Source organism: Chryseobacterium sp. AG844 (assembly GCF_003182335.1).
Classification (GTDB): Bacteria; Bacteroidota; Bacteroidia; order Flavobacteriales; family Weeksellaceae; genus Chryseobacterium; species Chryseobacterium cupriresistens.
Map to the genome: position 1 here is coordinate 57,672 of NZ_QGTV01000018.1, position 50,530 is coordinate 108,201.

49 protein-coding genes (1 of these 49 running past the window's edge) are annotated in these 50,530 nt (G+C 37.5%); 14 read left to right on the forward strand and 35 right to left on the reverse strand.

Going from position 1 to position 50,530, the window contains the following annotated elements; translation table 11 throughout:
- From DEU40_RS16640 to DEU40_RS16650, 3 genes are all read right to left on the reverse strand, one after another.
- On the reverse strand, positions 1 to 1,229 hold the 5' portion of the coding sequence (locus tag DEU40_RS16640; protein WP_110010881.1) for an aminoacyl-histidine dipeptidase. It extends 214 nt beyond the left edge of the window; 1,229 of the gene's 1,443 nt are visible here — the first part of the coding sequence; the start codon lies at positions 1,227 to 1,229; the stop codon falls past the left edge of the window.
- Positions 1,230 to 1,309: 80 nt separating this feature from the next.
- On the reverse strand, positions 1,310 to 1,801 hold the full coding sequence (locus tag DEU40_RS16645; RefSeq protein WP_110010882.1) for a hypothetical protein: 492 nt from the start codon (positions 1,799 to 1,801) through the stop codon (positions 1,310 to 1,312).
- A gap of 23 nt (positions 1,802 to 1,824) precedes the next feature.
- A complete protein-coding gene (locus DEU40_RS16650; protein ID WP_110010883.1) occupies positions 1,825 to 2,430 on the reverse strand; it encodes a hypothetical protein in 606 nt (201 codons plus the stop codon).
- Between the two features lie 237 nt (positions 2,431 to 2,667).
- Between DEU40_RS16650 and recR the strand changes: the two genes are divergently transcribed.
- Entirely contained in the window at positions 2,668 to 3,279 is a 612-nt protein-coding gene (gene recR / locus DEU40_RS16655) for a recombination mediator RecR (protein WP_110010884.1), read from the forward strand.
- Entirely contained in the window at positions 3,275 to 4,114 is an 840-nt protein-coding gene (locus tag DEU40_RS16660; protein ID WP_110010923.1) for a glycosyltransferase family 2 protein, read from the forward strand. The genes recR and DEU40_RS16660 overlap by 5 nt, the downstream gene beginning before the upstream one ends.
- Positions 4,115 to 4,165: 51 nt before the next feature.
- Here DEU40_RS16660 and secG read toward each other — a convergent pair whose 3' ends face one another.
- The 3 genes from secG to DEU40_RS16675 form a co-directional block, all read right to left on the reverse strand.
- Positions 4,166 to 4,513, reverse strand: coding sequence for a preprotein translocase subunit SecG (gene secG / locus DEU40_RS16665; RefSeq protein ID WP_110010885.1), 348 nt, complete (start codon positions 4,511 to 4,513; stop codon positions 4,166 to 4,168).
- A gap of 133 nt (positions 4,514 to 4,646) precedes the next feature.
- Positions 4,647 to 6,692 carry a M16 family metallopeptidase gene (locus tag DEU40_RS16670; RefSeq protein ID WP_110010886.1) on the reverse strand — a complete coding sequence of 682 codons (2,046 nt, stop codon included), beginning with the start codon at positions 6,690 to 6,692 and terminating at the stop codon, positions 4,647 to 4,649.
- Positions 6,693 to 6,744: 52 nt separating this feature from the next.
- Complete coding sequence (locus DEU40_RS16675) at positions 6,745 to 8,058, reverse strand: M16 family metallopeptidase (protein ID WP_110010887.1); 1,314 nt, start codon at positions 8,056 to 8,058, stop codon at positions 6,745 to 6,747.
- A 295-nt stretch (positions 8,059 to 8,353) separates the two neighbouring features.
- Here DEU40_RS16675 and DEU40_RS16680 point away from each other — a divergent pair, with 295 nt between their 5' ends.
- Together DEU40_RS16680 and DEU40_RS16685 are read left to right on the forward strand one after the other, a co-directional pair.
- Complete coding sequence (locus tag DEU40_RS16680; protein ID WP_110010888.1) at positions 8,354 to 10,684, forward strand: ATP-dependent helicase; 2,331 nt, start codon at positions 8,354 to 8,356, stop codon at positions 10,682 to 10,684.
- 418 nt (positions 10,685 to 11,102) lie between these two features.
- Positions 11,103 to 13,871: a TonB-dependent receptor plug domain-containing protein gene (locus DEU40_RS16685; RefSeq protein WP_110010889.1), complete on the forward strand. Its 2,769-nt coding sequence runs from the start codon at positions 11,103 to 11,105 to the stop codon at positions 13,869 to 13,871.
- Positions 13,872 to 13,947: 76 nt separating this feature from the next.
- On the opposite strand, the gene DEU40_RS16690 is transcribed toward DEU40_RS16685, so the two are convergent.
- The 5 genes from DEU40_RS16690 to DEU40_RS16710 all read right to left on the reverse strand — a co-directional run bounded on the left by DEU40_RS16690 (position 13,948) and on the right by DEU40_RS16710 (position 19,453).
- Positions 13,948 to 15,789 (reverse strand): carbon starvation protein A, encoded by a 1,842-nt coding sequence (locus tag DEU40_RS16690; protein WP_181397988.1) that lies wholly within the window; start codon positions 15,787 to 15,789, stop codon positions 13,948 to 13,950.
- Between the two features lie 194 nt (positions 15,790 to 15,983).
- Complete coding sequence (locus DEU40_RS16695; protein ID WP_110010890.1) at positions 15,984 to 17,018, reverse strand: alpha/beta hydrolase; 1,035 nt, start codon at positions 17,016 to 17,018, stop codon at positions 15,984 to 15,986.
- Between the two features lie 19 nt (positions 17,019 to 17,037).
- Positions 17,038 to 17,421, reverse strand: coding sequence for a DUF3037 domain-containing protein (locus tag DEU40_RS16700; RefSeq protein WP_110010891.1), 384 nt, complete (start codon positions 17,419 to 17,421; stop codon positions 17,038 to 17,040).
- A complete protein-coding gene (locus DEU40_RS16705; protein ID WP_062675385.1) occupies positions 17,408 to 18,181 on the reverse strand; it encodes a HipA family kinase in 774 nt (257 codons plus the stop codon). Before DEU40_RS16705 ends, DEU40_RS16700 begins: the two co-directional genes overlap by 14 nt.
- 15 nt (positions 18,182 to 18,196) lie before the next feature.
- Positions 18,197 to 19,453 carry a PKD domain-containing protein gene (locus tag DEU40_RS16710; protein WP_110010892.1) on the reverse strand — a complete coding sequence of 419 codons (1,257 nt, stop codon included), beginning with the start codon at positions 19,451 to 19,453 and terminating at the stop codon, positions 18,197 to 18,199.
- Between the two features lie 61 nt (positions 19,454 to 19,514).
- On the opposite strand from DEU40_RS16710, the gene DEU40_RS16715 reads away from it, so the two are divergent.
- Complete coding sequence (locus DEU40_RS16715) at positions 19,515 to 20,357, forward strand: alpha/beta hydrolase family protein (RefSeq protein WP_110010893.1); 843 nt, start codon at positions 19,515 to 19,517, stop codon at positions 20,355 to 20,357.
- A gap of 48 nt (positions 20,358 to 20,405) precedes the next feature.
- Positions 20,406 to 20,924 carry a hypothetical protein gene (locus DEU40_RS16720; protein WP_110010894.1) on the forward strand — a complete coding sequence of 173 codons (519 nt, stop codon included), beginning with the start codon at positions 20,406 to 20,408 and terminating at the stop codon, positions 20,922 to 20,924.
- A gap of 172 nt (positions 20,925 to 21,096) precedes the next feature.
- Here DEU40_RS16720 and DEU40_RS16725 read toward each other — a convergent pair whose 3' ends face one another.
- From DEU40_RS16725 to DEU40_RS16765, 10 genes are all read right to left on the reverse strand, one after another.
- Entirely contained in the window at positions 21,097 to 21,921 is an 825-nt protein-coding gene (locus DEU40_RS16725; RefSeq protein WP_110010895.1) for a flavin reductase family protein, read from the reverse strand.
- Positions 21,922 to 21,981: 60 nt separating this feature from the next.
- Complete coding sequence (locus DEU40_RS16730; protein WP_110010896.1) at positions 21,982 to 22,350, reverse strand: GxxExxY protein; 369 nt, start codon at positions 22,348 to 22,350, stop codon at positions 21,982 to 21,984.
- A 67-nt stretch (positions 22,351 to 22,417) separates the two neighbouring features.
- A complete protein-coding gene (gene fahA, locus DEU40_RS16735) occupies positions 22,418 to 23,665 on the reverse strand; it encodes a fumarylacetoacetase (RefSeq protein ID WP_110010897.1) in 1,248 nt (415 codons plus the stop codon).
- A gap of 52 nt (positions 23,666 to 23,717) precedes the next feature.
- Positions 23,718 to 24,179, reverse strand: a complete 462-nt coding sequence (locus tag DEU40_RS16740; RefSeq protein ID WP_110010925.1) for a hypothetical protein — start codon at positions 24,177 to 24,179, stop codon at positions 23,718 to 23,720.
- Between the two features lie 69 nt (positions 24,180 to 24,248).
- Entirely contained in the window at positions 24,249 to 25,379 is a 1,131-nt protein-coding gene (gene hppD / locus DEU40_RS16745) for a 4-hydroxyphenylpyruvate dioxygenase (RefSeq protein ID WP_110010898.1), read from the reverse strand.
- A gap of 236 nt (positions 25,380 to 25,615) precedes the next feature.
- Positions 25,616 to 26,407, reverse strand: a complete 792-nt coding sequence (locus DEU40_RS16750; protein WP_110010899.1) for a hypothetical protein — start codon at positions 26,405 to 26,407, stop codon at positions 25,616 to 25,618.
- Between the two features lie 137 nt (positions 26,408 to 26,544).
- Positions 26,545 to 27,819, reverse strand: coding sequence for an acetyl-CoA hydrolase/transferase family protein (locus tag DEU40_RS16755; RefSeq protein WP_110010900.1), 1,275 nt, complete (start codon positions 27,817 to 27,819; stop codon positions 26,545 to 26,547).
- Between the two features lie 475 nt (positions 27,820 to 28,294).
- A complete protein-coding gene (locus DEU40_RS22870; RefSeq protein WP_410493528.1) occupies positions 28,295 to 28,480 on the reverse strand; it encodes a bacteriocin-like protein in 186 nt (61 codons plus the stop codon).
- A gap of 180 nt (positions 28,481 to 28,660) precedes the next feature.
- Entirely contained in the window at positions 28,661 to 30,172 is a 1,512-nt protein-coding gene (locus tag DEU40_RS16760; RefSeq protein ID WP_110010901.1) for a succinate CoA transferase, read from the reverse strand.
- A 183-nt stretch (positions 30,173 to 30,355) separates the two neighbouring features.
- Entirely contained in the window at positions 30,356 to 31,507 is a 1,152-nt protein-coding gene (locus DEU40_RS16765; protein WP_110010902.1) for a homogentisate 1,2-dioxygenase, read from the reverse strand.
- Between the two features lie 123 nt (positions 31,508 to 31,630).
- Here DEU40_RS16765 and DEU40_RS16770 point away from each other — a divergent pair, with 123 nt between their 5' ends.
- Complete coding sequence (locus DEU40_RS16770) at positions 31,631 to 33,700, forward strand: TonB-dependent receptor plug domain-containing protein (RefSeq protein WP_181397989.1); 2,070 nt, start codon at positions 31,631 to 31,633, stop codon at positions 33,698 to 33,700.
- Positions 33,697 to 34,158 carry a redoxin domain-containing protein gene (locus tag DEU40_RS16775; RefSeq protein WP_110010903.1) on the forward strand — a complete coding sequence of 154 codons (462 nt, stop codon included), beginning with the start codon at positions 33,697 to 33,699 and terminating at the stop codon, positions 34,156 to 34,158. The genes DEU40_RS16770 and DEU40_RS16775 overlap by 4 nt, the downstream gene beginning before the upstream one ends.
- A 173-nt stretch (positions 34,159 to 34,331) precedes the next feature.
- Here DEU40_RS16775 and DEU40_RS16780 read toward each other — a convergent pair whose 3' ends face one another.
- Together DEU40_RS16780 and DEU40_RS16785 are read right to left on the reverse strand one after the other, a co-directional pair.
- A complete protein-coding gene (locus DEU40_RS16780) occupies positions 34,332 to 34,805 on the reverse strand; it encodes a cupin domain-containing protein (RefSeq protein WP_110010904.1) in 474 nt (157 codons plus the stop codon).
- On the reverse strand, positions 34,795 to 35,790 hold the full coding sequence (locus DEU40_RS16785; protein WP_110010905.1) for an NADP-dependent oxidoreductase: 996 nt from the start codon (positions 35,788 to 35,790) through the stop codon (positions 34,795 to 34,797). Before DEU40_RS16785 ends, DEU40_RS16780 begins: the two co-directional genes overlap by 11 nt.
- Before the next feature lie 92 nt (positions 35,791 to 35,882).
- Between DEU40_RS16785 and DEU40_RS16790 the strand changes: the two genes are divergently transcribed.
- Positions 35,883 to 36,266, forward strand: coding sequence for a winged helix-turn-helix transcriptional regulator (locus tag DEU40_RS16790; protein WP_110010927.1), 384 nt, complete (start codon positions 35,883 to 35,885; stop codon positions 36,264 to 36,266).
- A 288-nt stretch (positions 36,267 to 36,554) separates the two neighbouring features.
- On the opposite strand, the gene DEU40_RS16795 is transcribed toward DEU40_RS16790, so the two are convergent.
- The 4 genes from DEU40_RS16795 to DEU40_RS16810 form a co-directional block, all read right to left on the reverse strand.
- Positions 36,555 to 37,409: a glycine betaine ABC transporter substrate-binding protein gene (locus tag DEU40_RS16795; RefSeq protein WP_110010906.1), complete on the reverse strand. Its 855-nt coding sequence runs from the start codon at positions 37,407 to 37,409 to the stop codon at positions 36,555 to 36,557.
- A gap of 1 nt (position 37,410) precedes the next feature.
- Positions 37,411 to 38,238 carry an ABC transporter permease gene (locus DEU40_RS16800; protein ID WP_110010907.1) on the reverse strand — a complete coding sequence of 276 codons (828 nt, stop codon included), beginning with the start codon at positions 38,236 to 38,238 and terminating at the stop codon, positions 37,411 to 37,413.
- A gap of 1 nt (position 38,239) precedes the next feature.
- Entirely contained in the window at positions 38,240 to 39,490 is a 1,251-nt protein-coding gene (locus DEU40_RS16805; protein WP_110010908.1) for a glycine betaine/L-proline ABC transporter ATP-binding protein, read from the reverse strand.
- Between the two features lie 526 nt (positions 39,491 to 40,016).
- Positions 40,017 to 40,382, reverse strand: a complete 366-nt coding sequence (locus DEU40_RS16810) for a DUF1304 domain-containing protein (protein ID WP_110010909.1) — start codon at positions 40,380 to 40,382, stop codon at positions 40,017 to 40,019.
- A gap of 65 nt (positions 40,383 to 40,447) precedes the next feature.
- On the opposite strand from DEU40_RS16810, the gene DEU40_RS16815 reads away from it, so the two are divergent.
- The 3 genes from DEU40_RS16815 (at position 40,448) to DEU40_RS16825 (ending at position 41,967) form a co-directional block, all read left to right on the forward strand.
- A complete protein-coding gene (locus DEU40_RS16815) occupies positions 40,448 to 41,020 on the forward strand; it encodes a Crp/Fnr family transcriptional regulator (RefSeq protein WP_110010910.1) in 573 nt (190 codons plus the stop codon).
- A gap of 63 nt (positions 41,021 to 41,083) precedes the next feature.
- Positions 41,084 to 41,515: a DoxX family protein gene (locus tag DEU40_RS16820; RefSeq protein WP_228406542.1), complete on the forward strand. Its 432-nt coding sequence runs from the start codon at positions 41,084 to 41,086 to the stop codon at positions 41,513 to 41,515.
- A gap of 8 nt (positions 41,516 to 41,523) precedes the next feature.
- Positions 41,524 to 41,967 (forward strand): carboxymuconolactone decarboxylase family protein, encoded by a 444-nt coding sequence (locus DEU40_RS16825; RefSeq protein ID WP_110010912.1) that lies wholly within the window; start codon positions 41,524 to 41,526, stop codon positions 41,965 to 41,967.
- 483 nt (positions 41,968 to 42,450) lie between these two features.
- On the opposite strand, the gene DEU40_RS16830 is transcribed toward DEU40_RS16825, so the two are convergent.
- The 6 genes from DEU40_RS16830 to DEU40_RS16855 form a co-directional block, all read right to left on the reverse strand.
- A complete protein-coding gene (locus DEU40_RS16830) occupies positions 42,451 to 43,419 on the reverse strand; it encodes a cyclase family protein (RefSeq protein ID WP_110010913.1) in 969 nt (322 codons plus the stop codon).
- A 220-nt stretch (positions 43,420 to 43,639) separates the two neighbouring features.
- Entirely contained in the window at positions 43,640 to 44,623 is a 984-nt protein-coding gene (locus DEU40_RS16835; protein ID WP_110010914.1) for an aldo/keto reductase, read from the reverse strand.
- A gap of 226 nt (positions 44,624 to 44,849) precedes the next feature.
- A complete protein-coding gene (locus tag DEU40_RS16840) occupies positions 44,850 to 45,602 on the reverse strand; it encodes a type 1 glutamine amidotransferase domain-containing protein (protein ID WP_228406543.1) in 753 nt (250 codons plus the stop codon).
- Between the two features lie 2 nt (positions 45,603 to 45,604).
- Positions 45,605 to 45,892, reverse strand: coding sequence for a putative quinol monooxygenase (locus DEU40_RS16845; RefSeq protein WP_110010915.1), 288 nt, complete (start codon positions 45,890 to 45,892; stop codon positions 45,605 to 45,607).
- A 2-nt stretch (positions 45,893 to 45,894) separates the two neighbouring features.
- Positions 45,895 to 46,779, reverse strand: a complete 885-nt coding sequence (locus tag DEU40_RS16850) for an NAD-dependent epimerase/dehydratase family protein (RefSeq protein ID WP_110010916.1) — start codon at positions 46,777 to 46,779, stop codon at positions 45,895 to 45,897.
- The gene (locus DEU40_RS16855) at positions 46,776 to 47,393 is read right to left on the reverse strand and encodes an NAD(P)H-dependent oxidoreductase (RefSeq protein ID WP_110010917.1); all 618 of its coding nucleotides are present in this window, start codon (positions 47,391 to 47,393) and stop codon (positions 46,776 to 46,778) included. The genes DEU40_RS16850 and DEU40_RS16855 overlap by 4 nt, the downstream gene beginning before the upstream one ends.
- A gap of 317 nt (positions 47,394 to 47,710) precedes the next feature.
- Between DEU40_RS16855 and DEU40_RS16860 the strand changes: the two genes are divergently transcribed.
- Both DEU40_RS16860 and DEU40_RS16865 read left to right on the forward strand, forming a co-directional pair.
- Positions 47,711 to 48,457 carry a metallophosphoesterase family protein gene (locus DEU40_RS16860; protein ID WP_110010918.1) on the forward strand — a complete coding sequence of 249 codons (747 nt, stop codon included), beginning with the start codon at positions 47,711 to 47,713 and terminating at the stop codon, positions 48,455 to 48,457.
- 40 nt (positions 48,458 to 48,497) lie between these two features.
- On the forward strand, positions 48,498 to 49,394 hold the full coding sequence (locus DEU40_RS16865; RefSeq protein ID WP_110010919.1) for a LysR family transcriptional regulator: 897 nt from the start codon (positions 48,498 to 48,500) through the stop codon (positions 49,392 to 49,394).
- Here DEU40_RS16865 and DEU40_RS16870 read toward each other — a convergent pair.
- Positions 49,371 to 49,838, reverse strand: a complete 468-nt coding sequence (locus tag DEU40_RS16870) for a GNAT family N-acetyltransferase (RefSeq protein WP_110010920.1) — start codon at positions 49,836 to 49,838, stop codon at positions 49,371 to 49,373. The genes DEU40_RS16865 and DEU40_RS16870 overlap by 24 nt on opposite strands.
- Positions 49,838 to 50,272 (reverse strand): GNAT family N-acetyltransferase, encoded by a 435-nt coding sequence (locus tag DEU40_RS16875; protein ID WP_110010921.1) that lies wholly within the window; start codon positions 50,270 to 50,272, stop codon positions 49,838 to 49,840. The genes DEU40_RS16870 and DEU40_RS16875 overlap by 1 nt, the downstream gene beginning before the upstream one ends.
- Positions 50,273 to 50,530: the final 258 nt, after the last annotated feature.

The window sequence follows — 50,530 nt, forward strand, 5'->3', positions numbered from 1 at the left end:
TAAAGTTTCTCCATCAGCTGTACAATCTCTGAACCAGGTTTTGGCTTCCATCCCGGATATGAACCGCTGAATTCAACATTCATTCCAGCAAGCTCTGCTACCGATTTCAATTGCTCTGCCACTGAATATTTCGAAGAATCTACAGAAGACCTTGTAAGGTTTAAAATCTTAAGTTCCCCGCCTTTCAGTTCTACTCTTGCTACGTTGTTAGACGCTTCTACAAGATCAGCCACATCAGGGCTCATTCTGTATACTCCGTTGTGAAGAGCCTTTAAAGTAAGGATCACTTTTTTTGAATCTGCTTCTGAAATCGCTTTGTCGGAAGACGTAGAGTTTTCAATATTGATCTGGATTCCCGGTTCTACAGCAGCAAATTCTTCTAAGATCTCTTTTTTAAGAACCGTTACATTTTCAATAAATTCCTGAGCATTTCTCACTGAAATTACAGCAACTCCTTCTCTTGGGATAGCATTTCTCAACCCTCCGCTGTCGATAGAGATCAATTCAATATTCTGGTTTTCCAATCCTGTATACAGAAGTCTTCCCAAAATGATATTGGCATTTCCGAAACCTTTATGGATGTCCATTCCGGAGTGTCCACCCTGTAGCCCTTTTACTTCAAGTCTTACAATTTGTCCTTTTGAAGTTTCTGCAGCATAGGTTTGAGTGATTGTCACGTCTACACCTCCTGCACAGCCAATATCAATTTCATCATCCTCTTCCGTATCAAGATTCAAAAGAATTTGTCCTGTCAATTGTCCTGGTTTTAATCCTAAAGCACCTGTCATTCCAGTCTCTTCATCAATCGTGAAAAGAGCTTCCAATGCAGGGTGTGGAATATCTGAACTCTCAAGGATAGACATGATGGTTGCTACTCCTAAACCATTATCAGCGCCCAAAGTAGTTCCTTTTGCTTTTACCCAGTCACCGTCAATTTCCATTTTGATTCCTTCGGTTTCAAAATCGAAATTCACATCATTGTTTTTTTGGCAAACCATATCAAGGTGCGATTGAAGCACAATAGATTTACGGTTTTCCATTCCTGCCGTGGCTGGTTTCTTAATAATAACGTTTCCTACTTCATCTACCGTAGTTTCCAGTCCTAAATTTTCACCAAATCCTTTGATAAAAGCTATTACTTTTTCCTCCTTTTTTGAAGGTCTTGGAACAGCATTTAATCTGGAGAAATTTTTCCATATAATCTGCGGTTCTATATTAGATAATTCCATTGAAATTTATTTTTCTCAAATTTACGAAATAAAAAATGCTTCCGTGAGATACAGAAGCATTTTTGTAGGATTTAGCTTTATTAACATCCGCATTCTCCATAGATCGGAGTGGTAAATGTAGTTCCGTCCGGTTTCTCTATAGTCAGAGTTCCTTCAAACAGTAAAGCTTCTTCGCCCTTTATTTTTTTACCTTTTACAGAAATTTTGTAATCATCATTTTCTATTTCCTTGGTAAGCAATTCATCTACTTCCATGTCACTTGATGAAATGAGATTCATCGCCAGTCTTTTACCGTCAAGCATCATGTATGCTGTTTTTCCGGCATCATCCGCATAGATATATCTTTCATTTTCAAAATCAGATTTGCTGGCTGCAAAATAGCATGAACATTCTTTGATTTCTTTTGGAAACGGAATGGTTCCCACCAGAATATTTCCTGAAGAAGGTCCGATAGAAGCAGTATCTTTAGTGATATGTAAAGAATCAGCAGGAGCAGAACCTGACACAGTTTCTTTTTCCTTTTTACAAGCTACTAATAGAAATGCGGAAAATACAATGATTACATATTTCATGTCTTTGTGGTTTTATTATTTGTTTATCCTCTTGCTCTTTCAAGAAGTGTCATCATCAACAAAGAAAGGATTACCAGGCTTTCTTCCTCATCATCAATATCAATCAGTCTGTCCAGCTGAAATCTTCTTCCGAAGAATGAAGGCATTTTTTTAAGCTTAAAATAAGCCTTTCCATCAATTCCTGTTACGGTGTAAGATGGATTAAGGAAATACCCTGTAAACATCCCGATGATAGGAAGTTCTCCTACAAAGCTGTCCCAGAATCTTACCCATGCACTGTCTTCCTGAATTTTAAACTTAGGCTGATCATGTGCATCCAGGATATCATAACTTGCTTTCCAGATAGAACGCATTCCTTTTCTTGCCAGCCTGCCGAAGTTTTTGTTGTCGATGAGGTCGTTCAAAGAATAAGAAGCGTTGAAATCAATCCATTGGTTAGCTTTAATTCTGAAAAGTTCCTTAGACTTGCTTTCATCATTAAAGACGATAACATCTTCTTTTAACTTGAACATTTTCTGACGAACATATGCCACATAATTTCCGTTTTTGTCAGTAATGTTGAAGTCACTTGCTAAAGTAGTGATTTTGAATTTGAAATCCAGAGGATAATTAAGATTGTTAAGTACCATATCAGTTTATTTTTTTCATATTTAATTTAAGGCGCAAATATAAAGGTTTTTTTAGTGTTCTCAGGTACACGGGAAATATAAAATATCATAATGGGACATTAATTTCATGGTCAATTGTCAATTTTTGCTGCGCAAAGTCAATAGTCAATAATCACTTTATACAAATTCACAAACGAAGTGAATTGACCATTCACGATTCACTATCAATTATCAACTTTAATCCTTATTTTTGTACTTATGGATTACCCTAGTAAAGTATTGGCAAAGGCAGTAGATGAAATTTCCGGGCTGCCTGGAATTGGCAGGAAAACGGCTCTGAGATTAGCATTACATTTGCTAAAGCAGCCCAATTCCCGAGCTGTAAGCCTTGGCAACTCCCTGATTAATCTTGTTAATGAAATAAAGTACTGCAAAGAATGTCATAATTTTTCGGATTTTGACATCTGTGAAATATGCAGCAATGAAAAGAGAAATGGCGAACTGATTTGTATCGTTGAAGATGTACGGGATGTGATTGCCATAGAAAATACAGGAAAATACACCGGGAAATATCTGATTCTTGGCGGGAAAATTTCTCCCATGGAAGGAGTAGGGCCAGGCCAGCTGAATATTCCAAGCATAGAAAAAAAACTGAATGACGGACAGGTAAAGGAATTTATTTTCGCACTGAGTGCTACGATGGAAGGAGATACAACGGCTTATTATATTTACAAGAAATTTAAAAGTTTCAATGTGAATTTTTCCAGCATTGCAAGAGGAATTTCTGTAGGGGATGAACTGGAATATGCAGATGAAATTTCTTTGGGGAGATCTATTATCAACAGACTGCCTTACAACGAAAAGGATTAATATGAAGTTGTCCGTTATTATTGTTAATTATAATGTTACCCAATTGCTCAGAAGCTGCCTACTGTCGCTCCGGAAGTATGTACAGGATATAGATTATGAGGTGATTGTCATTGATAATGCTTCTGCGGATAGCTCATGGCGAGATCTTATTTCTGAATTTCCCAACGTACATTTTATATCTTCTGCAACAAATGGTGGTTTTGCAAAAGCAAATAACCAGGCTGTCCGGAAGGCAAAAGGAGAATATATTTTGCTTTTGAATCCTGATACGGAATTTGAAGGGTTTTACATGAAAGAACTGCTGGATTTTGCAGATGCACAGCCTTCATTCGGATGTCTGGGGGTGAGAATGCATGATGCCGGAGGAAATTTTCTTCCTGAAAGCAAGCGATCGGTTCCGGATATGTTCAATTCATTTGAAAAGCTGTTTACCAATTTTAAAAAGAACAACTCGAAATCCTATTACAGAAACGATGTAGAAGAAAATGCTATTGCTGAAGTGGAAGTAATCACCGGAGCATTTTTATTGGCTAAAAAAGATGTTTACGAGGCAATAGGAGGATTGGATGAAGCTTATTTTATGTATGGAGAAGATATTGATCTCTGTTATACTTTTTTAAGAAACGGATATCAAAACTTCTATTACGGGAAAGTTTCAATTCTTCATCACAAAGGGGAAAGTACCATTAAAGATGAAGTATACCTCAACAGATTTTACGGAGCCATGCAGATCTTTATTGATAAATATTATAAAGAATCGAAGCCTGTACAGTATTCATTTTTAAAGGCAGGATTAAAGCTTCGGCATCAGATTGAAAAGATCAGGTTAAAATAAAAAAGCAACTCAATTTGAGTTGCTTTTGTTGTATGTAAGATGATATTCTTCTTATTTTGCCGGTGCAGGAGTCTGTGCCGGAGTGGTTGTGGAAGAAGCAGGAGCTGACTGTTTTGCCGGAGCCTCTTTCTTAGCAGGCTGTTGTGTAGGAAGTGCCTGAGAAGGCTTACCTGTAATAACAACGCTTAAAAGGATAAGAACGATGATAGTTCCGCCCAGAGTCCATGTTGCTTTTTCCATGAAATCATTGGTTCTCTGTACCCCGAACTGTGCAGATGATGCACCTCCGAATGTACTGGAAAGGCCTCCTCCTTTTGGATTTTGTGCCATAACAATAATTACCAATAAGACACTGGCAATCATAATAAGAACCATCAATAGTGTAAATATAGTATCCATTAATTCTGATATCTTTTTGAATGGGCAAATTTAATCTTTTTTTACTGAATTACAAAAAAAGATACCGCCAAATGTTGATAAAAATAAAAACGGCAACATTTGTTGCCGTTCTTTCTATAAAAATAGGATGTTATTATTTAAAATCAGCATCTGTAGCCTTATTGATCTCATAAGACTTTACAGTCATGGTCATATCCATTCCCATCTGGCTTACAGAGATCGTGAAAGGCATTTTTACGCCTTCTACATCTTTATAATTAGAGTAGGTTGTCGGAATGGTCATTTCCTGACCTTTAGCTTTTATTTTTTTAGTCTCTCCGGTTTTTAATCCCGTTGCCACACTGTAGTAATACGTAGTATTTCCACCTTTAATAGCATAAGAATCTTCCCCGCCGATTTTCTCGATTCCTCCTAATTTATAGTCGGGAGATTTTGCAAACCCCAATTCTTCGAAAATCTCAGGATTTTTTTGTTTTTCAGCAATTTCCTCCGGTGTGATGTCAACCTTTTGTCCCATTTGCATAGAATAGCCGGTTTTCCCGTCGAATACCTGCTTCTGAACAACCTGTCCCATTGCAGTTACCGTGGTAAGTTCTTTTCCGCCTTGTGCTTTAACGATTTTAAAATCGATGTTTTGCCCTTGCATAGACATGGAAGCATTGGTTGTATAAGACGTGATTTTCGCCAGATTAGCTTTTCCTCCGATAGCATTGATGTACTTGTCAACAACAGTTGAAACGGTTATATTAGCATCCACTTTTTGTACAGTTGGTTTTGCAACGGGGTTGGCTTCTTTATCGAAATATTTTACAGGATAACCCAGTTTTTCCAATCCTTCAGAAATATCAGATGCCTTACCAGCAATGAAAATTCTGCTCTGGTTGGGTAGGATGGTAGCTTTTACGGCATTGGAAACATCTGCTGCAGTTACCTTATCAATAGATTTTAAGTAATTGGTATAAAAATCAGCAGGTAAATCCTGAACCTTCAGGTTTAAAGCAAATCTTGCGATATTGGCAGGTTGTTCCAGGGCAAGAATGAATGCTCCTTTTAATTTAGCTTTAGCGTTCGCTAATTCTTCTGGTTTTATGGTAGAGATCGCATTAAGTTCATTCATGAATTCCTTAACAGCTTTGTCTGTAACCTCATTTCTTACACTTGCACTCGCAGAGAATTGTGGAGAATACTTGCTGGCCACCATTTCTGAGTAAGCCCCATAGGTAAATCCGTTTTTCTCACGAAGGTTCATGAAAAGTCTGGCTTCACCGCCACCACCAAGGATGTAATTGGCGATTGTAGCAGGGAAGTAGTTGGCATCTTTCATTTTCAGGGTGTTCAGGTTGTTTAAAGAAACAACAGACTGTACTGCAGAAGGAACATCTACTACGTTAATCTCTGTTTTAGCAACATTAGAAGCAGGTTCTAATGGTGTAATAGGAGTGTTTGCTTTTTTCCAGCCACTGAAAGCTTTTTCGATCAAAGGTTTTACTTGGTCAAACTTTACGTCTCCTACAATTACTAAATAAGCATTATCCGGAGCGTAGTATTTTTTATAAATATTTTGTACGTCAGCAAGCTGGATTTTGCTGATAGATTCAACCGTTTCAAACTCACCTCTTGACGTATTCTTCCCATACATCAAAGCGTTGGATACTCTTTCAGCAATAGAAGAAGCATTTTTTTCATCAGCTTTTAATCCTTCAATCGTTCTCTCCTTAGAGTTTTGAATTTCTTCAGCAGAAAATTTAGGATTAATAATGGCATCAGCCATTAAACCTAGAACTTCAGGGAAATATTTTGAAAGTGAATTGGCAGAAGCACCTCCCGAAGAGAAATTAAGGTTTGCTCCAAGATAATCTACTTTTTTGTTGAAGTCGTCTTTGCTGATATTGGTAGTTCCGTTTTCGAACTGCTCAGCCATAATTCCGCTTACTCCGGTTACTGCTCCTTCGTTGTATGGAGGTCTGTCCATAGAAAGGCTGGCACTTACTCTTGGTAATTTGTTGTTCTCAACCACCATTACGGTAAGACCGTTGCTTAGCTGGAAAGTTTTTGGCTTCGCAATGTTAATCGCGGGAGTAGGTCCTGGTTTTGGCATTGCATTAAGATCTATTTTTTGTGCTGAAACCATTCCTGTAAAGAAAAATGCTGCAGCTATATATGTTAATTGCTTTTTCATTTGTAAAAATTTAATTTTTAATAATCATATTATCTCCTAAGAAGCTGAATAATTACTTTTTCTCAGGAACGTAGTTAATGATTATTCTTTGGTTGGAATTAAGATACTTTTTAGCAGCATTTTGAAGATCCTGTCTGGTGATAGATCTGTAAATGTCGATTTCTTTGTTGATCAGATTCGTATCACCCATCAATACATGGTTGGTTGCCAATGAAGCAGCAATTCCCTCAATGCTTGAATTGGCATTTACAAACTGGTTTTCGTATTGGTTTTGAAGTTTTTGATAATCTTCTTCAGAAATTAAAGTAGTCTGAAGCTTTTTGATTTCAGCATCAATGTCAGTCTGTAACGCCTGTTTTGTAGTTTGTCCCATTGGAATTGCGAAGAAGGCAAAAATACTGTAATCTTCAAGTCCCTGGTTGAAAGCAGCCACCTGAAGTGCTTTTTTGTCCTGGTCTACTAATTTTTTATATAAAACCGAAGATTTACCGCTGCTTAAATAAGAAGAAAGCATATCTAAAACATAAGCATCTTTCTCTTTGTTAGCCGGAGTTCTGTATGCGAACACATAAGCCGGAAGCTGGATGTTAGGATCTGTAGCAGTTACTTCTTTTTCCTGAGTGATAGGAGTTTCTTTCGGGAAATCTTTTGGATAAAGGGTTCCTTTTGGAATGCCTCCATAGTAGGTTTCGATCCATTTCTTAGTCTGCTCAGGCTTGATATCTCCTGCAACCACTAAAGTAGCATTATTCGGAACGTAATATTTTTTATAAAACGCCTGGAATTCCTCTAACTTAGCAGAGTTCAGATCTTCCATTGAACCGATTGTCGGCCAGTTGTATGGGTGGTTTGTGAATAAATTTTTCTGAATAGTAGTGAAAAGATTTCCATAAGGCTGGTTATCCATTCTTAATCTTTTCTCTTCTTTTACAACCTCTCTCTGGGTATCTACACCAATCTGGTTGATAACAGCGTGACGCATTCTTTCTGCCTCCATCCAAAGACCAAGCTGTTCATTGTTGGAAGGGAATGTTTCATAGTAATACGTTCTGTCATTGGTCGTGTTGGCGTTGTTCTGCCCTCCGTTTGAAGAAACGATTTTAAACCAGTCTCCTCTCTTAATATTAGGAGTTCCTTCGAATAAAAGGTGTTCAAAGAAGTGAGCAAAACCAGTTCTGCCTTTTACTTCATCTTTTGCACCTACATGGTACATTACACCTGTTGTTACCACCGGTGCCGAGTTATCCTGATGAAGAATTACGTGAAGACCATTGGGAAGGTCATACTCTTCGAATTTGATTTGCTGTGCATTCAGCATTAGCCCGAAAAAAGCTACGGCAGCAGCAGAAAGAAGTCGCTTTTTCATAAAATTTAGAAATTGTTTACCAATTAGTATGAAAAGTGAATTAAATGTTACAGAATGTGTATAAATATAAAGGTGACGGTGAATAGTGAATGGTGAATTCGCTTCGCTTGTCAATTTGTTACGTGATTCGGGTTGCGGGATTTGAGACCAAGACTAATCATTCGCAATTCACTTGCGAAGCAAAATTGACCATTGACAAATACTATCTGAATACTTCAAATTCCTAACTTCTCTATGAAAGTTTGAATTCTCCTCCGAATACCTTAATTTTGTGTTCCCAAAATTTTTTTGCTGTATGGACTATTTGAAAGGACTCAACGAATCACAATATGAAGCTGTTACCTCTTTACAAGGACCTCTGATGGTACTTGCCGGAGCAGGTTCCGGGAAAACGCGTGTACTGACCATGCGTATTGCCCATTTGATACACAACGGAATAGACCCTTTCAATATTCTGGCGCTTACCTTTACCAATAAAGCAGCACGTGAGATGAAAGAACGTATCGCCAAAGTAGTAGGGGACAGCAATGCAAGAAGCCTTTGGATGGGAACCTTTCACTCGGTTTTTGCAAGAATTTTAAGAATTGAAGCCCATTATCTTGGGTATCCTTCCAATTTTACCATCTATGATCAGCAGGATGCTTTGAACGTGATCAAAAAGGTACTGAAGGATATGAATATTGATGCTGATCTTTATAAACCTAAAAAAGTTCAGGCAAGAATTTCAACATACAAAAATAATCTGATTACAGTAAAAGCTTATTTCAACAATCCGGAACTGATGGAAGCGGATGAAAAAGCGAATATGAAATTCATCGGGCAGATTTATCAGAAATACGTAGATCAGTGTTTCAGAAACGGATCTATGGATTTTGATGATCTTTTATTGAAAACCAATGAACTATTGACCCGTTTTCCGGAAGTACTGGCAAAATATCAGGACAGATTCAGATACATCATGGTGGATGAGTATCAGGATACCAACCACTCCCAGTATCTTATTGTAAAAGCTTTGGCTTCGAAATTTGAAAATATCTGTGTGGTAGGAGATGATGCACAGTCTATTTACTCTTTCCGTGGAGCGAATATCTACAATATCTTAAACTTTAAAAAAGATTATCCCGATGCTATAACGGTATCTCTGGAGCAGAATTACCGCTCTACACAGAATATTGTAAACGCTGCTAATGTGGTCATCGCTAAAAACCTGCAGCAATTTAAGAAAAATGTGTTCAGTGATAATGAAGAAGGGGATAAAATTAAAATATACCGTTCCCTTTCCGATGCTGATGAAGCCAATTTCGTGGCAGGAAATATCTGGGAACTTCGTAACCGTGACCAGAGAAAATACAGCGATTTTGCTATTTTATACAGAACCAACTCTCAGACACGTGCTTTTGAAGATGCCCTGAGACGTAAAAATATTCCGTACAAAGTGTATGGAGGACTTTCTTTTTATCAAAGAAAAGAAGTAAAAGACCTTATTGGATACCTTCGTCTGCTGATCAATGAAAATGATTCTGAAGCATTGATGAGGATCATCAATTATCCTGCAAGAGGAATTGGAGAAACGACACAGAATAAACTGATCGTTTTTGCTGATGCCCACAACATTGCTGTTTCAAAAGTATTGGAGAATCTTCCGATGTATGCACCGCAATTAGGTTTGAACAATGGAGTTTTAAACAAACTGAATGACTTCTGGTCCATGATCAAAGCTTTTCAGGTATTGCTGAAAACAGAAACGGCTTACAGTGTTGCTATGGAAGTGGCAAAGCGAAGCGGTTTAATCAAGTTTTTAAAAGATGATCAGACTCCTGAAGGAATTTCCAGAGTAGAAAACGTACAGGAATTGATGAACTCTATGCAGGGGTTCATTGAAGAACAGATGCAGCTTGAAGATGGAGATCCGAGTCTTTCCAATTTCCTTGAAAATATTGCCCTTTCTGCAGATACTCAGGATAAAGAACTGGAAGATGATATGGTTTCTCTGATGACGATTCACCTTTCAAAAGGACTGGAATTCCCGGTGGTTCACCTGGTAGGACTTGAAGAAAACCTTTTCCCAAGCTTTATGAGCTCGGCAACCAGAGAAGACCTTGAAGAGGAGAGGAGATTATTTTATGTGGCATTGACAAGAGCAGAAAAGCAAGCTTTCTTCTCCTATGCGGTTTCCCGTTTTCAGTGGGGGAAAATTACAGATGCTGAACCTTCAAGATTCTTAAGCGAAATTGATGATGAATATATTGAATTCCTTAATCCTGCGCTGGAAAAAAGGTTTATCAATAATTCAGGAGTGAAATCCAATATCTTTGATGAGCATCCATCTGAAATGAGATCTTTCAAAAAGGTTGAGAAAAAGACCATCGACAGAGGTGATACTTCGAAACCTGCTCCGGAAGTCAGAAAGCTGAAACCGGTAAGCACTGCTAAAATTATCAATCCAAGCGGAGCTTCTTCTCAGGATATTGAAGTAGGAGATAAAGTGAGACACGACCGTTTTGGAATAGGAGAAGTTACTTTCTTAGACGGAACAGATCCTCAGAACATCAAAGCAAAAGTAGTTTTCATGCATGAAGGAGAAAAAAATCTGATCCTGAAATATGCTAAACTGACTAAGATTTAAATTTAAAAATAAAGATACAAAGAAACGGATTCAAAGTTTGAGTCCGTTTTTTATTGTTTAAGCGCTAAGTTCACAATGTAGCTATTACGGTGTTTAGATCTTTTCGATCGCAAAGGCGTATACTTAGCAGAGATAATTTTCCTTGCTGAACGAAGTGCCCTTGCGATCGTAAAAATAATCACTAAGTAAGAATTTCTTAGCGCATATAGCGTTTTTTCAAAATTTATTTTACTGTTAACCTTCTATAAAACAATGTTTTTTTATTGAAATGTTCTTAAATTATCATAACTTTAAATAAGGGATAGAAAGAAACGATAACTATTTTTTATAAAAACAAAGTCTATCTGTTTTGTAGACTAATAAATAAGTTTTACATTTGCACCCTGTAAAAACATAAATGTTATCAAAATTCTAAACTATGAAAAATAAGAAAACTATTCTTTCGGCCTCTGTTTTATTTTTCCTCGGTGTATTTACTTATGGACAGGAAAAAGACAGCATAAAAGCAAATAAAGACACCATAAAAACCAATACTGTAGAAGAAGTAGTCGTGCTGGGTTCAAGAGCCGGTGCCAGATCTAAAGTAGACAGTCCGGTTCCTGTAGATGTATTCAATGTAAAAGAATCTTCTATTATCCTTCCACAAACCAATATCGGACAAATTCTGAATGCGGTTGCTCCTTCATTTACTTCTACCATTCAAACGAATTCAGATGGAACAGATCACCTGGATCCTGCACAGCTGAGAGGCTTGGGGCCAGACCAGGTTTTGGTTTTGGTTAACGGAAAAAGAAGGCATACTTCAGCACTGGTGAACGTCAACGGAACACCTGGAAGAGGAACTGTTGGTACAGATTTGAACGCCATTCCTTCTTTTGCTTTAAACAGAATAGAAGTATTAAGAGATGGAGCGGCTGCACAATACGGATCTGATGCTATTGCCGGTGTTATCAACCTTGACCTGAAAAGAGATACAGGAAAACTGGCAGGACAGATAAGCTATGGAGGAAATCTTACACCAACAGCTAATGACCACACCGGAGATTTTGACGGACAAAATATTCAGTTGGATTTAAACTATGGGAATAAAATCGGAACCAAAGGAGGGTTCTTTAATATTACCTGGTCTTCACAATTCAGAAATCCAACGTACAGAGCAGGAACAGAAAGTGGTCCTATTTACAATGCTTATAACGCCATTGAACAACGTGCCTTGAATGACGGAGTGAACCTTTCATCTCTTTTTACGAATATCTATAATACTCCCAATTCACAGCAGCTTGTGAATTATATCCATCAGTATGCACAGAATGTAAATTATTTTTCTCAGGATTTGCAAAATTCAATCCAGGGAGCGAATACTATTTCTGCGCTACAGAATGTTTTGAAATCTGCCAATTTTACAAGAGATCAACTTAATTATATCACTGATCAGGAATTGGCTTACAGAGGACAGACAAGAAAGGATTTTAATATGCAGGTAGGGCAGTCTAAGCTTAACAATCACCAGCTTTTTGTGAATGCTGAGATTCCTGTAAGTGACAACTGGAAAGTATATACTTTTGGAGGTTATAGTATAAGACACGGAACTTCCGGAGGATTTTACAGAAGACCAAGTGAAAGCAGAACTTTTACAGGATTATATCCTAATGGTTACCTTCCACAGATCGGAACAGATATTCAGGATATCTCATTAGCAGCTGGAATCAAAGGAAAATGGGAAGGCTGGAATATTGATTTCAGTAATACATACGGACAGAATTCATTTACCTATAATATTCAGAATACAGGAAATACTTCTTTGCGTTTTGCTTCACCAAGAGAGTTTAATGCAGGAGGTTTAAGGTTTTCTCAGAATACCATCAATTTAGATTTCTCTAAAAAATATGATGTATGGGAAGGGATTAACGTTGCCTTCGGCGGAGAACACCGTTATGAGAATTTTAAAATTACCCAGGGAGAAGAAGCTTCTTATGCGACCTATGATGTTTCTGGAAATGTTTGGAACGGAAATTCTGTAAGACCTACAGATTTTTTTGGAGCATCCCTTCCGGGAGGTTCTCAGGTATTCAACGGGTTTAAACCTGGAAATGCAGTCGATAAAAACAGACAGTCGGTAGCAGCCTATGCAGATGTGGAATTCAACTTTACCAACTGGTTGTTAGTGGATGCAGCAGCCAGATATGAAAACTATTCGGATTTCGGGTCTACATTCAATTATAAACTGGCTTCAAGAATCAAAGTAGCGCCTAATTTCAATGTGAGATTTGCAGGATCTACAGGATTCAGAGCGCCATCAATCCACCAGATTTATTATAATGTAACCTCTACATTATTTACGAATAATCAGCTTTTGGAAGTAGGAACATTCAGTAATGATTCTCAGCTTGCAGGGCTTTTGGATATGCCAAAACTGAAGCAGGAAACATCCAAATCAGCAAGTGTAGGATTTACGTACAGAATTCCTTCAGCGAGTCTTACCTTTACAGCAGACGGATATTTCACGAGAATTGACAACCGTATTATTCTTACAGACCAGTTCTTAAAAGCGAATGTTCCTCAGAAAGCACAGGAAGCTTATGATCAGTTAGGAATCAATGCAGCGCAGTTCTTTACGAATGCCATTGATACGGAAACAAAAGGAGTTGACGTTGTAATTTCACATAATGCCAGATTCTCTGGATTTAAGTTGGATAACAATTTTGCCATTAACCTTAATAAAACAAAACAGGTTGGTGATATCCATTCTGCAGGACTGCTGCAGTCTCCTTCGCTTGAAAAGATTTATTTTTCTGAAAAATCAAGAGTATATCTTGAAGAGGCTGTGCCTAGAGTAAAAGCGAGTCTTTCTCACACCCTTTCATGGAAGAATGCAAGTTTATATCTCAGAAATACCTATTTCGGAAAAGTAACAGGTGCTGATATTATTGATGTGAACGGAGACGGAATCATTGATTTTAACGAACATCAGCAGATCGGAGATAAAATCATTACGGATTTATCTGCTGCTTATCAGTTTACCAAAAATGTAGGACTGACTTTAGGAGTAAACAATTTGTTTGATATCTATCCAACGAAAAACCTTCCCGCTTCTACTAATAATGATCAGTTTATCTATTCCCGTTCCACTTCTCAGTTTGGACAGAATGGTAGATATGTCTTCGCAAGACTTAATTTTAATTTTTAAATAAATCAAAAGATAGTGCTTATAAAAAAACAGTTCAGAATTTCTGAACTGTTTTTTCTTTATTTAATGACTGCCTTTATCTTTCCACAAGTTCTTTCACTGGTTCACCATAATGGTCAATTTCAGTTGTTTTGATTTGAAGAAGCTGATACCACTTTCTGAAAGCTCCTGCAAATACAACAAGCATCAGAACCATAGCTGTCACCGCTAAAGCGGCCAGTAAATACTGTCCTTTAGGAATGTAAATGGCGGTCACCTGAATATACCCTGCCCAGAAGGTAATTCCAGCCATGAATACACCCGGAATGGCCGAGCATAAAGCATATTTTCCCCTGTTCATTCTGATCAGCATCGTTGTACAGACAATAAGCCCGCAGGCTGCCAGCAATTGGTTACTGATTCCGAATAACGGCCAGATACTGTTTACATTTCCTGTATATACCAGATATCCCCAGGCAAAAGTGAAAAGGAGACTGCTGATAATGATTCCCGGAATCCAGTTTTTATCATTAAACTTTGGAACTACAGACCCCAGCATTTCCTGTAAGAAGAAGCGTCCGACTCTGGTTCCGGCATCAATAGCTGTAAGAATAAATACCGCTTCAAACATAATCGCGAAATTATACCAGTAAGCTGTCAGCTGATCCATATAAGGGATTTTGTTGAAGATATGAGCCATTCCCACCGCCAGAGATACAGCGCCTCCAGTTCTTCCGTAAAGATCAATGCCTATTTTCTGCGAATAATAATCAATGTCTACCCCGTGCAGGGAAGGATGCGCTGCAAGAAATGAATCATAGGCTTCTTTGGGCGTGTTGATCGCAAAATAATCACCCGGCATCAGTGTACAGGCTGCGATAAGCGCCATTAATGCGACAAAACCTTCTACCAGCATTGCTCCGTAACCAACAAAAAGAATTTCCCTTTCTTTATTAAGCATTTTTGGAGTGGTTCCCGTCGCAATCACCGCGTGGAACCCGGAAATCGCTCCGCAGGCAATTACAATGAAGATAAAAGGAAGCACAGGACCGCCAATAATGGGTCCGCCACCGTTAACAAATGCTGTAACAGCCGGCATCTGTATCGTTGGATGGATAACGATTACCCCTATAGCCAGCATGATAATTGTTCCGATTTTTAAATAAGTTGAAAGATAATCTCTTGGAACCAAAAGAAGCCATACCGGCAATACCGAAGCAATAAAACCATAGAGAGGAATCGCTATAGAAATGGTTTTAATATCCCAGGAAAATAAACCATTCATCGTAGGATTCTGCATCAGGGTGTGTCCTCCGATAATTCCTGCAACCAAAAGAATACCTCCTAAAATACTTGCAAACAGGACACTATTCTTTTTATAACGCATAATTAGACCCATAATAATGGCAATAGGCATGGTAATCACAACGGTGAAAAGAGACCACGAAGCTTCATGCATGGCATTGATACAGGCCAGTGATAAACCCGCGAGCGTAAGAATCAATATGAAAAGGATAGCAAAGCCTGCCACTGTACCTGTTGCTTTCCCGATTTCTTTGGAAGCGATGGTGGCAAGACTCTGACCTTTATGTCTTACTGATGCAAAAAGTACGATCATGTCATGCACTCCGCCTCCCAGTACACATCCTATCAATATCCATAATGCGCCGGGAAGATACCCGAATTGTGCCGCCAAAACAGGGCCTACCAAAGGTCCCGCAGCTGCAATAGCTGCAAAATGATGTCCAAAAAGTACATTTTTATTAGTAGCAACATAATCTTTACCATCTGCAAATTCTACAGCAGGTGTTGTATTCCCGTCATTAAGCCGGAGAACTTTATTGGCAATGAAAATACCGTAAAAACGGTAAGCTATCGCAAAAAGAAGAACAGATACAAAGATGAGCGTAAGTGCGTTGATATTGTTTAAAGATTCCATACTGCTTATTTTTGTTGATAAAAAATTAAACTATTGGTGTTTTTGTTGTTAATAATTTAAACAATAGCCAAGGTAATTAATTCTCAATGAAAAAGTAACAATATGTATATCAATCTAGCAAATTTGTATTTGTTCTTTATATTATTAATTTGATTTATAGGATTTTATGTTGTACTCTGATAGATGGATATATCTTATTTCTTTTGTGATAGAATGAATTCCACCATCTGATCCGTAAGTTGATCCAGATAAGCTTTATCAGTAGTGCCAAAGCCATGCACTCCGCCATCAACGACGATCAGGGAGTTCTGTATTTTGGCTCTGTTTAATTTTCTGTGGAGCTTTTTAGACTGGCTTAAAGGGACAATTTTATCATTATTCCCCTGGACAATTAAAGTTGGAACTCCTCCGGAAACAAAATAGACAGGGGAAATCGTTTTAAGATAGTCAATAGCGCTGTCCTGATCTTTTCTGATATTATATCCGGAAATTCCTTTGACAAGATTTTCCTGTAAACCGACAATTTTTTTAGACATTAATCCGATCATTCCAACCGGAATTGTTCCTAATCTTGTATGGAAAAGTTTGTTGAGGTCTGAAGGGCCATAATGATCAATCACATAATTCACTTTAGCCGAATAAGAGGAAAGTTCAGGATTACCCAGATAAGTATTGTCTGGTGTATAGGCTGCCATCAGAGAAAGATGAGCTCCGGCAGAAGCCCCGAATAACCCTATATTATTGGGGTCGAAATGATATTTCTCTGCATTTTTTCTTACCCACCTTGTGGCATCTTTGGTGTCTTCCAAAGGCAAAGGAAAATGAATGCTGTCACTTAAAAGCGTATAATTGATACTGATCACCGCATACTGTTTGTCTATCAGTTTTTTTACAGTTGTTTCAAGATAATTATCTGAATTTACCACTTTGTCACCTTCTACCCATCCGCCTCCATGAACGTAGATCAATACCGGAAGTTTTTCAGTGTTGGCATTCTTGGGAGTATAGAGATCAAGAGCGAGAGGTTTGCCCTTTCTGTTTGTTTTGTACACGATATCTTCGGAAACTGTTGCAATTTCAGGGAGTAATGTACTTTTTACAGCAGCAGCTTTGTTTGGTCTTAATGGTAATTCTTGTGAAAAAAATAAATTTGTAAAGCTTAAAAATAAAATAAAAAACAGGTTTGTGAAAAACCTGTATGTTGATATGTTGTTGATGTGTAATTTCATAATAAATTTTTAAGGAGTGTTATTTTACTAACTCCTCAAAAAGCTTACCAAAAGTGGCATTCAGATCCTTTGATTTTCCCGGATGAGGTCTTGAGGTCTGTACGACAGAACTTCTTACCGCTGTCAGCCATCGGAAACGTTCCGGAATATCAAGAAAAGCAATAGGACCGCCATCTTTCTCACCGTTAGCAATTTTTTGAAAGCTTTCCAGATTGTGGATGATATCATCGTAATCCAGTTTGCTGTGCATCAGTTTGAATTTATCCGGACACAAATAGAATTCCACTCTGATGAATTTTTCCTTCTTGGAAAACATCACCAGTCCGATATTGAAAAATTCTTCTCTTTCAACTTTAGGTACCAGGCGTATTACCGCATATTCATATATTTTATCCTCTTGCATTTTTCGCTTCGTTTACAAAGATTTGAGAATTTTCTAATCTGGTTTTCATAAACTGAAAATAGATCTCACGGATTTCTTCCGGTGTTTCGTCGGCATCATTCCAGTGTAACCAGTCTTCAGGAATCATATTGACAATATTTCTGAAAAGAGTATCATTCAAAACTTCATGGGCAAATTTATCCGCTTCATCAAGCATTTTGGCCTTAGGAAGAAGCACATGATCTTTCACGTATTTGAAAGGCGTTTTGGCCGCTGCATCAAAATTCTGCCAGGAGTGGTGGAAGTAGAACGAAGCACCATTATCAATGATCCAAAGTTCTTTATGCCACATCAGCATATTCGTATTTTTAAAAGTACGGTCGATGTTGGTAATGAATGCATCCAGCCATACTATTTTTGAGGCCAGCAGCGGATCCACACTTACTCCCGGGTCATAGGTGATAGATCCGGAAAGATAATGTAAACCGAGATTCAGCCCTTCAGAAAACTTCAGAAGATCCTGGATTTCCTCATCGGCTTCCGTTCTTCCGAAATCGGCGTCAAGATTAACGAAAACAAGTTCAGGAATTTTAAGTCCTAAAGCTTCGGTAATTTTCCCGCCCAACAGTTCGGAGATCAGCATTTTTACCCCATGGCCTGCACCACGGAATTTTAATACATATTTGAAATCATCATCAGCTTCTGCCAGAGCCGGAAGAGATCCTCCTTCTCTCAGGGGCAGAATGTAACGCATCACGGTTACAGTTCTTAAATTCTGCATGCAGCAAAAATAAGCTTATTTTTTAATAATTTTTTTAGTGAATTCCTTTTCTCCTGTTTTATATTGCAGGAAATAAACTCCACTGGCTAAATGCTGAAGTGAAATACTGCAGCCGTCCTCTGTCTTATTCAAATGATAAGGAATGATTTTTCCAGATGCTTCTGTCAGTGAAACGACTTCAAATTGTTTTTTAGAAATAATGTTAATAAGGTTTTGAACCGGATTTGGATAGATTTGAATTCCGTTTTCTATAGTTGTTTCTGCTGTTTGCAATGTACTTACAACAACCAGTTTTGTTTTCGTTGTAGTTGCTCCGCAGGCATCTGTAGTAAGTTTTACATGATAATTTCCTCCTGCAGTATAAGTATGCGTCGGATTTTCCAAAGTAGATGTTGTACCATCACCAAAATCCCATAAATAAGAAGCTGCATTCTGTGTTGTATTAGTAAACTGAACGGTTCCTGCTCCGGTAAGCTGATAAGTAAATCTGCTGTGAACATCATTGTTGGTCACATACCATTGACCAGGCTGGTTATAAACCTCTGTTTTCACAATTTCTTTGATTAGCTGAGCCTGTGCCGGAGTAAGATTTCCATTAAAAGGAATCTGCGTAGGATCTTTCTTGAATATAATAGTATAAAATGTATACGCAGCCGCCATAGAACCAATGTAGCTTGGGTGCGATTCATCCTGATCATACAATTCAATGGCCGGGTTTTGCTCTCTGATTGTTCTCCAGACTTTACCTACAGGAGAGACAATGCCTTCATTGTTCATGGCCATTTCCATATAACGGTTATAAATTTGAGTGTCCATTCCCCGATAGGTGCAGACTGTGGGAAGTCCCGGACAGTTGGCTGCATCACCATTTTTACGGCCCCAGGTCATATAGAAAATAACATTAACACAAGGATTTGATGCTTTAATTAAATTAGAAAGCTGAAGCGCATAAGGATACACCTGGTTTTGTACCTGGGAATCAGGAAACGAAGGAAGCTGGCTCTGTTCCTGCAATACCACGTAATCCCAGTTTCCCTGATTAATGTCTGTAGTGACATTCGGGTTATTGGCATGATCCTGCAGGGTAGCACCTCCCGGAGTCTGGCTGTGATGCTCGAATACATCACCGTTAGATGCAGCAATGCTTTGAATAAGGCCAGGTAAATTGTTAACATAAGTATAACTGTTTCCAATAAAAAAGACCCTTTTGGTCGTCTGGCTCAGGATGAAAGAAAATGTAATTAAAGATAAAAAAAGTAGAGTTTTTTTCATAAATTTCAGTTTGAATTCATCCTATAAATATAAATAATATTAAGTAAAACCCATTTGTTTTATGAATTTGATTATAGAAAAGAATATATACTTAGAAAATAAAGAAACAAAAGGCTTTCTTGCTGATATTTTTTATCCGGCTACTGAAAAAAAACTTCCCCTGATTATATTTGTTCATGGATATAAAGGGTATAAAGATTGGGGCGCCTGGAGCCTGATGGCCGAAAAGTTTGCCGAAGCAGGCTTTTTCTTTGTCAAGTTTAATTTTTCACATAACGGAACAACAACAGAAGATCCGTTTAACTTTGGAGACCTCGAAGCTTTTGGAAATAATAATTATTCTAAAGAACTTTCTGACCTTGGAGTAGTGATTGATCATTTCAGTAAAGATCCTCATGTGGATGATGAAAAGATTGTACTGATCGGACACAGCAGGGGAGGAGGAATATCCATTATCAAAACTTTTGAAGATGAAAGAATCAACGGGTTGATTACGGTGGCCAGTGTGGATACTTTAGATCGTTTTCCAAAAGGAGAAGCCTTTGAGAACTGGAAAAATAATGGAGTGTATTATGCGCTGAACGGCCGTACAAAACAGGAAATGCCTCATTATTATCAGTTTTATGAAGATTTTGAAAAAGATATTCACCGTTTTGATGTAGAACGAGCTACAGAAATGGCTAAGGCTCATATGCTGATTATTCATGGAACAGAAGATGAAGCGGTAGAGGTGAAGCAGGCAGAACATCTTCATATTCTTCACCCCAATTCTGAATTGTTTCTGATTGAAAATGCCAACCATACTTTCGGGGCAAAAGAACCATGGGAAGGAAATGATTTACCAAAAGATCTCCATACTGTAACTGAAAAATGCATTGATTTTATCAAAGAAAAATTGAAATAAAACATTTAAAACTACGTTATTATATAGTAACCACCATACAATATATTTATGAAAAAAATTATTGCAGGCGCATTTGCGCTTTCACTATGTGTTGTTTCATGTAAGAAAGAAACAAAAACAGAATCTTCTGTAAGCAGTGATACTTTGGCAACCGTAATGCCTAAGGATTCCGTAACAACTCCAAAAACAGATTCAGCAGCAACTGCAGCAACTGCAGCTCCTTCTGCTCCCGCTCCGGACAATATTATTACCAAAAACGTTGGGAAATATCCTCATGATATTAAATTCTTTGAAGATAAAGGTATTTCAGAAAGACTGAAAAAACTTACCGGTGCTCAGTATGATGAGATGGTAAAGAATTTCAACGTGGAAAGTCCTGTTGCATCAGAAAATGGAATCTACAAACTGACAGGATGCAAACAACACGACTGTCCGGGATATGCCACAAGCATTTACTATGATGCTAAAAATGACAACCTGAATATTTCTATTGATAAAAACGGTAAAGCAACAGAATTTGCTGAAAAAGGGAAAATTACGGTCTCAGAATCGCTGAAAGCAAAATAAGAACGTAAGTGAGAAGCTGGAAGATAATAGTATTCAGTATCTATTGAAATCAAAATGGAATTATTTTCCAAAGGGTATTAATTTGGACAAAAAGCTATTCATAAGACTTTATATACTTCCAGCTTCTTACTTCCAGCATAAAAAATAAGCCTGAAATTTCAGGCTTATTTTTTTATTTAATAGTGAGCAAAACCCACGCTTCTTCCACTTTGCTTTCCAGAAGTAATTTCTGTGCGTCGAGATGAATGTTTTCATCAACATGAAAGTCACCTTCAGGCAATACTTCCGTATTGGCAAGCATTCCAAGGTCATTTCCTGTAAAGACTTTGCTGTATTTTATAGAATCCGGCAGCAGATCAAAACCGATTCCTTTTGTTACCAAAGGTTTAGGTACTTCAAAAAGACTGTTTTCATTGCTTCTGGAATACCAGTTGCTGCCTAAACGGGCTACCATATCCAGTTTTTTCTGATCCAGATTTCCGGCTTCATTCAGATATTCTTCCCTGATATGAATTTTCTGAACTTCACAGATCACCAGATTTCCTGCACCGCCCTGATCACCCAATGATTTTACTTCTAAAACTTTGCATTCAAAGTTAACAGGGCATTCTTCAATCAGCTTAGGTTGTACAAGATCTGCCTCTTTCATGGTAAGACCGGATTTGATAAACTCATTCACTCCGGTTTCATATTCTGTAGAGGCTAAAGAAATCTGTTGTACAATCGGAAAATTGACTGTTCCGATGACTACTTCCGGTACTTCAAGAACATTTTCCAGCGTATGTTTTGTAGTATTGTCACGAACCCTTCTCGATGGTGAAAAAATCAAAATCGGAGGAACCGTACTGAACATATTAAAAAAACTGAACGGAGATAAGTTATTATTACCGTTTTTATCCACTGTAGAAGCCAATGCAATGGGACGTGGTGAAACGGCGGTTTGCATGATGGTCTGCAGTTGTACGGAGGTTATCTCGGAGGGGATTACTGTTTTCATATTCTATTTAACCACAAAAGGCACAAAAGTTTTAAGTAAAATACTTTTAATCATTAAAGTTTAAAAAAGCATATCGTAATATTGATTTACAAAGGTTTCTTGCCCTTCGTGATATAGGTTTTTTACATTAAAATTGACTAAAATGCCTTTGGGTTTCTTCATTAAGTTAATATAGTTAAGAAGTTGAGCTCTATGAATATCATTAAGCTTCGCAACTGACTTTAATTCTACCACAATTAAGTCCTCAATTAAAAAGTCGCAAAAGAAATCACAATTAATTTCTTTTCCTTTATAATGTACCGGAACTTTCAATTCAGATTTAAAATTAATATTTCTTAATTTGAATTCTTCTTCCAGACATTTATGATATACGCTTTCCAATAAACCAGGCCCTAAAATTTTGTGAACTTCTATACAAGCACCATTTATTTTAAAGACCTGTTAAAAATGATTGCGTAATCATAAATTCTTTTGTGACTTTTGTGGTAAAAAAAAGTTAAAGTGCTGGAATAATTTTACCTGAAACTTCACCGAAACCTACTCTCACACCGTCTTTTTCAGCCCAGGCCTTCATGGTAACCGTATCATTGTCTTCAATGAATTTTCTTTCTTCTCCGTTGCTTAATGATAAAGGATTTTGTCCTCTCCATGTAAGTTCAAGCATAGAACCGAAAGATTTCGGGTCACTTCCGGAAATGGTTCCACTGGCGTACATATCACCAACTTCTACGTTGCAACCGTTTACCGTATGATGTGCCAGTTGCTGGGTCATATTCCAGTACATGTGTTTGTAGTTGCTTTCGCAGATCAGGTTTTGATCTCCGTTTTCAGGCTGGATATATACTTCAAGGTTGATATCGTAATTTTTATCACCTTCAAATTTTAAATAGTCTAAAACCTCAGGATCCTGGGTTGGAGAAGCGGTTCTGAATGGCTCCAGAGCTTCAAGGGTAACTACCCAGGGAGAAATGGATGAACCGAAGTTTTTCGCAAGGAAAGGCCCTAGCGGAACGTATTCCCAGGATTGGATATCTCTTGCAGACCAATCGTTGAAAACGACCATTCCGAAGATGGCATCTTCAGCGTCTTTAGTAGAAATACTTTCTCCCATCTCTGTATTTTTATTGATGATGAAAGCCATTTCCAGTTCGAAATCCAGTTGTTTAGATGGTCCGAAAACCGGTTTATCTGCATCGGCAGGCTTTGTCTGACCTTTCGGACGATTGATCTCCGTTCCGGAAACTACAATAGAGGATGCTCTTCCGTGGTAACCTACCGGTAGATGTTTCCAGTTGGGTAATAAAGCGTTTGCCGGATCACGGAACATTTTTCCTACGTTGGTAGCATGTTCGATGCTGCTATAGAAGTCTGTATAATTCGGGATGTGAACAGGCATCATCATTTTTACTTTATCCAGGTCATAGAAAGCCTCTTCAATAGTTTTCTGATCTTTTGATAAAGTGGATCCTTCCTGTAATAAGGTTTGGATTTTGGTACGAACAGCATTGGTAACAGGCTTACCCAGCTCGATAAATTCGTTGATGGTATAGGCTTCAAAAACATTGTCGTCTAATCCTTCAATATCTTCAAAATACCCAAGATCATACAAGGTAGCAAGATCAATGACCTGATCTCCGATTCTTGTACAGCATCCGATATATTCTTTGTTAAAAACTGCGACTCCGAAAGGAATATTGTGTATAGAAAAATCCGAATTTGAGGAATAGTCTACAAATGATTTCATAAGTTTAGATTTTAGTTAGATTCAATATCATCCGGAGAATTCCCCGGAACATTTATTTGGTCTTTTTTGAGTAAGAGGCTTCATCAATCCATCTGTCTCTGGTATTGACATCGATGAGGTATAAAATATTGTCCTGTTGTGTCAGCAGTAAAGTCTTTGTGACAGGCATTGGGATTTTTTTATTTTCAAGCATATCTGCTCTTAAAGAAATAATATTTTTTTTTCTGATGATATCCCCGGTGAATACATTGGAACTGCTTTCTCCTGTTGCTTTATCATCGAAAACTTCTACATACGTGGCATTATTCCCTTTGATGATAATAAAGTCCCGTTCCGTATGATCGGCTTCATCTTTGATGAAAACAAACTTTTTGTTATCAATATTTACATTTTCAAGATGCTGATTGATGCCTTTTCTTTGTTCAAGTCGGTTAAGGATTTCATTCAAAGTTCCATATTGGGCTTTAAGCCCTAAGGTTCCCAGAAGAAAAATCCCGATAAAAATTTTTCTCATATACTGTGTTTTATAAAAAAGTTTTGCCAGAATACAGTATTCTGACAAAACTTATATTTTATTGTAAAATTAAAGATTACCTCTTCTTTCCTGTTCTCTTTCTAATGCTTCGAATAACGCCTTGAAATTTCCGGCACCAAAACTTTGCGCACCGTGTCTTTCAATAATTTCGAAGAATAGAGTAGGGCGGTCTTCTACAGGCTTCGTAAAGATCTGTAATAAATACCCTTCTTCATCATGATCAATAAGTATACCTAACTCCTGAAGTTTTTTAAGATCTTCATCAATATGACCTACTCTTTCAGGAACCATGTCGTAATAAGCTTCCGGTGGAGCAGAAAGGAATTCAACACCACGTTTCTTCAATTCAGTTACGGTGTGGATGATATCTTTCGTCGCTACAGCAATGTGCTGTACCCCTTCTCCTTCGTAGAAATCAAGATATTCTTCTACCTGAGATTTCTTTTTACCTTCTGCAGGTTCGTTGATTGGGAATTTTGCATATCCGTTTCCGTTTGACATTACTTTAGACATCAGTGCAGAATATTCTGTGTTGATCTGCTTATCATCAAAAGAAAGGATGTTAACAAATCCCATTACTTTTTCATACCATTCTACGGTCGGGATCATTCTGTTCCAGTCAACATTTCCTACACAGTGGTCTACATATAATAAACCTGCTTCTTCAGGATTATAATCACTTTCCCACTTTTCATAACCAGGCATGAAAGCTCCGTTATAATTTTTTCTTTCCACAAACATGTGAACGGTTTCTCCATAGGTGTAGATACCGGACATTCTTACCTCACCCTGCTCATCAGTTAACGTTACAGGCTCTAAATAAGGTTTTCCTCCTCTTTTAGTTGTTTCTTCGAAAGCTGCATAAGCGTCATCTACCCAAAGTGCCAAAATTTTTACTCCGTCACCATGTTTTTTTACATGCTCACTGATAGGAGAGTCAGATTTAAGTCCTGTTGTTAATACCAATCTGATTTTTCCTTGTTGAAGCACATAAGATGCACGGTCTCTTACTCCTGTTTCAGGACCCGCATAAGCTACAGACTGAAAACCGAAAGCGGTTTTGTAATAATGGGCAGCCTGTTTTGCATTTCCTACATAAAACTCAATATAATCTGTACCATTAATTGGTAAGAAATTTTCTGCTTGAGCTATTTTCTCGGCAAATGTAAGTGTTGACATATTTTCTCTTTTACTTTTATTTTATTGGTATGCAAATTACAAAATTCTTAGACATTGCGAAAATATTCCCCCGGATTCATTGAATATATTTAACATAACGTTAAAGAAGAGTTTACTTAAGTATATTTAAGTTTCATAAGTTTAAAATCGTCTGCCTACATTTGTTATACAAAAAGACAAGTGAAAAAAAATATTTCGAAACATGAAAGCCGTAGATTTCTCTGCGGCTTTTTATTTTAGATTGTTTCAATTTTTCGGTTGAGCATTCCTGCGTCGGGATTATAATTATCCCATATCTTCCAGGTATCATTTATTTTTCGGATAAAATAGATCTGGGTACTGAGTTGATTTACGAAATGTTCTTCGCCGGTTTCTCCAACTTTAAACAGAAGATTCCAGAACTCCTGAGACTCCAGGATTTTTTTGTCCGGTTCGTCTGTGACAACGTGAATATCAAATACTTCGTAATTGGATCTGTTGTTTTTTGTAATCAGGTGAAAATCTTTATCGCACAATTCTTTACTAAACTGTGAAGCTCTTTCCAGAAAAGGAGAATCGTCAAAGACCAGACCTTTTAAAAGTTCGGTATTGTGAGTCGGAAACTGCTTATAAAATTCAAAAACGGCAGCACAGTAATCATATACCATCTGTGTAAGATAGGATTGGTCATCGGTTCCCTCATCATTCTCTTTTCTGTACCTTACCGTAAGGATGTAATCATTAAGATCTTTATATCCTAAAAAGATACAGATTTTATCCAGTGTTTTTAAAAATCTGAGATCACTGTGGGTTTTATCCTGATAATCGTTTTCAAAAAATCGTTGAAGGGTAACATGGGAAATGGTATTTCCGATTTCAAATTTTTTTCCTCCCTTCAGTTCCTCAGCCTCAGAGAGTTCATCTTTGATGATTTCGGAAAGAATAATATAGTGGCTTCTCTTCCATTCATTCACATTCCCCAAAACAGAATTCCTTACCTTGGAATGTTTTATAATTTCGTCTCGTATCGAATTATATATAGTTTTCAATTTCCTTGTTTTTGAGTGAATTTTATCAAATATACTGCCAAAAAATTAATATTTTCATATGATTCTATGATGTTAAATTCAAAATTTGTTTTAATTTTTATAGCAAAAATAGTTTTGAAAACTTTATGGTTTGATTATCAATGTTTAAATCTTTCAAAAGCAGCTCTTTCCAGCATTTCTCTGTCATCCGGATGGGCAATGCTGATAAGTTCCTGCGCTCTCTGGCGAAGATTTTTTCCGTACAGATAAGCTGTCCCGTATTCAGTTACTACATAATGAATATGCCCTCTTGTAGTAACTACACCAGCGCCTTGCTTAAGAAAGGGAACGATTCTGGAAATTCCTTTTTTGGTTCTTGCGGTAATGGCTATGATAGGTTTTCCGTCATCACTTAAAGCAGCACCGCGCATAAAATCCATTTGTCCTCCGATTCCACTATACTGGAGCGTTCCGATAGAGTCGGCACATACCTGTCCTGTAAGGTCTATTTCAATAGCAGAATTGATGGCAACCATCTTTTTGTTTCTCATGATATTGATCGGAAAATTAACCTCGCTTACGTCTCTGAAGGCAAACACGGTATTGTCATCCACATAGTCATAAAGTTTGCGGGTTCCGAAACAGAAACTTGTAATGGTTTTATTGTCGTTGTAGCCTTTGTATTTGTTGTTGATCACATCATCCTGAATAAGGTCAATAACACCGTCGCTCAGCATTTCTGTGTGAATTCCCAGATCTTTGTGATTGGTAAGGCATTTCAGAACCGCATCAGGAATGGTTCCGATCCCCATCTGAAGGGTAGATCGGTCTTCAATAAGCTCCGCAACATTTTTTCCTACCAGCATTTCTTCGGGGCCTACTTTGGAACCATAATCTACTGTTGGAAGTTCTTCTTCATGCCATACCAGTTTATGAATCCTGCTGATGTGGATCATCCCGTCTCCATGGGTTCTCGGCATTCTTGGATTAACGATGGCTACAATGATTTTTGCCGTATCTACAGCAGCTCTCGCAATATCGACTGAAGTTCCCAACGTACAAAAACCATGTTGATCTGGTGGAGAAACGGTGACGATCGCCACATCCAGTGGCAGTATATTTTTTCTGAATAAAATAGGAATTTCACTTAAGAAAACGGGAACAAAGTCTCCGCGGTCAGAATTCACAGCATCACGCACAGGTGTGGAAACAAATAAAGAATTGATGAAAAAGCTGTCTTTGTATTGTGGTTTTGCAATTTCCACATTTCCCTGCTGGGTAATGGAAACCATTTCCACATTTTGCAACCGGCCGGACTGTCTTGCCAGCTCGTCAATCAGATAATTCGGGGTACATGCACTGCCATGAAAGAACACACGGTTTCCACTTTTTATTGTATATATTGCTTCTTCTGCGCTGATGTAATTATTCATATTTTGTCTTTTTTAAAAGGGTGTTCAATGTATTTTAAATCTCATAAAAATACCGCTCTTCTTTCAAAGATAATCTTTATAATTTTATGTTCATATAAATTTTTTGAGGATATCGAACAGACTTTTGTCATGTCGAAGAAAGTAAATTAAAATTAAAAATAAAGATATAATTCATTGAAATTCATGTTGTTGTATTGTTGGGAGATTATTGATTGGACTAGATGGAAAGAATGTTGTCAGATAAAAGATGCTAGCCTGTAAGTGTAAAAAGTTTTTAGGTTGAATATCTAGGAAAGTCTTATCAATATTGGTTTCATTCAAAGAAAAAACCGTCATTAGACTCAAAAAAGTAAATGACGGCTCTTATTTTTAAACTTTGCTTATCAAACTCCGGCTCATTAATAAAAAAAATCAGTATTTGATAATTTACACAAAGCAGTACTCCTCGCTTGGTGAGTTTTGATACTTTTTTATATTACAGACCATAAAGTCTTTTACACACGCATACTGTATGACTTGTATTTTGTGGGTTATAGCAAAAATCTTCAGGAAACGCCTCTACAAATTGATTCATTAATTGAATACAAACGACACGTGTTGGGTTGTCGCCTCCTTTTACATTTTTTAACTCGTTTCTCTTGATTTTTTTTAGATTTTTCATAGATAAATTATTGTATTAGTTTTTCCTACTCGTATAGCTTTTCGGAGGACGCTTTAATTTTTTTAAATTTAAAAATTAATTCCGAAATATGTCATTAATTCCGAAAAAAAACCGCCAATAAACTTAAATAAAGTAAATGACGGTCAATTATTTTAAACTTAGTTTAAACTGAATCCTGAATTAATTAGAAATTTCAGCAATGGTTTTCTGTTTCATACTTCCGGTTTCTGCAAATCGTAAATGCCAGCTGAAGGCTTCCTGTAATAAATGAGGAGTATGACCTCCTTTTTCGCAGGCTCTGTCGAAATATGATTGTAATTCTTCTTTATAATCCGGGTGAACACAGTTGTCAATGATTTTCTGTGCTCTTTCTCTTGGAGCTAAACCTCTTAAATCAGCCAATCCGACATCTGTTACCAGAATATCAACATCATGTTCCGTATGGTCGGTATGAGAAACCATTGGAAGGACGTGAGAAATATTGTTGCCTTTTGAAGCAGCCTGAGTTACGAAAATACTTAAATAAGCATTTCTCGCGAAGTCTCCTGAACCTCCGATTCCATTCATGATTTTGGTTCCTCCGATATGAGTGGAGTTTACATTTCCATAAATATCGAATTCAATAGCTGTATTGATGGCAATCACTCCTAATCTTCTGATCAGTCCCGGTGTATTGGAAATATTCTGAGGTCTTAAAACGAATTTGTCTTTATATTTTGAAAGATTTCCTAATACTCTTTCGTAGCATTCCTGAGAAACGGTAATGGAAGATGCTGAGGCAAAGCTCAGCTTACCGGAATCGATCAGATCGAAGGTACTGTCCTGAAGTACTTCGGAAAACATTGTCAGATCATAAAAATTACTGTCTTTGAAACCTGTCAGAACAGCGTTGGCTACTTTACCAATACCAGCCTGAAGAGGAAGTAGTCTGTCGGTAAGTCGTCCCAAAAGAACTTCATTTTCAAAGAAAGCAAGAAGATATTTGGCAATAGCTGTAGTCTTTTCGTCCGGTTCTGCAATATCAGCCGGGCTGTCTTTACGGTTGGTAAATACGATAGCTTCAATTTTTTCAGGATCTACAGGAATGCTTTTTCTCCCGATTTTGTTCCATGGCGCTACGATAGGAATAACATTTCTGTAAGGATAATCTTCGGCCTGGTAGATATCATGGATTCCATAAACTTCTTCAGGAACTTCTGTATTGATTTCAATGATCACTTTTTTAGCCAAAGCAGCAAATGTTACAGAATTTCCTACAGATGTAGTAGGAACAATACTTCCGTCTCTTTCAATATAGGCCGCTTCAATAATAGCTACGTCAATACTCTGAAGATTTTTGGTGTGGAGGAGTTCGGCACTTTCACTTAAATGCTGGTCGATGAAGAGAATTTCGCCATTGTTGATTTTATTTCTTAAAACAGGATCTACCTGGAAAGGCATCCTTTTCTTCAGAACATTGGCTTCAGCCAGCTTTCCATCGGTACCGTGGCCTAGTGAAGCTCCCGTCATTAAAGTGACTTTAAGGTCTTCGGTTTTTCCTCTTTCTGCCAGTGCCGGCAAAATGGCTTTGCTGTCACCTGCTTTCGTAAAGCCGCTGGACCCGATGGTCATACCGTCTTTAATGATTTTTACTGCGTTTTCCGCGGTAGTTACTTTCCCGCGTAGACTTTCTAATCTGATTCTTTCTAACATGTAATATTGATTTTGTTTTAAACCACCATTACTTAGGATGCGTCATGAAAAATAATGATGGCCAATATGGTAACCATACCTTACAAATTTACGAAAAAAGACGCTTTAAATAAAGGATTTAAAGCGTCTTTTGTATGTATTCAGTAATACTTTTTTTAAATGAAATAAAGTACTATTCTTGTTTTATTCTAACCATGAAGTTTTATAAGAAGGATCTTCCACTTTTAAAGCTTCTTCAGTAATTTTCAAAGGGCGGAAAGGGTCTACCATTACTGCATATTCTTCTGTGAATTTTTTTCCGATACTTCTTTCCATAGCACCTGGATGAGGTCCGTGTACAATTCCTCCCGGGTGAAGGGTGAAGTCCATAAGGTCGATATGATTACGGCTCATGAAGTCTCCTTCCGTATAGAATAATACCTCATCAGAGTCAATATTGGAGTGGTTGTAAGGTGCAGGAATCGCCTGTGGGTGATAATCATACATTCTTGCACAGAATGAGCAGACTACAAAATTGTGTCCCTCAAAATTCTGGTGGACCGGCGGCGGCTGGTGAATTCTTCCAGTAATCGGTTCGAAGTTTTTAATGTTGAATTTATAAGGATAAAAATATCCGTCCCAGCCTACTACATCAAACGGGTGAGTCGCGTAGATGAAATCGGTAACCTGGTTTTCTTTTTTTACTTTAATTAAGAATTCTCCCTTTTCATCGATGGGTTCTCTGTAGGCAGGAGCAATTATATCTCTTTCGCAGAATGGAGAATGTTCCAAAAGCTGCCCGAATTCATTTCTGTATCTTTTCGGAGTGTAAATAGGAGAGTGGCTTTCCAATACGAAAAACACAGTATCATCAGACTTCAGTTCTACCTGATAGATAGTTCCTCGCGGAATAATAAGATAATCTCCGGTTACGAATTCAAGATCACCTACAAATGTTTTTAAGATTCCGTTTCCCTGGTGAACATATAAAAGTTCATCACATTCTGCATTTTTGTAGAAGTAATCCATCGATTTTCTTGGCTTGGCCAGCCCCATTTTCAGGTCGTTATTCATCAAAAGGATTTTTCGGCTGTCCATAAAATCATCTTCAGGAGTAACGTTCATTCCTTTAAACATTCTTGGAGCCACATTTTTTTCCACAGCGATTTTAGGAGTAACATCTTTCGGCTCACCTATAGATTTGATTTGTGTAGGGCGGTGGATATGATATAACAGAGAAGAAATACCATGGAACCCTTCTGTACCGAAAAGCTGCTCATAGTAAAATTTATCTTCAGGAGACTTAAAGATCGTGTGTCTTTTTGGTGGGATATTTCCCGATTGATGATATCTCATTTTACTTTCATATGTAGTTTCTCAAATTTAATCATTTTTCATGAATTGACTTCATCTATATTTTCAGTGTAAAGTTTTGTATTTGAAAAATAATTGTTAGATTTGTCTAACAATTTTAATTTCATGAAGCGAATATTATTTTCTATTACTTTTTTATCTACCTATTGCTTTGCGCAGGAGACGGACAGTTTGAGCTTGCAGCAGACTAAAAGTCAGGATTCTGCAAAAGTTATGAAGAGGGAATTTAAGACCAGTACCATTGAAGATGTAGTGGTTACCGGAACCATAAAACCAATGAGCAGATCGAAAAGTCCTGTGGCAGTGGAGATCTACAGTCAGAAATTTTTCCAGAAAAATCCTACTCCAAGTATTTTTGAGGCCATTGCCATGGTGAATGGAGTAAAACCTCAGCTGAACTGTTCTGTGTGCAATACGGGAGATATCCATATTAATGGCTTGGAAGGACCGTATACCATGATCCTGATTGACGGAATGCCGATTGTAAGTTCACTTTCCACCGTATATGGATTAAGCGGAATCCCCAATAGTCTGGTAGACAGAATTGAAGTTGTAAAAGGTCCTGCGTCTTCTATCTATGGCTCTGAAGCGATGGGAGGTGTGATCAATATTATTACCAAAAATGCTTTGACTGCTCCTAAGCTGAGTGTAGATCTGATGACATCGAGCTGGTTTGAAAATAATGTGGACCTTTCCACCAAATTCAACGTAGGAAAGAAAGCTGCTTCTTTATTAAGTTTAAATTATTTCAGTTTTCAGGAAAGAATAGATCAGAATAAAGATAATTTCACCGATGCTACTTTACAAAGCAGAATTTCGGTTTTCAATAAGTGGAATTTTAAAAGAAAGGAAAACAGGCAGGCAAGTTTTGCCATGAGATATCTGTATGAAGACCGTTTTGGTGGTGAAATGCAGTGGAATAAATCTTTCCGTGGCAGTGATGAGGTGTACGGGGAAAGTATCTATACCAACAGGGCAGAGATTTTTGGTTTGTATGAATGGCCTATGAAAGAACATATTGTGACCCAGTTTTCTTATAATTATCACGACCAGAATTCTTTTTACGGATCCAATCCGTTCAATGCTACACAAAAGGTAGCTTTTATACAGACGTATTGGGACAGAAGCTTCGGGAAACATGATGTCACTGCGGGACTTACTTTTAAAAGAACGTTTTACGATGACAATACACCCGGAACATTGGCTTCAGACGGCATCACGAATGCGCCAATGAAATCACCGATCTGGGGAGCATTTATTCAGGATCAATGGGAAATCAATGATCAAAACACCTTATTGCTTGGATACAGATATGATTATGATAAAGTGCATCATTCCGTACATTCACCGAGGTTGGCATGGAAATTTAATCCTAATCCATACCATACCTTGCGTTTCAATTTCGGAACAGGTTTCAGAGTGGTGAATTTATTTACGGAAGATCACGCTGCATTAACCGGTTCAAGGGAAGTGGTGGTAAAATCAGACCTGAAACCGGAAAGATCCATCAACGGAAATCTGAATTATATCTGGAAAATTCCTGTAGGAAACCGAATGGTGAATCTTGATGCTTCTGCATTTTATACCTATTTCAGCAATAAAATTGTAGGAGATTTTGATTCCGATCCTAATAAAATTATTTATGATAATCTTCACGGGTACGGAATTTCAAGAGGAGCTTCCCTGAATGTGGATTTCACATTTCAATTTCCTCTGAGTGTCAATCTGGGAGTCACTTATCTGGATGTCTATCAGAAATTTGATAATGAAAATCAAAAAACACAGCAATTGCATGCTCCGAAATGGAGTGGTACTTATAATCTGACGTATAAGTTCGCCAATAATCTGACCATCGATTTTACAGGACAGTTCTATGGCCCCATGAGGCTTCCTGTTCTGGTAAACGACTACCGCCCTGAATATTCACCGTTTTATTCTCTGGCTAATATTCAGGTGTCTAAGAGCTTTAAATCCGGATTTGAAGTGTATTGCGGAATAAAAAACCTATTCAATTTCAGACCTAAAGATCCTTTGATGAGACCGTTTGACCCGTTTGATAAATATGTTGATGATCCTGTCAACAACCCTAATCACTATACTTTTGATACGGCATACGGCTATGCACCAATGCAGGGCATCAGAGGCTTTCTGGGTGTAAAATATACTTTGAAATGAAAAAAATAGCTTTATTTTTAATGTTAGTGCCTTGTTTTTATCTGTCTCAGATGAAGACAGGCACTTTTTCTGATCTTGAGGTTCAGCAGAAAGAAAATCCTAAACCGGTTGTGATCCATCTATATACAGATTGGTGTGCGGTCTGTAAGATTGAGTCTTTCCGTATGAATAAAGATAAAGAGCTGGTGAATATGGTCAATGATCACTTTTATTTTATCAACTTTGAGACAGAGAAAACGAAGGAGAAAATTCATTTTCAGAATCAGGATTTTGAATATCTGCAGAATGGAAATTCGGGAATTCATGAGCTGGCGCTGGCATTGTCAAAAAATAAAAATCAGCCTGTTTATCCTTTGTGGATATTCCTGGATAAGCATCAGAATCTGGTGTATTATCAGGAAGGGCAGATCACGACTGAAAAAATGAAGCAGAAACTGTTGGAGATTTCTGCTTTGTGAGGTGTAGGATTAAATCCAGACAATTATACACAATTCCACATTAATCCTGCTATCTTATTATTAGGACACTCTCATTCTGAATGTAACGCAGTGAAATGAAGAATCTAACTTTACATAAGATTCTTCCTTCGTCAGAATAACAATCGTGTTAAATCTTATACAGTCGTCTAAATTTAGATCGCTGCATCAATCAAAACCGCCAGCTGAATACAAGGCTTGTCAGAACGGTTGCTCCAAGCATGATTCGTTCCTCTTTGAATAACAACGTCGCCAGGTTTCAGAAGCGTTTCGCCTTCATCCATGATAAGGTAAAGTTCACCGGAAAGGATGATAATATAATCCAGTGTTAGCGTTTGATGCATCATCGGATGAGGTTCATTCTTTTTCCATTCTACACCTAAATTTTTATCCGGAGGAACTACTACATATCGGAAGTAAGTGCCATTTTTAGGTGTTTGCGGAATTCCGGTATTCGGAATTCTTGTTTCAAAGTCTAAACTTGCAGGCATTGTTTTCGTATTCCATACATCTGAAATGATAAGTCCCGGAAAATGTTCTACAGCGTTTTCTACCTGCTGGTCTTCTATAATAATAGATTTTCCATCTTTAATTCCTGTTACGATTCGTCGTGGTATTTTATTCATCATTTCTCATGATAAGTTTATGACCCTGAGTCTGATTATTTTTTAATAGAGAATGCGCCTTCAGAACAGTTTCTAAGGAAAGGTTTCCTATAATTTTATGTTGAGGGGGAAGGATCGTTTCGGTTTCAATGAGTCTTTTTATTTCTAATAAACTGTTTTTATAATACTCATATTTTTTAATCATTCCGTAAGTGTAATTGGAAATATTCATAATCAGAGTTCCTTTGTTGAACAGTATTTCATGAGCTTCTTTTGTTACCAAAGCCGTGACATCCACATAAGTTCCGTTAATTTTCAAAACTTCTGCAGTCACTTCCGACATATAGTTTCCAACCAGATCAATTCCATATTCGAAAGGCTGGTCGTTATTGGCTTTTAGAATATTACTGATTAGATTTTCTTCTTTATAGTTGATGATCTGATGTTCTTTTAAGCCCAGCTTAAGAAGGATCTGTCTGTTTTCTTCACTTCCAACAGTTGTGATGATCTGCCGGATATTGTGGGCTAATAAAAGCTTAATCAGAAATGAGCCAACACCTCCTGTTGCTCCTGTCACGAGAACTTTATCTTCCGGATTTAGTTTAAGACGGTTGAAGATCTGTAAAGAAGTAAGCCCTGCTGAAGGAATGGCAGCCGCCTGTTCAAAAGAAATATTTTTTGGTTTAAAGGAAACAATGGCTTCAGGAACGGCAATATATTCAGCATAAGTGCCGTTGCTTCCCATGGAACCGCTGCCACAATAGACTTCATCGCCAATATTGAATTCTGTAACTTCTGAACCTTTATCCACTACAATTCCGGATAGTTCTCTTCCTAATATCGGGGAACTGATCAGTTTCCGTTCCAATTCATTTTCCAGCATCTGATAATCGATGGGATTGAAACCGCTTGCTTTAATATGGATTAAAACTTCATTGCTTTTGGGTTTTGGCTGTTCTGCAAATCCGTCTTCCAGCTTTCCGTTTTTATTTAAAATAACTGCTTTCATACTTTAAAATTTGATACACAAATGTAAAAAGGGAATAGTTTATATTTGCTACTAGTTAACCAATGGTAACTAGTTACCTTCATGAAACTATTATGGCAAAAATCATTGAAAACGGCATTGAAAGAGAGGCCAGCTGCACAGAGGAATTGTTCGCGATGCGCGACAGTCTGGACGTTTTAGGAGGAAAATGGAAACTGATGATTTTACGATATCTGACGAACAGACCGGATCAGATGATTCATTTTAAAAAGCTGGAGCGAAGTATTGAAGGAATCTCCGCCAAAATGCTGAGCAAAGAATTAAAAGAGCTGGAAACCAATCTTCTGATCACAAGAACGATTCAGGATACAAAGCCGATTACGGTAACGTATGCAGTGACTGAGTACGGGAAATCTGTATTTCCGGTGACAGAAACATTGGTGAATTGGGGGATCATTCATCGGGAAAAGATCAAAGAATCAATGGGATCGTTATGAGATATTGAAAAACGCAAAGGCGCAACAATTTTCTTTTAAATATGCTTTAAGGCGCAAGGATTTTATCTTTGATAAAATTTAATTCTGTTGAATTTTAACTGAAACAAACTTGCTGAAAATCTTTGATTTTCTTGCGCCTTTAAGCAGTATGTTATTAAATTTCTTTGCGCCTTTGCGATTACTAATCAATATTATTTCATAAAGAAAAGATCAAATAATCTATATTGATGAAAAAAAATCCTCAGACCCGTTTAGAGTTGAGGATTTTAAATACTACCAAATTGTTTATTAATTTTTATCTAACCAAGACTGTATCAGTTCAGCGTGATCTTTCACCCATTCTTTGGCGGTGGCTTCTTTATCTTTACTCTGTTCCATTTTCATTAAAAGATCAGACATATTTTCATCATCAAAATGGAGTTTTGAAAAGAATTTGGCCAGCTCAGGATGATCTTTTGCGAAGCTTTTTCTGGAGTAAATTTTAATCTGTTCTGCTTCACCAAATATCTTTTTGGGATCGTCAAGAAACTTAAGCTTCATTTTTCCAAACATCCAGTGAGGCTGCCATCCGGTTACCACAATCCATTCTTTACGTTGAATAGCGTTCTGTAATTCGGTGATCATGGCAATGGTAGAAGAGTTGATCTGATGATAATCCAGTTTATAGTCAACAATAGCTTTATCCGTTCCGGTGGTTAATCCGGCTCCTTTTTCAATTCCAATGATTCTTTGATTGAACTGATTTTTATGCTGACTGAGCTCTTCGATGGAGTTAACAGGAACGTATTCAGGTACAACTAATCCTATACGTCCGTTGTCGTAATTGGTTCCAAGATGAACTAATTCCGGAAATTTGGCCAGTTTTTTAGCATGAGTGTAAGGAAGCCAGACTCCCATGAAAAGGTCTGTATCTTCATTATTCATCGAAGCCAGAATCATATCCGTAGAAGCTTTTTGAATAATAACGTGGTATCCCTGCTCGTCCAGAATGGCTTTAGCAACATGCGTCATCGCAACATCTTCTGCCCAGCCATCTACCATTCCTATGGTAATGTATTTTGAGTTTTTTATGTTTTCACACGAACTTAATGCTGTAAATAGTAACATTAAAACGGGCAAAAACAGATATTTAAATTGTTTCATCTTATTGCTTTTTCTTTACAAATCCCTGGGTAATACGGTCGAGGATAATGGCCAATATCACTACGGATAAACCACTTTCAAATCCTAATCCGATATCCAGATTATTAATTCCTTCCAGTACTTTCTCTCCTAAACCGCCTGCAGCAATCATTCCTGCAATAACGACCATGGATAAGGATAATAATATGGTTTGATTGATTCCTGTTAAAATCGTTTTCATCGCTAAAGGAAGCTCTACTTTGAACAGGATCTGACGGTTGGTGGCTCCAAAAGCCCTGGCAGCTTCCACAATATCTTTCGGAACGGCTTCAATTCCCAAAGTTGTTAATCGTACAGCGGGCGGCATGGCAAAAATAATCGTTGCAAAAGCACCCGGTACTTTACCAATACTAAAAAACAGTACAGCCGGGATCAGATAGACAAATGCGGGCATGGTCTGCATCAGATCCAGTAAAGGACGAATGATTTTGTCAGCTATTTTGTTTTTCGCGGCCAGAATTCCCAAAGGGATAGAAAGGATAAGGGCTGTAATGGTGGAGACAAAGATCAGAGCCAGCGTTTCCATGGTTTCTTTCCATAATCCCATTAAAAATATTAAACTTAATCCGGCAGCCGTTACTACAGCAATACCTTTTCCGGCCTTCCATAGCGCCAGCAGGGTAAAAAAGAGAATGATTACATAAAAAGGGGTGTTTGTTAAAACCCATTCAATCCCCATAATAGAGGAATTTCCCAGATGTTTTATGACATCAAATACAGGCTTTCCGTTTTCTGTGAGCCAATTGATTGCAGTTTCTACATATTGGCCTATATCTATAGTTTTATTCATCTTATTGGTTGTTTGCAATTTCTTTTAATTCTATGATCTCTTCTTCGTTAAACTTGGTAGCTTCTATGACAAGTGATAATTGGGTTACTAAACCTAAAAATTTATTGTCTTCATCAATTACAGCAATGGACGATTTATTTTCTGAGATCAGCGGCAGCATTTCCTCTACCGTTACTTCAGGATAAACCGAAGGAACATTGCTGTTGATAATAGATTCTACCGTAGGTTCTTTTTTTCTGGCAATGCGGACAACATCATTAAGGGTTACAAAACCCAGAAATTTATTTTGAAAATCCACTACAGGTAAGTTTTCCAGACCTGTAGCTCTCATTTTTCTTAAAGCGCCTTCAGGACCGTCTTTTCTGAAACGTACAACTGTCGCTTTATCAAACATTAAAGATCTGGCTGTAATAATCGTTTTACGGTCTACTTTCTCTACAAACGCTTTCACATAGTCGCTTGCAGGATTGGTTAAAATATCTTCCGCTGTTCCTATTTGCTCTATCACTCCATCTTTCATGATGACGATACGATCTCCGATTTTAATGGCTTCATCCAGATCGTGCGTAATAAAGACAATGGTTTTTTGTAAGGTATTCTGCAGTTCAAGCATCTGATCCTGCATTTCAGATTTTATCAGCGGATCCAATGCAGAGAATGCTTCATCCATCAGCAAAACTTCAGGATCATTGGCCAGCGCTCTTGCCAATCCTACTCTCTGCTGCATTCCTCCGGAAAGCTGAGAAGGATACTGATTTTCAAAACCGGTTAATCCAACGATATCCAGCGCTTTCTGTGCTTTTTTATCACGAGAAACTTTGTCTTCTCCTCTGATTTCCAGCCCGAAACCAGCATTGTCGAGAATTGTATGATGAGGCAGTAATCCGAATTTCTGGAATACCATACTCATTTCCGTTCTTCTTACTTCCAGCAGCTCTTTATTGTTTTTCCCGGTGATATCATCGTCATTGATGTATACTTTTCCTGAAGTGGGTTCATTCAGTCTGTTCAAACAGCGCAGTAACGTAGACTTTCCACTTCCCGAAAGGCCCATGATCACAAAGAATTCTCCTTCATAGATTTCAAAACTGGCTTTGTTGATTCCTATGGTACAGCCTGTTTTTTCAAGAATTTCCTTTTTGGAAAAACCTTTGTCCAGAAGTTCCTGTGCCTTTTCTTTGTTTTTACCAAAGATGATCGTCAGGTCTTCCACTTTAAGTTTTACTTTTCGAGTGTTTTCATTTTTTTCCATATTCAGAATTTTTCAATTAATAATTTGATACAAAAAATTGTACACCAATTCATTATATACATTTAGCTTTCGTTGTTCTGATGTTGATGATAGGATAAAATAATTTGCCAAGCCTTTAGTGATAAAAGCTTTAAACAAAAAATAATAGCATAAAGACCTGCTGGCCTTATGTTTATTTTAAATATTTCAATAGATTATACTCTAGAAAAAGAGTGTATTATGTAAAAAGAAACTGATCTTTTACATAGATTCTACAATTAAATTACTGATGAGGTAATTAAAGATATGTATACTGAACAACTTGAATGGCTACATTTCATCAAAATGCTTGCCAGCATCAAAAAACTGTATATCAATTTTTTATGACGGTGCAAATTTACGAATTTTATATTAAATGGATTTTTACGTATGTAAATTGTTGATTTTCAATATAGTTTTAAAGAGGTGATTTCATGATGAATTTTCTCTTATCATTGAAGGTAAGAGAGATGGATATGGTAATTATTTTAAAAGATGACCCGTAAGGTTATTTCAATAAAACGGTAATAATAGCAAGAATGGCGGGTAATGCCTGAACGAAAAATATTTTTTTAGTGGCAGAAATGGCTCCATAGATTCCGGCCACAGCTACACATCCTAAAAAGAATAATGCCACATTGGTCTGCCATTGCGGATCTTTAATCAGGAATGACCAGATCAGTCCGGCAGCCAGGAAACCATTGTAAAGTCCCTGGTTGGCAGCAAGTCCTTTCGTTGGTTTAAACATTTCTGCAGGCAGAGCTGCTTTAAAAACTTCTTTTCCTTTGGTTTCCCATGCGAACATTTCCATCCAAAGAATATAAAGGTGTTCCAGTGCAACGACAGCGATCAGAATTTTTGCAACGATTTCCATGATTCAATATTTTTCTCATTGTAAAACTAAAAAAATAAAGTTAAGTTTGAGTATTAATTCTTACCATGGATCCATTCAAATCACATTTAAACAAATTTATTACAGTAACTGACGAAGAATATGCCTCTATTGTATCATTTTTTGAGGTAATGGATGTAAAAAAGAAGCAAAATCTGATGCTGGAAGGTGAAGTGTGCCGGACCATGTATTTTGTAGTGAAAGGATGTCTGAGAAAGTTCTTTATCAATGAAAAAGGAGTAGAGCAGACGACGGAATTTGCCATTGAAAAATGGTGGATTACCGATACATTTGCTTATGAAAGACAGATATCAACAGATTTTTCCATACAGGCAGTAGAACATTCTTCTATTCTGGTAATTGATCTTGAGCGCCAGGAAGAATTGTTGAAAAAACATCCCGTAATGGAACGGTATTTCCGTATGGTATACCAAAGAGCTTATGCCGCTTCAGAGCGTAGAATCCGGTATTTGTATGAAATGTCCAGAGAAGAACTTTATATGCATTTCAGCACATTGTATCCATGGTTTATCCAGAGAATTCCTCAGTATCTTATTGCTTCCTTTTTGAATCTTACACCTGAATATCTGAGTGAAATCAGGGCCAAGTTACGATCTTAAACCAGTTTAAGATTTTTACGGATCATAAACCGGAAATTTGTCATGTTATTAAAAGCCAATACAATGACAGATATCAAAAATCAATTTCCGCAGTTATTTTTAAGACTTGCTCTTGCTGTAACCATGCTTTCTGCAGTGGCAGACCGATTTGGATTTTGGAGCAAAGAAAATTCATCATGGGGAAATATGGAGCGTTTTAAAGAATATACAAGGCAGCTTACCTTTTTTTTACCGGAAGCTTTAAGTACAGTTTCAGCCTATGCTGCTACCTTTTTAGAAATTCTTTTTCCCTTGATGCTGATCTTTGGATTTAAAACAAAGTTTGCAGCCTATGGAAGCAGTATTCTGCTGTTGATTTTTGCCGTATCCATGACCATTGCTTCAGGAGCTAAAGCTCCACTCAACTATTCTGTATGGGTAGGAAGTGCCGCGGCTCTTTTACTGGCGGTTCAGCAACATTATTCTTTAAGTATAGATCAATTAACCAAAAAATAATACATATTATGAGCGCAAGATTAAATATTGCAACAGTAGATTCAGCAGCTTACAAAGCGATGATGGGATTAGAAGGATATTTACAGACCATTTCTTTAACTCACATTCAGAAGGAATTAATTAAAATCAGAGCTTCACAGATTAATAAATGTGCTTTCTGCCTTGATATGCACACCAAAGATGCCATCAAATATGGTGAAACTCCTCAGAGAATTTTTATTCTGAACGGATGGACAGAAGCAAAAGAATTCTTTACAGAAGAAGAACAGGTACTTTTGGCAATGACAGAGGAAATTACGCTGATCAGCCAAAGCGGATTAACTGAAGAGACCTTCCAAAAGGCAAAAAAATTCTTTGATGATAACCAGATCGCTCAGATCATTATGGCTATTGTAACCATCAATGCGTGGAACAGAATTGCAATAAGTACTCATCTTCCGATTGCAAAATAACTAAGTCCGAGAGCGGAGAGATGAAGATGAAGTCAATGAAGACTGCATAATTTACGGATGTTTACTTTTTATAAAAACGGCCTTTCAGTTTTTGAAAGGCCGTTTTAATGTAAAATTCAAAGTGACAATGTAACACAGTTTGGGTATTAATTCTAAAATAAATTCTAAGGTTAGCTTTATTTTTTAACCGGAATTACATTGTCTCTCCGTTTCTCGGATATAAAAGTTGTTTGAATTTTATCCAACCACAAAAGTCACAAAAGGTTTTATTTTAGAACACTTGAGCTCACTTAAGTAAGTTTAAAATGATACTGCAGAAAAGTTCACACAAGACGAAAATCAAAGATTTTCACAAAACTTAGGTGTACTTATTATGCATAAGACCTGGTTCTGAAAAAACTTAAGTGTTTAAAACTTTTGTGCCTTTTGTGGTTAAAGCAATGAATATAAAAGTTTAAATAGCCTCATACTGTAACATTTAATTTAATAAATAGCTACAGGATTCACATTCACCTGAGTAGATCCTACATATAAAGGCTGTCCCAGAACGAATAAGAATTCCCACACTTTTTGTTTGACTAATGGGCGGCTGTCAATCAGCTCCAGGTTATAAATTCCTTTTTTCGCCAGCATAAACTGGTTGATGGGGAATTCTTCTTTACTTTTCGGGTTAGGATAGACTTCAGAAGCCCATGTGTCACCGCCAAAAGCTACGATTCCCTGATTGGCAAGCCATTTGGCAGCATCCATACCGATTCCGGGTTCTGTTTCCAGGAATTGCTGATTGTTTTTACCGATCAATTCAAGCCATCCGGTATTGAAAAGAACGATATCACCTTTTCTCAGGGTAAGGCCTTGTTTCTTTAAAACAGATCTGATGTCTTCTACAGTAAATTCTGTTCCTCCGGGTACAATAGATTTTCCGTAATGAGCCGTCATATCAAGCACGACACCGCGGGTAACGAAAGGAGGTACTTTTTCAACACCCAGTTTTTTTACGCCTTCTACCGTTACAAAATCAGTCGCTTTATTTCCGTTGTAGTAAGTATTATCAATACCAATATGTCCGATACCGTTCAGTTGTGTTCCAACTCCGGTCCATCCGTTCACCAGTTCGTCATTGAAAGTAAATTTATTAGGACCAATGCTTTTTCCACCCTGTTCTCCGGGTTGGATATTGTATAAATTGAAACTTCTGTGTCTGAAAGCAGGCAGGTTTTTATCAATAGGAACGGCAAGCGCTAATGTTTTACCTTGTTTTACAAGTCCCAGAGCCTGTTTGACAACTTCAGGAGTCAACAAATTAGCTGCTCCGATCTCATCTTTCGCACCGTAAGCCGAAGGATACCATAATTGATCTTGCGGATTGACAAGGGTCTGTGCCTTTAAACTAATGTTGTTGATAGTCAATAGAGTGGCTAACCCGAAAATTTTGATCAGATTATTTTTCATTTTTATAAGGATTGAGGTTAAAAGAAAGGAAGCTGGAAGCTGGGAGAAGGAAGTTCTATTGGTGTATTGATAATTAGGAGGCTTCTAATGCACTATTCTGCATGTAACAAAGAGATTCGTCCTTCGTCGGAATAACAATTGAAGGCAAATTGTAAACCAGTCTATTTATTATCCGACATCAATAACTTCCATCTTCCAGCCCCCTTCTTCCAGCTTTGTATTATATTTCGCTTAAAGCAGAATTGATGAAGCTCAATTCTTCCTGTGAAAGGTCAATATACATTGCCTTTGCGTTTTCGATGGCTTGCTGTGCATTTCTTGCTCCCGCCAATACTACTGTAATTGCAGGTTGGAGTGTCGTCCATCTTAATACCAGCTGAGAAAGGCTTGCACCTTTTTCCTGAGCAATAAGCTCAAATTTTTCTAAGAAAGTTTTTACCTTATTCAGATCAAACTGAGAGAAATATCCGTTTCTGTGATCGTTATCTTTCAATTGGGTTTCCTTGAAATATTTACCGGTTAAAAGACCTCTTTCCATCGGACTGTACACGATAATTCCAGAATTGTTTTCCAGAGAATACGGAACAAGATCATTTTCGATTGCACGGTTCAGCATACTGTAAGAAACCTGGTTGCTGGCAAGTTTTAAAGTCCTGTTAGCTTCTTCCATCTGAGCCACACTGTAGTTGCTTACTCCTGCAGCACGGATTTTTCCTTGCTGGATCAATAGTTCCATAGCTTCCATGGTCTCGCAGATAGGCGTAGTGCTGTCCGGCCAGTGAAGCTGTAAAAGGTCGATATAATCTGTACCTAATCTTTTTAAACTCTCTTCAACTTCTTTGATGATGTTTTCTTTTGAAGCCAGCTTATAAACCGGAAGAGTTTTTCCTTCGTCTTCTGCATCAAAGAAAAATTCTCCTTTTCCGTTGTTGCTTCCGTCCCATACCAATCCGAATTTTGTCAAAAGCTGAATTTTTGAACGGTCTTTTCCCTTGATCGCTTCACCGATCATTTCTTCACTCAGTCCGAAACCATAGAATGGAGCTGTGTCGATAGAAGTTACACCATGATCTAATGATGCGTGAATAGAATTGATAGAATCCTGTTTTTCATTACCACCCCACATATTTCCGCCGATAGCAAAAGCACCATGTGTGATGGTTGATAATTCCAAATCGGTGTTTCCTAATTTTCTATATTCCATTTTGTTTGTTTAAAAATTGTTGTTGTGTTGAACCACCCCGTCAAAAATTCTTTGAATTTTCGCCACCCCTCCGGAGGAGAGGAATTCTCGCCGTTCCAGTAGTGACCCTTTTAAGAACTTTTCGGATTTAGAAAGAACTTAAGTGTTCTTCTCTGTATTCTGAATAGTATCTTTTTTTACTTAAGTGTCTGAAAACTGTTGTGACTTTGTGGTTAAAAATTGTCTGTTATTTATTTAATTCTTTTACGATAGCTTCTCCAACGCTTTTTGCAGACTGTGGATTCTGTCCTGTGATCACTCTCTGATCGTTTACCACATGATTCTGCCAAAGTCCTGATTTTTCAAATTTAGCTCCTCTTCCTTTCAGTTTATCTTCCAGTAAGAAAGGAACAACGTTCGTTAATTTTACTTCAGATTCCTCTTCATTGGTAAAAGCATTGATTTTCTTACCGTCTACAAGATATTTCCCGTTATTCAGTTTGATATTTACCAAACCTGCAGGGCCATGACATACAGCGGCTACAATTCCTCCGTTTTCATAAATTTTGGAAGCAATATCCGCCAGTTCTCTATTGTCTGCAAAATCCCACATTGCTCCGTGTCCTCCTGCATAAAAGATGGTTGAGTATTCTTTTGGATTCACCTGTGACGGAGTCATTGAGTGATCAATCTTGTTTTTATATTCCTTGTTCTCCCAAAATTCTTTGTTGACAGGATCTTTCAAATCGAAGCCGTCTACCGGAGGAGTTCCGCCTTTCGGACTTACAAAGTCTATTTCATATCCTGCCTTGTGAAGAACTTCCCACGGATGAGAAACTTCACCCAGGTAATATCCTGTATCTTCACCTGTACTGCCTTTTTTGTCATGACTGGTAACGACGAATAATATTTTCTTTTTCATATTCTTTGATTTTTTGGTTTGTGCCTGTACGAATCCTATCGTAAAGACCGCAAGCATTAAAAACGCTAATTTTTTCATTGTTAAATAAGATTGGTGGTATAAATCTGTGGTTTTTCCTGAAGTTTCTCCTCAACCAAAGCTCCGAAAGCCTGGATATAAGGCTGCTGATTGTGCTGATCCAATCCTTCTTTACTTTTCCAGATTTCGTAGAAAACAAATTCATTTTTGTCTTCAATTCCCTGGTGAAGGCTGTAAAGCTCGCAAGCTTCTTCTTTTCTTGTTTCTTTTACCATATTCTGAAGAACTTCCAGTACTTCTGCCTGATGTTCTTCCTTGGATTTTATAATGGCTGTAAGATGAATTTTCATAATTAAATAAAATTTTCAATAGAGTTATAGATAGGTTTCCAATCCAGTTCTGCTTTAGCTTTATCTGAACTGCATCTGCTGTTGGATGCAAAACCGAAATAACCTCCTGCAGGACCAAATTTGTCAACCGCATCCTGTATGCTTAATGATTTAGTTGATTGTAAGTTATATTTTTTACTGATATTTTCTGCAATGTTTTTCAGAGAAGATGAACCGTTTTCTGCATAATAGATAGAGCCACCTTTTGCTTTTTCCAATGCGAGTACATACAGATCTGCGAGATCTTCAATATGTAAATTGGACCAGATATTTTCACCTTCACCAAAATAAACACCATGCCCTTTCTCCTTAGAAAAGTTGATAAGAGCCGGAATCTGAATGCTGTCTTTTTTAATTCCTAAACCTTCTCCGTAAACCATGGTAGGAACAATAACAATACTTCTTATGCCCTTGCTGGCAGATTGCAGGACGTAATTGTTGATCAAAACTCTAGATGCCATTTCCAGTCTTGGCTGCAAAGGGAAATCTTCTCTGAAGATAAAATCACTTTTTTTACCATTCTCTTTTCCACCAAAAATGGCAGACCCTGAAGTGAATATAAAGGTTTTCTGACTTCCTTCCAGTGCTTTGATAAAGTTATCTGCTGCATACGCATCATCTGCTGAATCTGCGTTATGGATCACAGCATCAATATCAGAAACCGCTGTTCTGATGAGGTCTTCATCATGAATATTTCCCACAATGGTTTTGATTCCTAATGATTCCAGTTCCTGTACATGGGTTTCATTACGAACCAGTCCTGTCACTTCATAATTCCTGTCGAGGAGTTTTTTTGCGATAGTTCCGCCTATATAGCCGGTAATACCTGTGATCAGTATTTTTTTCATGATACCAGTTCAGATCTTAATTCTTTTTCAAAAACATTTCTCACATGTTCTCTGTAAAGCTTCATATCGCGTTCTATATTGGCGTTTTTCTCCACATCGTGGAAGTGGAAGCTTTCCATTTTTTCCATCGAAACAAAGGCATTCATTCTGTGGAATCCAAATAAAGGACCTTCGTCCACGCTTTTTTCATTAAAGAATTCTCCGGGAAGTGTGAAAGCAGTTGCAGGAGCATTCCAGCTTGTTGTTAACATATATTTTCTCCCGCCAAGCATTCCTCCTGTGCCATAGTTGATTTCCGGATTCTCAGCCTTTCTTCCGTCGCTCATATAAATTCCTTTGGCATGACCTGCTGTGAATACTTCGTCAATATATTTTTTCAATCCGTTCGGAAGCTGGAACCACCAGATAGGAGTGTGGTAAATGATGTAATCTGCCCAGACAAACTTCTGCACTTCTTCATGTTTGTCATAATTTTCACTTATATTCGTTATCTTTACTTCTACATTATCAAATTCTTTAAGAACGGCTAATGTATTGTCTGCGATAGTCTGATTATATTTTCCCCCGGAATGTCCGAAATTCTGTCCTCCGTTGATGATTAGTACTTTTTTCATTTTTTTATGATTGTTTAAATTTTACTATGCAAAGTTATAACGGATGCATGTATAATAAAAATAATATAAATTATAGGATGTTATTATTTTTGTGATAGTTTGTTTTTTTGATTCGGGTTATGAGGTTCGGGTTACGGGTTACGGGTTATGGGTTGTGGGTTTCGAGGTTATTTTAACCAGCAGCTAATCATTCACTATTGGCTTTGCGAAGCAAAAATTAACGATTGACAATTTCCCCTTTCATGGTAAAATATCATATCATCTCTGAACCGGAATTATTTTCCGACAGGTAAATTTGCCTAACATATTGAAGGACAATGATACAGATAGCTGTTTTTAGTGATGTGCATGGAAATCTTCCTGCACTGGAAGTGGTGTTGAAGGATATTGAGCAGAGAGGAATAAGCCAGAAGTTCTGCCTGGGAGATCTGGTAGATTTTGCACCCTGGGGAAATGAAGTAATAGAAAAAATAAGGAGTCTGAACATTCCATGTCTGATGGGAAATCATGATGAAAGAATTGCTTTTGATATTCCTGTTGTTCCTTTACCTCAGCATTCAGAAGAAGAAACTACTGCCAGATTCATTGCGATAGATCATTCTAAAAAACATATTACAGAACCGAATAAAAAATTTCTTTCCGGGTTGCCTTTTCACTTAAAGTTAAATTACAAAACAGGTAAAAAGCACTGGAACATCCAGCTGGTTCATTCCAGTCTTGAAAGCAATGATACTTATTTGTATGAATCAGAAAATGATGAGGTTTTTACATCTATGCTGGAATGGGCAAAAGCCGATCTGATCGTAATGGGACATACCCATTTATCATTTAAAAAACAGTTCGGAAATAATACATGGGCCGTAAATTGCGGTTCTGTAGGCCGCTCCAAAGAAGAAAACAGACTGGCTTCTTATCTGGTACTGACTTTGGATGAAGAAAAAATCACCCCTGAAATTGTACAGTTATCTTATCCGATTGATGAAACTGCCCGTCAGATAAGGGAAAGCGGGATTCCGGATTATTATGCTTCGTTTCTGAAGAATGAAAACGTATTAATATTATAATTATTTTGTAAATTTGCATTATAATATTAATAATTGAGTCATGGTTAATCTAGAATGGTATCGTACTTTTAAGGCGATCTATAAAACCGGGACATTAACGGGTGCTGCTGATGCCTTATTCATATCACAGCCGGGAGTAAGCCTTCACTTAAGTTCACTGGAAGCTTATGTAGGATACAAGCTGTTTGACAGGACTGGTAGAAAAATGATCCCGACAGAGCGTGGTAAAGTGTTGTTTAATGCAGTTGCTGAACCACTCACTAAGCTGGAGGATGTAGAAAAGAATTTTCAGAAATCCACAGAGAAACATACGCCTACCATCAGTGTAGGGATGTGTTTTGAAACTTTTCAGACTACTCTGGAGCAATATGTTTCTTCATTACCTTTTAATCTGATCATCAGTTTTGGAGAATATCCTGAAATGCTGGATCAGCTGGATAAAGGAATTCTCGATCTTATCATCACTCCTAAAAAGGGGTCTTCACCCAACATCGAGCATGAAGCCTTCTCTTCGGAACAAATTATTCTGGTTGGGGGGAAAGATGTAGATAAAGCGGCTTTCAATAAAGTGCTGAAAACAAAAGATGCAGAGCAGATTGAAGAGTGGCTGAAGAATGAAAAATGGTACGGAACCACCGGAGATATGGAACACCTTTTCCAGTTCTGGACCTTAAATTTTGGTCATAAACCGAATTTCCGCCCCAATTATATCGTTCCCAACCTGAATTCAATTATCCGTTGTCTGAAGGGAGGAACAGGATTAGCTGTTGTACCTGATTTTCTGTGCAGGAATGATATCGAAAGCGGTGAAGTACAGCTGATCTGGGAAGGAAAAAAGAAACTGGAAAACACGCTGTATTTCGGATGTCGTAAGAAAACCAATTACCAGACTGAAATAGAGCATATTAAAGGTTTATTCCGCCAGGTGATGGCTTAAGACAATCATATCGCGCATCTGTAAACCGTTTTCATAGATTGGATCAGGATAGTTTTTAATAAAAAAGTCTTTCAGTATTCCACTTCTGATGAATCCGTTTTTCTCATAAAATCTGATCTGTTGGAATCCCGTATCCGAGGTTCCGACAGTCAGTATTTTATAGTGGTTTTCTTTGGCAATTTCTTTAGCCTTGTTCATCAGGATACTTCCGATTCCTTTGCTTCTGTAGCTTTCAATGACAGCAACATTTTTTATTTCCAGTTCCGTATTGCTTTTCCCGTACAATGCCATCACTGCAATGTTTTCAGTACCGCTATGCAAAAGATAAATATCGGAATTGAAAATATATTGATTAATCGCTTTCTTGGTTTCATCCGCTAATAACAGGAGATGATAGGGAATTTCCGAATCGGAATTTAATTGATGAAAAGTGAAATCTTCCATTACAGACTCATATGAATAAGTGGGTAATCTTTTCCTGAACCATCTTTTTCAGACCTTCCGACTTTTTTGAAACCCATTTTTTCATAAAAACCTATAGCCTGAGGGTTTTGTTCATTGACATCTACTTTCGTCAGTCCGGTTTTTTCTTTCATAAACTGATAGAGTTTTTTTCCATAACCTTTTCCACGTGTATCGTTGTGGATGAAAAGCATTTCCAGGTTGCCTTCTGCTACGGAAGCAAATCCTTTAGTTTCATGATCTTCAGTAATTAAATATACTTTCAGATGAGGAAGATAGTCTCTTGGAATGGCTTCTTTAAAATAATTGAAATCTTCCTCAGCAAGAAAATCGTGTGTTGCTTTTACTGCTGATTCCCATATTTCCATAATTCTCGGATAATCCTCTGCTGTAGCCAATCTGATATGTTGTGACATGATTTTTAAATTTTGAGCAAAAATAGGGAAAATAGAGGTGAGATGCCAGGAGAAGGGTGGATTTTGAGGCTAGAGGCTAGAGGCTAGAGGCTGGAAGATGGGTGATGGAAGTTAGAAGTGTGCACGATTGGTTTTATCGACCACTTTATTCCCCTTCTCTGAACTATCGTGTGGACAGATCTTTAAAGATTTTGTAAGCTTTGGCTATATCTTTAAAACATTTGAGTCCAATCCACAGGGTTGTAATACCCGGATGCC

Coding starts and splice junctions, on each gene's coding strand:
- DEU40_RS16865 (WP_110010919.1), top strand. CDS start 48,498: ATGGTTAATCTAGAATGGTATCGTACTTTTAAGGCGATCTATAAAACC.
- DEU40_RS16675 (WP_110010887.1), bottom strand. CDS start 8,058: ATGAAAAAGCGACTTCTTTCTGCTGCTGCCGTAGCTTTTTTCGGGCTA.
- DEU40_RS16845 (WP_110010915.1), bottom strand. CDS start 45,892: ATGAAAATTCATCTTACAGCCATTATAAAATCCAAGGAAGAACATCAG.
- DEU40_RS16700 (WP_110010891.1), bottom strand. CDS start 17,421: ATGCAAGAGGATAAAATATATGAATATGCGGTAATACGCCTGGTACCT.
- DEU40_RS16680 (WP_110010888.1), top strand. CDS start 8,354: ATGGACTATTTGAAAGGACTCAACGAATCACAATATGAAGCTGTTACC.
- DEU40_RS16645 (WP_110010882.1), bottom strand. CDS start 1,801: ATGAAATATGTAATCATTGTATTTTCCGCATTTCTATTAGTAGCTTGT.
- recR (WP_110010884.1), top strand. CDS start 2,668: ATGGATTACCCTAGTAAAGTATTGGCAAAGGCAGTAGATGAAATTTCC.
- DEU40_RS16650 (WP_110010883.1), bottom strand. CDS start 2,430: ATGGTACTTAACAATCTTAATTATCCTCTGGATTTCAAATTCAAAATC.
- DEU40_RS16760 (WP_110010901.1), bottom strand. CDS start 30,172: ATGTTAGAAAGAATCAGATTAGAAAGTCTACGCGGGAAAGTAACTACC.
- secG (WP_110010885.1), bottom strand. CDS start 4,513: ATGGATACTATATTTACACTATTGATGGTTCTTATTATGATTGCCAGT.
- DEU40_RS16765 (WP_110010902.1), bottom strand. CDS start 31,507: ATGAGATATCATCAATCGGGAAATATCCCACCAAAAAGACACACGATC.
- DEU40_RS16780 (WP_110010904.1), bottom strand. CDS start 34,805: ATGATGAATAAAATACCACGACGAATCGTAACAGGAATTAAAGATGGA.
- DEU40_RS16815 (WP_110010910.1), top strand. CDS start 40,448: ATGGATCCATTCAAATCACATTTAAACAAATTTATTACAGTAACTGAC.
- hppD (WP_110010898.1), bottom strand. CDS start 25,379: ATGTCAACACTTACATTTGCCGAGAAAATAGCTCAAGCAGAAAATTTC.
- DEU40_RS16820 (WP_228406542.1), top strand. CDS start 41,084: ATGACAGATATCAAAAATCAATTTCCGCAGTTATTTTTAAGACTTGCT.
- DEU40_RS22870 (WP_410493528.1), bottom strand. CDS start 28,480: ATGAAAAATCTAAAAAAAATCAAGAGAAACGAGTTAAAAAATGTAAAA.
- DEU40_RS16715 (WP_110010893.1), top strand. CDS start 19,515: ATGAATTTGATTATAGAAAAGAATATATACTTAGAAAATAAAGAAACA.
- DEU40_RS16755 (WP_110010900.1), bottom strand. CDS start 27,819: ATGAATAATTACATCAGCGCAGAAGAAGCAATATATACAATAAAAAGT.
- DEU40_RS16695 (WP_110010890.1), bottom strand. CDS start 17,018: ATGAAATTACACATCAACAACATATCAACATACAGGTTTTTCACAAAC.
- DEU40_RS16850 (WP_110010916.1), bottom strand. CDS start 46,779: ATGAAAAAAATACTGATCACAGGTATTACCGGCTATATAGGCGGAACT.
- DEU40_RS16725 (WP_110010895.1), bottom strand. CDS start 21,921: ATGAAAACAGTAATCCCCTCCGAGATAACCTCCGTACAACTGCAGACC.
- DEU40_RS16770 (WP_181397989.1), top strand. CDS start 31,631: ATGAAGCGAATATTATTTTCTATTACTTTTTTATCTACCTATTGCTTT.
- DEU40_RS16705 (WP_062675385.1), bottom strand. CDS start 18,181: ATGCAGAATTTAAGAACTGTAACCGTGATGCGTTACATTCTGCCCCTG.
- DEU40_RS16870 (WP_110010920.1), bottom strand. CDS start 49,838: ATGGAAGATTTCACTTTTCATCAATTAAATTCCGATTCGGAAATTCCC.
- DEU40_RS16795 (WP_110010906.1), bottom strand. CDS start 37,409: ATGAAACAATTTAAATATCTGTTTTTGCCCGTTTTAATGTTACTATTT.
- fahA (WP_110010897.1), bottom strand. CDS start 23,665: ATGAAATCATTTGTAGACTATTCCTCAAATTCGGATTTTTCTATACAC.
- DEU40_RS16775 (WP_110010903.1), top strand. CDS start 33,697: ATGAAAAAAATAGCTTTATTTTTAATGTTAGTGCCTTGTTTTTATCTG.
- DEU40_RS16840 (WP_228406543.1), bottom strand. CDS start 45,602: ATGAAAAAATTAGCGTTTTTAATGCTTGCGGTCTTTACGATAGGATTC.
- DEU40_RS16805 (WP_110010908.1), bottom strand. CDS start 39,490: ATGGAAAAAAATGAAAACACTCGAAAAGTAAAACTTAAAGTGGAAGAC.
- DEU40_RS16825 (WP_110010912.1), top strand. CDS start 41,524: ATGAGCGCAAGATTAAATATTGCAACAGTAGATTCAGCAGCTTACAAA.
- DEU40_RS16685 (WP_110010889.1), top strand. CDS start 11,103: ATGAAAAATAAGAAAACTATTCTTTCGGCCTCTGTTTTATTTTTCCTC.
- DEU40_RS16740 (WP_110010925.1), bottom strand. CDS start 24,179: ATGAGAAAAATTTTTATCGGGATTTTTCTTCTGGGAACCTTAGGGCTT.
- DEU40_RS16810 (WP_110010909.1), bottom strand. CDS start 40,382: ATGGAAATCGTTGCAAAAATTCTGATCGCTGTCGTTGCACTGGAACAC.
- DEU40_RS16710 (WP_110010892.1), bottom strand. CDS start 19,453: ATGAAAAAAACTCTACTTTTTTTATCTTTAATTACATTTTCTTTCATC.
- DEU40_RS16720 (WP_110010894.1), top strand. CDS start 20,406: ATGAAAAAAATTATTGCAGGCGCATTTGCGCTTTCACTATGTGTTGTT.
- DEU40_RS16790 (WP_110010927.1), top strand. CDS start 35,883: ATGGCAAAAATCATTGAAAACGGCATTGAAAGAGAGGCCAGCTGCACA.
- DEU40_RS16800 (WP_110010907.1), bottom strand. CDS start 38,238: ATGAATAAAACTATAGATATAGGCCAATATGTAGAAACTGCAATCAAT.
- DEU40_RS16835 (WP_110010914.1), bottom strand. CDS start 44,623: ATGGAATATAGAAAATTAGGAAACACCGATTTGGAATTATCAACCATC.
- DEU40_RS16875 (WP_110010921.1), bottom strand. CDS start 50,272: ATGTCACAACATATCAGATTGGCTACAGCAGAGGATTATCCGAGAATT.
- DEU40_RS16690 (WP_181397988.1), bottom strand. CDS start 15,789: ATGGAATCTTTAAACAATATCAACGCACTTACGCTCATCTTTGTATCT.
- DEU40_RS16855 (WP_110010917.1), bottom strand. CDS start 47,393: ATGAAAAAAGTACTAATCATCAACGGAGGACAGAATTTCGGACATTCC.
- DEU40_RS16860 (WP_110010918.1), top strand. CDS start 47,711: ATGATACAGATAGCTGTTTTTAGTGATGTGCATGGAAATCTTCCTGCA.
- DEU40_RS16785 (WP_110010905.1), bottom strand. CDS start 35,790: ATGAAAGCAGTTATTTTAAATAAAAACGGAAAGCTGGAAGACGGATTT.
- DEU40_RS16830 (WP_110010913.1), bottom strand. CDS start 43,419: ATGAAAAATAATCTGATCAAAATTTTCGGGTTAGCCACTCTATTGACT.
- DEU40_RS16670 (WP_110010886.1), bottom strand. CDS start 6,692: ATGAAAAAGCAATTAACATATATAGCTGCAGCATTTTTCTTTACAGGA.